Annotated in this window: 52 protein-coding genes and 1 tRNA gene (1 of these 53 only partly in view); 35 read left to right on the top strand and 18 right to left on the bottom strand. The window is 70.7% G+C overall.

What is annotated here, in order from left to right:
• On the bottom strand, nucleotides 1–136 hold the start of the coding sequence (locus tag GXW76_RS10110) for an MFS transporter (RefSeq protein ID WP_211861893.1). The gene continues 1145 nt to the left of window position 1, outside the view; 136 of the gene's 1281 nt are visible here — the first part of the coding sequence; its start codon is at nucleotides 134–136; its stop codon lies off the left edge, out of view.
• A gap of 343 nt (nucleotides 137–479) precedes the next feature.
• Here GXW76_RS10110 and GXW76_RS10105 point away from each other — a divergent pair, with 343 nt between their 5' ends.
• From GXW76_RS10105 to GXW76_RS10090, 4 genes are all read left to right on the top strand, one after another.
• The gene (locus tag GXW76_RS10105; protein WP_211861892.1) at nucleotides 480–1175 is read left to right on the top strand and encodes a Crp/Fnr family transcriptional regulator; all 696 of its coding nucleotides are present in this window, start codon (nucleotides 480–482) and stop codon (nucleotides 1173–1175) included.
• A 528-nt stretch (nucleotides 1176–1703) separates the two neighbouring features.
• The gene (thyX, locus tag GXW76_RS10100; protein WP_211861891.1) at nucleotides 1704–2645 is read left to right on the top strand and encodes an FAD-dependent thymidylate synthase; all 942 of its coding nucleotides are present in this window, start codon (nucleotides 1704–1706) and stop codon (nucleotides 2643–2645) included.
• An 84-nt stretch (nucleotides 2646–2729) separates the two neighbouring features.
• Nucleotides 2730–2966: a hypothetical protein gene (locus tag GXW76_RS10095; protein WP_211861890.1), complete on the top strand. Its 237-nt coding sequence runs from the start codon at nucleotides 2730–2732 to the stop codon at nucleotides 2964–2966.
• A 71-nt stretch (nucleotides 2967–3037) separates the two neighbouring features.
• Complete coding sequence (locus GXW76_RS10090) at nucleotides 3038–3499, top strand: DoxX family protein (RefSeq protein WP_211861889.1); 462 nt, start codon at nucleotides 3038–3040, stop codon at nucleotides 3497–3499.
• Nucleotides 3500–3522: 23 nt separating this feature from the next.
• Here the strand turns inward: GXW76_RS10090 and GXW76_RS10085 are convergent, their stop codons facing one another.
• Both GXW76_RS10085 and apbC read right to left on the bottom strand, forming a co-directional pair.
• The gene (locus tag GXW76_RS10085) at nucleotides 3523–4230 is read right to left on the bottom strand and encodes a DUF2270 domain-containing protein (RefSeq protein WP_211861888.1); all 708 of its coding nucleotides are present in this window, start codon (nucleotides 4228–4230) and stop codon (nucleotides 3523–3525) included.
• 61 nt (nucleotides 4231–4291) lie between these two features.
• Nucleotides 4292–5398 carry an iron-sulfur cluster carrier protein ApbC gene (gene apbC / locus GXW76_RS10080; protein ID WP_211861887.1) on the bottom strand — a complete coding sequence of 369 codons (1107 nt, stop codon included), beginning with the start codon at nucleotides 5396–5398 and terminating at the stop codon, nucleotides 4292–4294.
• A 321-nt stretch (nucleotides 5399–5719) separates the two neighbouring features.
• Here apbC and hflK point away from each other — a divergent pair, with 321 nt between their 5' ends.
• From hflK to GXW76_RS10055, 5 genes are all read left to right on the top strand, one after another.
• Nucleotides 5720–6805: an FtsH protease activity modulator HflK gene (gene hflK, locus GXW76_RS10075; RefSeq protein ID WP_456307102.1), complete on the top strand. Its 1086-nt coding sequence runs from the start codon at nucleotides 5720–5722 to the stop codon at nucleotides 6803–6805.
• Nucleotides 6802–7710, top strand: coding sequence for a protease modulator HflC (gene hflC / locus GXW76_RS10070; RefSeq protein WP_211861885.1), 909 nt, complete (start codon nucleotides 6802–6804; stop codon nucleotides 7708–7710). The genes hflK and hflC overlap by 4 nt, the downstream gene beginning before the upstream one ends.
• Nucleotides 7707–7901, top strand: a complete 195-nt coding sequence (locus GXW76_RS10065) for a DUF2065 domain-containing protein (protein ID WP_338150928.1) — start codon at nucleotides 7707–7709, stop codon at nucleotides 7899–7901. The genes hflC and GXW76_RS10065 overlap by 4 nt, the downstream gene beginning before the upstream one ends.
• Before the next feature lie 116 nt (nucleotides 7902–8017).
• The gene (locus GXW76_RS10060; RefSeq protein ID WP_211861884.1) at nucleotides 8018–9538 is read left to right on the top strand and encodes a DegQ family serine endoprotease; all 1521 of its coding nucleotides are present in this window, start codon (nucleotides 8018–8020) and stop codon (nucleotides 9536–9538) included.
• 144 nt (nucleotides 9539–9682) lie between these two features.
• Nucleotides 9683–11341: a DUF6311 domain-containing protein gene (locus tag GXW76_RS10055; protein WP_211861883.1), complete on the top strand. Its 1659-nt coding sequence runs from the start codon at nucleotides 9683–9685 to the stop codon at nucleotides 11339–11341.
• Nucleotides 11342–11441: 100 nt separating this feature from the next.
• On the opposite strand, the gene serB is transcribed toward GXW76_RS10055, so the two are convergent.
• The gene (gene serB, locus GXW76_RS10050) at nucleotides 11442–12335 is read right to left on the bottom strand and encodes a phosphoserine phosphatase SerB (RefSeq protein ID WP_211861882.1); all 894 of its coding nucleotides are present in this window, start codon (nucleotides 12333–12335) and stop codon (nucleotides 11442–11444) included.
• 23 nt (nucleotides 12336–12358) lie between these two features.
• On the opposite strand from serB, the gene miaA reads away from it, so the two are divergent.
• From miaA to GXW76_RS10005, 9 genes are all read left to right on the top strand, one after another.
• Nucleotides 12359–13324, top strand: a complete 966-nt coding sequence (gene miaA / locus GXW76_RS10045; protein WP_211861881.1) for a tRNA (adenosine(37)-N6)-dimethylallyltransferase MiaA — start codon at nucleotides 12359–12361, stop codon at nucleotides 13322–13324.
• 86 nt (nucleotides 13325–13410) lie between these two features.
• Nucleotides 13411–15210 (top strand): acetolactate synthase 3 large subunit, encoded by a 1800-nt coding sequence (locus tag GXW76_RS10040; RefSeq protein ID WP_211861880.1) that lies wholly within the window; start codon nucleotides 13411–13413, stop codon nucleotides 15208–15210.
• Nucleotides 15211–15220: 10 nt separating this feature from the next.
• Nucleotides 15221–15739: an acetolactate synthase small subunit gene (ilvN, locus tag GXW76_RS10035; RefSeq protein ID WP_211861879.1), complete on the top strand. Its 519-nt coding sequence runs from the start codon at nucleotides 15221–15223 to the stop codon at nucleotides 15737–15739.
• A 37-nt stretch (nucleotides 15740–15776) separates the two neighbouring features.
• Entirely contained in the window at nucleotides 15777–16793 is a 1017-nt protein-coding gene (ilvC, locus tag GXW76_RS10030; RefSeq protein WP_211861878.1) for a ketol-acid reductoisomerase, read from the top strand.
• Between the two features lie 145 nt (nucleotides 16794–16938).
• A complete protein-coding gene (locus GXW76_RS10025) occupies nucleotides 16939–17382 on the top strand; it encodes a hypothetical protein (RefSeq protein ID WP_211861877.1) in 444 nt (147 codons plus the stop codon).
• A gap of 173 nt (nucleotides 17383–17555) precedes the next feature.
• Complete coding sequence (gene puuE / locus GXW76_RS10020; RefSeq protein WP_211861876.1) at nucleotides 17556–18500, top strand: allantoinase PuuE; 945 nt, start codon at nucleotides 17556–17558, stop codon at nucleotides 18498–18500.
• Nucleotides 18501–18610: 110 nt separating this feature from the next.
• On the top strand, nucleotides 18611–19600 hold the full coding sequence (locus GXW76_RS10015) for a tripartite tricarboxylate transporter substrate binding protein (RefSeq protein WP_211861875.1): 990 nt from the start codon (nucleotides 18611–18613) through the stop codon (nucleotides 19598–19600).
• Nucleotides 19597–19863 carry a hypothetical protein gene (locus GXW76_RS10010; protein ID WP_211861874.1) on the top strand — a complete coding sequence of 89 codons (267 nt, stop codon included), beginning with the start codon at nucleotides 19597–19599 and terminating at the stop codon, nucleotides 19861–19863. Before GXW76_RS10015 ends, GXW76_RS10010 begins: the two co-directional genes overlap by 4 nt.
• 254 nt (nucleotides 19864–20117) lie before the next feature.
• Nucleotides 20118–21698, top strand: a complete 1581-nt coding sequence (locus tag GXW76_RS10005; protein WP_211861873.1) for a 2-isopropylmalate synthase — start codon at nucleotides 20118–20120, stop codon at nucleotides 21696–21698.
• Nucleotides 21699–21903: 205 nt separating this feature from the next.
• Here GXW76_RS10005 and GXW76_RS10000 read toward each other — a convergent pair whose 3' ends face one another.
• Complete coding sequence (locus GXW76_RS10000) at nucleotides 21904–22122, bottom strand: YMGG-like glycine zipper-containing protein (RefSeq protein WP_211861872.1); 219 nt, start codon at nucleotides 22120–22122, stop codon at nucleotides 21904–21906.
• Nucleotides 22123–22322: 200 nt separating this feature from the next.
• On the opposite strand from GXW76_RS10000, the gene GXW76_RS09995 reads away from it, so the two are divergent.
• From GXW76_RS09995 to GXW76_RS09965, 7 genes are all read left to right on the top strand, one after another.
• Nucleotides 22323–23366 carry a rod shape-determining protein gene (locus GXW76_RS09995; protein ID WP_211861871.1) on the top strand — a complete coding sequence of 348 codons (1044 nt, stop codon included), beginning with the start codon at nucleotides 22323–22325 and terminating at the stop codon, nucleotides 23364–23366.
• 61 nt (nucleotides 23367–23427) lie between these two features.
• A complete protein-coding gene (gene mreC, locus GXW76_RS09990) occupies nucleotides 23428–24294 on the top strand; it encodes a rod shape-determining protein MreC (protein WP_211861870.1) in 867 nt (288 codons plus the stop codon).
• Between the two features lie 13 nt (nucleotides 24295–24307).
• Nucleotides 24308–24865: a rod shape-determining protein MreD gene (locus GXW76_RS09985; RefSeq protein ID WP_211861869.1), complete on the top strand. Its 558-nt coding sequence runs from the start codon at nucleotides 24308–24310 to the stop codon at nucleotides 24863–24865.
• Nucleotides 24862–26766: a penicillin-binding protein 2 gene (mrdA, locus tag GXW76_RS09980; protein WP_211861868.1), complete on the top strand. Its 1905-nt coding sequence runs from the start codon at nucleotides 24862–24864 to the stop codon at nucleotides 26764–26766. Before GXW76_RS09985 ends, mrdA begins: the two co-directional genes overlap by 4 nt.
• Nucleotides 26763–27908, top strand: coding sequence for a rod shape-determining protein RodA (gene rodA / locus GXW76_RS09975; protein WP_211861867.1), 1146 nt, complete (start codon nucleotides 26763–26765; stop codon nucleotides 27906–27908). Before mrdA ends, rodA begins: the two co-directional genes overlap by 4 nt.
• 91 nt (nucleotides 27909–27999) lie before the next feature.
• A tRNA-Lys gene (locus tag GXW76_RS09970) sits at nucleotides 28000–28075 on the top strand.
• 363 nt (nucleotides 28076–28438) lie between these two features.
• Nucleotides 28439–29437, top strand: coding sequence for an acyltransferase family protein (locus GXW76_RS09965; protein ID WP_211861866.1), 999 nt, complete (start codon nucleotides 28439–28441; stop codon nucleotides 29435–29437).
• 90 nt (nucleotides 29438–29527) lie between these two features.
• Here GXW76_RS09965 and GXW76_RS09960 read toward each other — a convergent pair whose 3' ends face one another.
• Together GXW76_RS09960 and GXW76_RS09955 are read right to left on the bottom strand one after the other, a co-directional pair.
• Nucleotides 29528–29713 (bottom strand): hypothetical protein, encoded by a 186-nt coding sequence (locus GXW76_RS09960; RefSeq protein ID WP_211861865.1) that lies wholly within the window; start codon nucleotides 29711–29713, stop codon nucleotides 29528–29530.
• Nucleotides 29714–29730: 17 nt separating this feature from the next.
• Nucleotides 29731–30513, bottom strand: a complete 783-nt coding sequence (locus GXW76_RS09955; protein WP_211861864.1) for a class II aldolase/adducin family protein — start codon at nucleotides 30511–30513, stop codon at nucleotides 29731–29733.
• A 210-nt stretch (nucleotides 30514–30723) separates the two neighbouring features.
• Between GXW76_RS09955 and GXW76_RS09950 the strand changes: the two genes are divergently transcribed.
• The gene (locus GXW76_RS09950) at nucleotides 30724–32346 is read left to right on the top strand and encodes a hydantoinase B/oxoprolinase family protein (protein WP_211861863.1); all 1623 of its coding nucleotides are present in this window, start codon (nucleotides 30724–30726) and stop codon (nucleotides 32344–32346) included.
• On the top strand, nucleotides 32343–34436 hold the full coding sequence (locus GXW76_RS09945) for a hydantoinase/oxoprolinase family protein (protein WP_211861862.1): 2094 nt from the start codon (nucleotides 32343–32345) through the stop codon (nucleotides 34434–34436). Before GXW76_RS09950 ends, GXW76_RS09945 begins: the two co-directional genes overlap by 4 nt.
• Before the next feature lie 7 nt (nucleotides 34437–34443).
• Here GXW76_RS09945 and GXW76_RS09940 read toward each other — a convergent pair whose 3' ends face one another.
• The 3 genes from GXW76_RS09940 to GXW76_RS09930 form a co-directional block, all read right to left on the bottom strand.
• Nucleotides 34444–34707, bottom strand: a complete 264-nt coding sequence (locus GXW76_RS09940) for a hypothetical protein (RefSeq protein ID WP_211861861.1) — start codon at nucleotides 34705–34707, stop codon at nucleotides 34444–34446.
• Nucleotides 34708–34864: 157 nt separating this feature from the next.
• Nucleotides 34865–35572 carry a carboxymuconolactone decarboxylase family protein gene (locus tag GXW76_RS09935; protein ID WP_211861860.1) on the bottom strand — a complete coding sequence of 236 codons (708 nt, stop codon included), beginning with the start codon at nucleotides 35570–35572 and terminating at the stop codon, nucleotides 34865–34867.
• Nucleotides 35569–36957: an amidase gene (locus GXW76_RS09930; protein ID WP_211861859.1), complete on the bottom strand. Its 1389-nt coding sequence runs from the start codon at nucleotides 36955–36957 to the stop codon at nucleotides 35569–35571. Before GXW76_RS09930 ends, GXW76_RS09935 begins: the two co-directional genes overlap by 4 nt.
• A 175-nt stretch (nucleotides 36958–37132) precedes the next feature.
• On the opposite strand from GXW76_RS09930, the gene GXW76_RS09925 reads away from it, so the two are divergent.
• From GXW76_RS09925 to GXW76_RS09905, 5 genes are read left to right on the top strand one after another with little or no spacing between them, the layout of a single operon-like run.
• Nucleotides 37133–38929 (top strand): peptide ABC transporter substrate-binding protein, encoded by a 1797-nt coding sequence (locus tag GXW76_RS09925; protein WP_211861858.1) that lies wholly within the window; start codon nucleotides 37133–37135, stop codon nucleotides 38927–38929.
• A 10-nt stretch (nucleotides 38930–38939) separates the two neighbouring features.
• The gene (locus GXW76_RS09920) at nucleotides 38940–39899 is read left to right on the top strand and encodes an ABC transporter permease (protein WP_211861857.1); all 960 of its coding nucleotides are present in this window, start codon (nucleotides 38940–38942) and stop codon (nucleotides 39897–39899) included.
• On the top strand, nucleotides 39865–40800 hold the full coding sequence (locus GXW76_RS09915) for an ABC transporter permease (protein WP_211861856.1): 936 nt from the start codon (nucleotides 39865–39867) through the stop codon (nucleotides 40798–40800). Before GXW76_RS09920 ends, GXW76_RS09915 begins: the two co-directional genes overlap by 35 nt.
• Complete coding sequence (locus GXW76_RS09910; RefSeq protein ID WP_211861855.1) at nucleotides 40797–41780, top strand: ABC transporter ATP-binding protein; 984 nt, start codon at nucleotides 40797–40799, stop codon at nucleotides 41778–41780. Before GXW76_RS09915 ends, GXW76_RS09910 begins: the two co-directional genes overlap by 4 nt.
• A 20-nt stretch (nucleotides 41781–41800) precedes the next feature.
• A complete protein-coding gene (locus tag GXW76_RS09905; RefSeq protein ID WP_211861854.1) occupies nucleotides 41801–42775 on the top strand; it encodes an ABC transporter ATP-binding protein in 975 nt (324 codons plus the stop codon).
• Nucleotides 42776–43174: 399 nt separating this feature from the next.
• Here GXW76_RS09905 and gltA read toward each other — a convergent pair whose 3' ends face one another.
• The 4 genes from gltA to GXW76_RS09885 all read right to left on the bottom strand — a co-directional run bounded on the left by gltA (nucleotide 43175) and on the right by GXW76_RS09885 (nucleotide 47392).
• On the bottom strand, nucleotides 43175–44482 hold the full coding sequence (gene gltA, locus GXW76_RS09900) for a citrate synthase (RefSeq protein ID WP_211861853.1): 1308 nt from the start codon (nucleotides 44480–44482) through the stop codon (nucleotides 43175–43177).
• A gap of 126 nt (nucleotides 44483–44608) precedes the next feature.
• Entirely contained in the window at nucleotides 44609–45118 is a 510-nt protein-coding gene (locus tag GXW76_RS09895) for a thermonuclease family protein (protein ID WP_211861852.1), read from the bottom strand.
• 151 nt (nucleotides 45119–45269) lie between these two features.
• On the bottom strand, nucleotides 45270–46817 hold the full coding sequence (locus GXW76_RS09890; protein WP_211861851.1) for a CYTH and CHAD domain-containing protein: 1548 nt from the start codon (nucleotides 46815–46817) through the stop codon (nucleotides 45270–45272).
• Nucleotides 46818–46858: 41 nt separating this feature from the next.
• On the bottom strand, nucleotides 46859–47392 hold the full coding sequence (locus GXW76_RS09885) for a SixA phosphatase family protein (protein ID WP_211861850.1): 534 nt from the start codon (nucleotides 47390–47392) through the stop codon (nucleotides 46859–46861).
• A 226-nt stretch (nucleotides 47393–47618) separates the two neighbouring features.
• On the opposite strand from GXW76_RS09885, the gene GXW76_RS09880 reads away from it, so the two are divergent.
• A complete protein-coding gene (locus GXW76_RS09880; protein WP_211861849.1) occupies nucleotides 47619–48389 on the top strand; it encodes a creatininase family protein in 771 nt (256 codons plus the stop codon).
• A 408-nt stretch (nucleotides 48390–48797) separates the two neighbouring features.
• Here GXW76_RS09880 and GXW76_RS09875 read toward each other — a convergent pair whose 3' ends face one another.
• The 4 genes from GXW76_RS09875 to GXW76_RS09860 form a co-directional block, all read right to left on the bottom strand.
• The gene (locus GXW76_RS09875; protein ID WP_338150927.1) at nucleotides 48798–49541 is read right to left on the bottom strand and encodes a metallophosphoesterase; all 744 of its coding nucleotides are present in this window, start codon (nucleotides 49539–49541) and stop codon (nucleotides 48798–48800) included.
• A complete protein-coding gene (locus tag GXW76_RS09870; protein ID WP_211861848.1) occupies nucleotides 49538–50959 on the bottom strand; it encodes a cryptochrome/photolyase family protein in 1422 nt (473 codons plus the stop codon). Before GXW76_RS09870 ends, GXW76_RS09875 begins: the two co-directional genes overlap by 4 nt.
• 284 nt (nucleotides 50960–51243) lie before the next feature.
• Nucleotides 51244–52845 carry an MBL fold metallo-hydrolase RNA specificity domain-containing protein gene (locus tag GXW76_RS09865; protein ID WP_211861847.1) on the bottom strand — a complete coding sequence of 534 codons (1602 nt, stop codon included), beginning with the start codon at nucleotides 52843–52845 and terminating at the stop codon, nucleotides 51244–51246.
• Between the two features lie 5 nt (nucleotides 52846–52850).
• Complete coding sequence (locus GXW76_RS09860; RefSeq protein WP_211861846.1) at nucleotides 52851–53609, bottom strand: SDR family NAD(P)-dependent oxidoreductase; 759 nt, start codon at nucleotides 53607–53609, stop codon at nucleotides 52851–52853.
• A gap of 259 nt (nucleotides 53610–53868) precedes the next feature.
• Here GXW76_RS09860 and GXW76_RS09855 point away from each other — a divergent pair, with 259 nt between their 5' ends.
• Both GXW76_RS09855 and GXW76_RS09850 read left to right on the top strand, forming a co-directional pair.
• Complete coding sequence (locus GXW76_RS09855; RefSeq protein ID WP_211861845.1) at nucleotides 53869–54624, top strand: Crp/Fnr family transcriptional regulator; 756 nt, start codon at nucleotides 53869–53871, stop codon at nucleotides 54622–54624.
• A 287-nt stretch (nucleotides 54625–54911) separates the two neighbouring features.
• A complete protein-coding gene (locus tag GXW76_RS09850) occupies nucleotides 54912–55817 on the top strand; it encodes a hydrogen peroxide-inducible genes activator (RefSeq protein ID WP_211861844.1) in 906 nt (301 codons plus the stop codon).
• Nucleotides 55818–55974: the final 157 nt, after the last annotated feature.

The following is a 55974-nucleotide window of genomic DNA, read 5'->3' as shown; positions in this document are numbered from 1 at the left end:
TCCCCCCGCTCAAGGCGAAGATGAGGCTGACCCGGGCGCGCGAGGCGCCGAACTCCGCCGCGATCTCGTCCGCGAAGGCAGCGTAGGAGTAGATGGCGCCGTAGCCGACCATCGTCACGAGGAAGGCCCCGGCCACGACGAGCCAGCCACGCCAGGGGCGAAGTGCTGCGCGGCCCGAACGCCGGAGGGGGGCGCGCCGGGTCGCCTGCACCGGCGCCCGATTGACCGGAGCCGGCGCAGCCTGCGAGACCATCGCGATGAGGCGCCGCGCGGCGGGTAACGCTCCGCGACTCCTGCCAGGCGCGACATCGTTCCCGCTGCGGTCCATCGAGAGGCCTCGGCCATCCTTGCGACGGGATGACGATTGCAGCGCAGCGGTCCGCGCGTGGTGCCAAACGGCACAGCACGGGATGCGGATGCGCAGGCGGGCACGGCTTGCGTTGGGCCAGGCGTACCGCCAGAGTTCGGACTGCAGCGGAATGGAAACGCCCGATCTCCTGAGCCTGACGTTCTTCCGGCCGTTTTCGGCCCAGGCCGTGGCGCCGCTGGTGGCGGCTGCGCGCTGGCGCAGCTACGAGGCGGGCCAGACAGTGCTCGAGGCGGGTGATGACGCGCCCGAAGTCTATCTCGTCGTCCAAGGCACGTTGCGGGTGACAACGCGCAGCGTCGGCGGACATGAGATCATCCTCAACGAGCTCGGTCCGAACGCCTTGTTCGGCGAGATCGCGGCGATCGACGGCGCGAAGCGGTCCGCCGGAATCGTTGCCCTGACGAAGACCCAGCTCTGTGCGATTGCTGCAGGCCCCTTCATGGAATTCGCCCTGTCGACGCGCCAGGCGGCCCTGCACCTTATGAAGACCCTTGCCGCCCTGGTGCGCGAGAAGGACCAGCGGATCTTCGAACTCAGCGTCCTTGCGACGCGCCCGCGGCTGATCGCGCTCCTCCTGCGGCTGGCGCGCCCCCGGAAGGCAGCGGGGATGATCGTCTCCCCTTCGCGGCCGCACCACGAACTCGCCGCCATGATCGGCACGCGCCGCGAGGTGGTGACGAGGGCGCTGGCGGGCTTGCAGCGGGACGGGCTCCTCGAACCCGCGCGCGGCGGGCTGATACTGCCGAGACCGGAGGCGCTCAGGGCGGAGCTCGCAGCGGCGTGGGCAAATGCGCCGGCACGCTGACAAGACGATCTGCGGGCGGGGTCAAGCTCTGGGGCGGAGCAACCCGGCGCGCATGGCGCATCCGGCGGGCACGACGGCCAGGACGTAGCGGTGACTCCCGCCAGGGCGGGCAATGCGTGTCAGTTCGGCCGCCAGGCGCGCCGAAGCGGCACGGAGCGATGCGAGAAGGACGGAAGACGCCCGGCATTCCCCGGATCGGAGATCATGAACGGCCGCCCGGCACGAGTCTCAGCGCCCGGCAATCGGTGTTCGGCGTAGGCCAATGCGTGTCCCCGATTTGAACCGGCCATCCACCCCAGTTGCGTTATCGATATGGAATAAAGGTTCGGCATAAATGGATCCAGGCCCCTCGGCCCCCCCCACCAGGGGACGACGGTCCCCTGGACCCGCGGACACTTGAAGTTTCGGTTTCCAAAGGCCTTTCGGCCTTTGGCGGGGCGAGCCCGAGAGGGGCAGAGCCCCTCTCGGAACCCTGCTATACGCGGTGCCCGCCGCGCCTGGCGCCGGCGAGTCGCAAAGGGGACCGGCATGGCGCTGACGGCCGAACAGCAGCAGGAAATCGACACCGCGCGGGCCACCGAGGGCCGCACGCGCCGCCCCACCGTTGCGGGTCTGGAGGCGATGCTCTTCCAGGCCATCCCTGTGCTCGACCACGGCTTCGTGCGCGTCATCGACTACATGGGCGACGATGCGGCCATCGTGCAGGCGGCGCGCGTTTCCTATGGCCGCGGCACCAGGGCGGCCAACGAGGACCGCGGCCTGATTCGCTACCTCATGCGCCATCGCCATTCGACGCCGTTCGAAATGTGCGAGATCAAGTACCACGTGAAGCTGCCGATCTTCGTGGCGCGGCAGTGGATCCGCCACCGCACGGCGAACGTGAACGAGTATTCCGCGCGCTACTCGATCCTCGACCGCGAGTTCTACATTCCCGGTCCGGACCACCTGGCCGCGCAGTCGGTGGTGAACCGCCAGGGCCGCGGCGACATCCTGGAAGGCGAGGAAGCCGCTCGCGTCCTCGACCTGCTGCGCGAGGACGCGACGCGCAACTACGACCACTACCTCGAGATGCTGAACGAGGACGACGACGGGAAGGCCCGCGACCCCGGCCGGCAGGGCCTGGCGCGGGAACTCGCGCGCATGAACCTCACCCTCAACGCCTATACGCAGTGGTACTGGAAGACGGACCTGCACAACCTGCTGCACTTCCTCTCCCTGCGTGCCGACGCCCATGCCCAGTACGAGATCCGCGTCTATGCGGAGGCGATGCTCGACACGGTGAAGGCCTGGGTGCCGATGGCCTTCGACGCCTTCCGCGACTACCGGCTCGGTGCGGTCACCCTGTCGGCGCAGATGATGGGCATCGTGAAGCGCATGCTGGGCGGGGAAGCCGTCACGCAGGAAGCCTCGGGCCTGTCCAAGCGCGAATGGCGGGAACTGATGGCGACCCTCGGCCGCGATGCTGGCTGAGTGCGCCAGCACCCCCGCGCGCGTGATGCGGAACGCGCGCCCCCATCACCGCGCCGGGGCGGAAAGGCAGCCGGGCCCGCGGCCGTGAGCGGCAGCGCCAAGCCCCGCGCCGCGGCCCGGCCGCGCACGAAGAAGGCGGCGGCCAGCCGGTGGTCCGTGCCGGGCCCGGCCACGCGGCGCTGGATCTTCATCGGCGGCTTCACCCTCGCGCTGCTGGTCGGATTGCCGCTGGCGCATGCTCTGGTCGGGGAGGTCGGCGCCATCCTGCTCGGCACCTTCGCCTTCGGCTTCGTCGTGGGGCGCATGACGCTGAGGAAGTAGCGCCGCGCAGGTAACCTTCCGCAGGCGGGTGGCGAAGTCCCGGGCATACCGTTCTCAAGGGGACGCCGACCATGACCCGCGCCGACCGCATCCTGCGCCTGCTCGCCTGGCCTGCCGCGATCTGGATCGCCTACGAGTTCCTCTGGTACGAGCAGTACAAGCTCACCGGGCATCCCGGCTCGGTGAACTACATCTTCCAGCCGCTTGCCGACTGGTTCGGCATCCCCGCCTACGAGAAGCCATTCCGGCTGACCGTGGCGAGCCTCGAGATCGCTGCCGCCGCGCTGGTCCTGGTGCCGCGCACGCGCCTCCTCGGCGGGCTGCTGGCCGTCGGGCTGATGAGCGGCGCGATCTTCTTCCACACCATCGGCCCCATCGGCATCGACCCCTATGGCGACGGCGGCAAGCTGTTCAAGGAAGCGGTCTTCACCTGGTTCATGGGCGGCTTCATCCTCTACGCCCATCGGCAGGAGGGCTTCGCCATCCTGGCGCGCCTGGGCCTGTTGCCCGCCGCCTTCGCCCGCACCGCATGACCTGCGCGGCGTGACGCACCCTGTCACGCCGTTTCGCGCGCGAGGTCCAGCACGCGGTCCTGCCGGGGCAGGGTGCGCGCCTGCCCTCGGCCGCGCCGCGCGCGGAGGGTGAGGAAGGCGATCACTGCCCAGCCGCCATGGAAGCACAGCCCCGCGAGCAGCATCGCCTGCCCGGGGATCGGCCCGACCGAGGCCCGCTCCCAAAGTTCCGCCAGCGATTCCAGTGGCACGGGATGGATCACCAGCTTCCCGGCATAGGCGGCGGCCTGCATGGCGAAGATCCAGCCGTAGTTCTTGCGCAGCCTCCGCCCGAGCGCATCCCAGTAGCTGATGTGCAGCCGTGGCCGGCGGTAATCCTCGTACAGCACCTCGTTCCAGCGGTTTTCCGTCTGCACGCCATGGCCGAGCAGGATCGGGCCGAAGAACTGCGTTTCGAGGATGTGCGCGCGTACCCGCCAGAAGTCGAAGAAGCGGTAGCGTCGCGCCTCGATGTGCAGGAACACCGCCACCAGCAGCCCGACCAGGACCAGCGGCAGCGGGGACGCCGCCGCGCTGCTGAAGGTGAGCGACAAGGCAAGGCCGGTGGTGACCACCGCCCAGTTGGTCGTCGCGTCCAGGCGCGAGCGCCAGACGGTGCTGCGGTAGAGCTCCCCGCGGTAGAGGTGGGCCAGCGCGCCGATCTCCGCCGCGCCGAACCCGTAGGCTTCGTGCCACTTCCCGCCGTCGCCCATGCCCATGTCCTCCCGCGGCCATCTGGCGCCAACCCTTCCGGCCGGCCGCGCGGGCCGGGGGTCACTCCATGACGATCGCCGGCCCTGCCGCCGCCTTGGCCTGCGCCTTCTCCCACACGCGCGCGGCGATGCGGCGATAGGCCTCGGCCTCCTCCGTCTCCGGCCGGGCGGTGACGATCGGGGTGCCGGCATCGGCCAGCTCGCGGATGGCCAGCTTGAGCGGCAATTCGCCGAGGAACTCGATGCCGAGCCGCTCCGCCTCCCGCCGCGCGCCGCCATGGCCGAAGATATCGGAGCGATGGCCGCAGTTCGGGCAGCAGAAATAGGACATGTTCTCGATCAGCCCGAGCACCGGCACGTTCACCTTCTCGAACATGCGCACGCCGCGGCGGGCATCGAGCAGCGCCACGTCCTGCGGCGTGGAGACGATCACCGCCCCCGCCAGCGGCACGCGCTGGGACATGGTGAGCTGCGCATCGCCCGTGCCCGGCGGCATGTCCACGATCATGATGTCGAGCGCGCCCCACTCGACCTGGCCCATCATCTGCTCGAGCGCGCCCATCACCATCGGGCCGCGCCAGATCATCGGGGTTTCCTCGTCCACCAGGAAGCCGATGGACATCGCCTTCAGCCCCCAGCGCGACAGCGGGGTGATGCGGTTTCCCGTGGCGCGCGGGCGTTCGCGCGTGCCGAGCATCTGTGGCAGCGACGGCCCATAGATATCCGCATCCAGCAGCCCGACCTTCAGCCCCTGCGCGGCCAGCGCGACGGCGAGGTTCACCGCCGTGGTGGACTTGCCGACCCCGCCCTTGCCCGAGGCGACGGCGACGATGGCGCCGACCTCCGGCAGCAGCATCGGGCCCTGGCCGGAGGGCGCGCGCGCCGCCTGGCGCGGCGTCGCCGCCTGCGGTGGCGCCTCGCGATGCGCGGTCAGCACGACCGTCGCGTTCAGCACGCCCGGCACGGCCGCGGCCGCCTTCTGCGCGGTGAGGCGCAAAGGTTCGAGCTGCGCCGCCCGTTCGCGCGGCACCTGCAACGAAAACTGCACCAGCCCGTCGCGCGCGGCGAGTCCCTGGACCATGCCCGACGACACCACGTCCTGGCCCGTCGCCGGGTCCTTCACGGCACGAAGTGCGGTGGTCACTGCTTCCGCCAGAGTCTCAGCCATTGCTTGAAAAGCCCTCGTTCCTGGACAATATCCGGCCGGCCGGCGAGGGTGTCCCATCGAACAGGCGTCCCCGGCGCCCGGCCGGCGCCCATATGGTCGGGCGCCGCCCTTCCTGCATCCCTCATGGCAGGCGCCGGGCGAGTCGTCATCACTGGTTTGCAGACGGAGGCCCCGCGTCGAATGCCCTGGAACAACAGTGGCGGACAAAGTCCCTGGGGGAATCCCCGGCCCGGTGGGCCGTGGGGCTCGCCGCCCCCGCCCGGTGGCGGTGGGGGGCCGGCTGGCCCCGGCGGCGGCGGGCGCGGACCCGATCTCGATGACATGATCCGCCAGGCGCAGGACGCGGTGCGCCGATTCCTGCCGCGCGGCGGCGGCAAGGGCATTGCGCTGCTGGGCCTCGTTCTGGTCGCGGTCTGGGCTGCCTCGGGCTTCTACCGCGTGCAGCCGGACGAGCAGGGCGTGGTGATGCGCTTCGGCGCCTTCGACCGCACCGCCCCGCCCGGCCTGAACTACCACATCCCCTGGCCGGTCGAATCCGTGACAACGCCGCGCGTGACGCGCATCAACCGCGTGGACATCGGCTTCGTCGGCGCGCAGGAGGCGCCGGTGATCACCGGCCGCATCCAGCCGGCGCGCGACGTGCTCGCCGAATCGCTGATGCTGACGGGCGACGAGAACATCATCGACATCGACGTTGCCGTGTTCTGGCGCATCCGCGATGCCGGGGAGTTCCTGTTCAACACCCGCAACCCGGAAAGCACGGTGAAGTCCGCCGCCGAATCGGTGATGCGGGAGGTGATCGGCCGCACCCCGATCCAGCCCGCCCTGACCGAGGCGCGCGCGCAGATCGAGCAGGAAGTCCGCCGCGGCGCCCAGGCGATCATGGACCAGTATCATGCCGGCGTCGAAATCGTGCAGGTGCAGTTGCAGAAGGTCGATCCACCGAACCAGGTGATCGACGCCTTCCGCGACGTGCAGCGCGCCAATGCCGACCGCGAGCGTGCCCGCAACGAGGCGGAATCCTTCCGCAACGACATCATCCCCCGCGCGCGCGGCGACGCGGAACGCGTGGTGCAGGAGGCGCAGGCCTTCCGCGAGAGCCACATCGCCCGTGCCCGCGGCGAGGCCGCCCGCTTCACCTCGGTGCTGACCGCCTACCAGGCGGCGCAGGACGTGACGGTGCGGCGCATGTACCTCGAGACCATGGAGGAGATCCTGCGGCACAACCCGATGATCATCGTCGATGACCGGCTGCAGGGCATCGTGCCCTTCCTGCCGCTCGGCGAGGGCGCTGCCGCGCCGCGTCCCGCCCAGGGCGCGCTTCCGACCAACCGGCCCTCGCCGCTGCCCGCCCCGCCACCGGGGCCGGCCGCCACGCCGGGCCGCACGCAGGGGGTGACGCGATGAACCGCACCGTCGTTCTGCTCGCGGGTCTCGCCGTCATCCTCGTGACGGCGGCCTCGACGCTCTTCACCGTGCACCAGACCCAGCAGGTGCTGATCACGCAGTTCGGTCAGCCGATCCGCGTCATCCGCGAGCCGGGGCTGCAGGCGAAGATCCCGTTCATCCAGTCGGTGATCACCTTCGACCGCCGCCTGCTCGACTTCGACGCCCCGGGCGAGGAAGTGATCCTGGGCGACCAGCGCCGGCTGATCGTGGACAGCTTCACCCGCTACCGCATCACCGACCCGCTGGTGTTCTACCAGACGGTCGGCGCGACGGAGCAGGGCATCCGCGCACGGCTGAACTCGATCGTCTCCTCCTCGCTGCGCCGCGTGATGGGCAACGAGCCGCTGCTTTCCGTGCTGTCGACCGATCGCCCGCGGATCATGGGTGAGATCCGCCAGCAGGTGAACGCAGAGGCCCGCCAGTTCGGCATCGAGGTGGTGGATGTCCGCATCCGCCGCGCCGACCTGCCGGAGGAGAACACCCAGGCCATCCTTTCCCGCATGCAGTCCGAGCGCGAGCGCGTCGCGCGCGAGGCCCGCGCGGAAGGTGCCGAGGTGGCGCAGCGCGTCCGCGCCGGCGCCGAGCGCGAGCGGACCGTCCTGCTGGCCGAGGCCCAGGCGCAGTCCGACGTGCTGCGCGGCCAGGGCGAGCAGGAGTCGCTTCGCATCGTCGCCGAGGCCTTCAGCAAGGACATCGGCTTCTTCCAGTTCTGGCGGTCGATGCAGGCCTATCGGGAGGCCTTCTCCGAAGGCAATACCCGCATGGTGATGACCCCGGATTCCGAGTTCTTCCGCTACTTCCGGGAGAGCGGCGGCCGGGTGCAGCCGGTGCAGCCGGTGCCGGGCACGCCGGCGCCGCAGTGACGCTGACTTCGCTGCTCCAGGGCGTGGCGGTCGTCCTCGCCCTGGAGGGCATCGTCTACGCCGTGGCCCCGGAGGCCATGCGCCGGGCGCTGGTCGTGCTGATCACCGCCCCGGAATCCCGGCTTCGCGCCGGGGGGCTGGTGGCGGCCGCGCTCGGTGTCGGCCTCGCCTGGCTGCTGGACGGCCGTTGAGGCAGTCGCCCCGCAGGGCTGGTGCCTCGCGGCCCGTTTCGTTGCATGATGGCGCCCCCCGCCCCCGGGCCGGCGGCGCCAGATGCCCTGCCGACGACCATTCCCGGACCACGCACATGAGGTGCCCCACCGTGCGCTTCGCCGTACTCGCCCTCGCCGCCCTCCTGGCGGTTCCCTCCCTCGCTCCCTCGGCGCTGGCGCAGCGCGCGCCGGAGAGCTTCGCCCCGCTGGCCCGGCAGTTGCTTCCGGCGGTGGTCAACATCTCCACCACCCAGGTGGTGCAGGCGCGCCCCGGCAGGCCGGACGCGCCGGACGTGCCGCAGGCCCCGCCCGGCAGCCCCTTCGAGGAATTCTTCCGCGACTTCTTCAACCGCAACCGCCCGCCCGGCCAGGGTGAGGGGCCGCAGCAGCCGCAGCGCCCGCAGCGGCGCGGCCAGTCGCTCGGCTCCGGCTTCGTCGTCGACGCCCAGGCCGGCATCGTGGTGACCAACAACCACGTGATCGACGGCGCGGACGAGATCAACGTCATCCTCTCCGACAACACCTCGATCCGGGCGGAGCTCCTGGGCACGGACCCGCGCACGGACCTCGCCGTGCTGCGCATCCGCACGGACAAGCCGCTGACCGCCGTCGCCTTCGGCAATTCGGACGAGGCGCAGGTGGGCGACTGGGTGCTGGCGATCGGCAACCCCTTCGGCCTCGGCGGGTCGGTCACGGCGGGCATCGTCTCCGCGCGCGGCCGCGACATCCGCCAGGGGCTGTATGACGACTTCATCCAGACCGATGCCGCCATCAATCGCGGCAATTCCGGCGGGCCGCTGTTCAACCTCGCGGGCCAGGTGATCGGCATCAACACCGCGATCTATTCGCCCTCGGGCGGGTCGATCGGCATCGGCTTCGCCATCCCGTCCAACCTCGCGCAGCGCATCGTGGCGCAGTTGCGCGACGGCGGGCGGGTGCGGCGCGGCTGGCTCGGCGTGAACATCCAGCAGGTGACGGACGAGATCGCCGAGGCGCTGCGCCTGCCGAACGGCGCGCGCGGCGCCCTCGTGGCCCGCGCGCAGGAGGACGGCCCGGCGGCCAAGGCCGGCATCCGTTCCGGCGACGTGATCCTGCGCTTCGGCGGCGTCGATGTGCGGGAGATGCGCAACCTGCCGCGCATCGTCGCCGACAACATGGTCGGCACCGAGGTGCCGGTGGTGATCTGGCGCGACGGCAAGGAGGAGACGGTCACCGTCACCCTCGGCGAACTGCCGACCGAGCAGGCCCAGGCCGGCGGCACGCAGCAGCAGCAGCCCGCGCAGCCGGCCCAGCCGGTGGAACTCGCTGGCCTCGGGATGCGCGTCATGGGCATCACCGACGAGCTGCGCCAGCGCTTCAACCTGCGGCCGGAACAGCGCGGCGTGGTGATCGTGGAGGTGGCGCCGAACAGTCCCGCCGCCGAACGCGAACTGCGCCCCGGCGACGTGATCGTCGAGGTGCAGCAGGAACGCGTGAGCACGCCGGCGGAAGTGCAGGAGCGCATCGCCCGGCTGCGGCAGCAGAACCGCGGGGTGGCGCTGTTTGCCGTGGAAGGCGCGGGCGGGCAGCGCTTCGTGCCGCTGCGGCTGCGGGGCGAGCGCGGGGCGCCGGGGTGAGAAGGTCGGGGGAGGGGAACCTCCCCCGAACCCCCTCCCTTCTTTGTCTTCTTGGAGCCGGCCTTCGAAGCCAGTTCCCAATTGCCAAAGAAGGTTGAGGGGGGTCCGGGGGGAGAAGTTCCCTTCTCCCCCCGCTTCATCGCGATGCGCAGCCTCACCTCCGAACTCGTCGGCGCCCTGGCTGCGGCCGCGCTCGGCGTCTTCATCATCCATTCGGCCTTCGGCGGCTTCATCCTGCCGCCTTCGGACACGGGCTGGATGCTTTCCGGCCGGATCGGCCCGGACCCGGTGCAGTACTGGCTCGGCTGGACCGCCTTCGCGCGGGACGAATGGCGCTGGCCGCCGGGGGCCAATCCGGGCTGGGGGATGGAACTGGCCTCCTCCGTCTTCTATTCCGATTCCATTCCGCTGCTGGCCTTCCTCTTCAAGGCGCTGCGGCCGGTGATCGAGGTCTCCCAATACTGGGGCCTGTGGATCTATGCCTGCGGCGCGCTCCAGGCGCTGCTCGCCTGGAGGCTGATGGGCCTGGCGACGCGGGAGCCGCTGGCGCGGCTGGCGGTGGCGGGGCTGTTCGTGATGCAGCCGTTGCTGCTGGCCCGGCTGGGCGGGCATTTCGCACTGGGTGGGCAATTCCTGCTGCTGGCCGGGCTGTGGCTCTGCGTCACGCCGGGGCGGGGGGCGCGGCGGGTGGCCGCGTGGGCGGCGCTGATGGCCGCGGCAGCGCTGGTCCAGGCGTATCTCCTGCCGATGGTTGGTGCGCTCTGGGCGGCGGACTGGCTGGCGCGGGCCGTGGACGCGCAGCGGCGCGGCGGGGTGCTGATCGGCGCCGAGGCGCTGGTGGTGCCGTGTGCGGGCGTGCTGGGCCTGTGGGCGGGCGGGTTCTTCCTGCTCGGGGGCGGTTTCGGCGGCACCTGGGGCGGCTACGGCAAGATGCAGCTCGACCTGCTGGCGCCGTTCGATGCCGGCTACTGGGGCGCGATCCTGCCGGACATCACGACCGCGGATCACCTGGAGGCGGGGAATTCCTACCCGGGCCTTGGTGGGCTGGCGGTGCTGGCGGTGGGCGGCGGGGCGTGGCTGCTGGGGCCGCGCGGCGTGCTGCGGCGGCACTGGGCGCTGGTGCTGGTGCTGGCGGGGTTGCTGCTATTCGCGGTCAGCCATCGCGTCGCCATCGGCGGGCGGGAATTCGAGGCGATCCCCTTGCCCGATTGGATCGTCGGCAAGGCCGATGCGCTGCGCGCGTCGGAGCGCTTCTTCTGGCCCGTTCTCTATGCGGCGCTGTTCGGTGCGGCGGTGGCGCTGGTGCGCGGCATGGGCGCGCGGCGAGCGGGCTTCGTGCTGTTCGCGGCGCTGATGCTGCAGGCAGCCGATCTGCGCCCCGGCTTCGCGCGGCTGCATCACTACTTCACGCCGCAGCCGCCGACCGTGCCGTTGCGCCTGTCCGACCCGTTCTGGCTGGAGGCCGCGCGTCGCTACGCCTTCGTGCGCGTCGTGCCGACCGGGATGCAGGCGCCGAACTGGGAGGAAGTGGCGGTCTTCGCCGCGACCCTCGGGTTGCAGACGGATGCGGTCTATCTCGCGCGGCTCGATCCGCGCGCGGTGGAGGCAGTGAACGATTCCGTCGCGCGCCGCCTGGAACGCGGCGACTACGAGCCGCGCACCTTCTACGTGCTCGGGGACCAGGAGGCGCTGGCGCGCGCCCGCGCCGGCATGGATCCGGCGCGCGACCTGCTGGAGCGGTTCAACGACCGCTGGGTGCTGGCCCCCGGCTGGTGGGTTCATGCCGCCGAGCCTCGCCGATGATGGCATCGGCAGGGTTCGGGGGTATGGCGCGCGGGGCTGGCGGGGCGGCCGCGCGGGAAACCAGGATGCCGAGGCCGGTCGGCCTTTCTGCTGAACGGGTTCAGCCGCCGGCGAATTCCGCGGCGCGATAGCCTTGGGCAAACAGCAGGGCGCGCAGGTCGCCATGGTCCACCCGCGCCCGCGCCGCCGCCGCGACCACCGGCTTCGCGCGATACGCCACGCCGAGCCCCGCCGCCTGGATCATGTCCAGGTCGTTCGCGCCGTCGCCCACCGCCAGCGTCGCGCCGAGGCCGATGCCTTCCACGGCGGCCAGGCGCTTCAGCGTCACGAGTTTCGCGTTGCGCCCGAGGATCGGGTCGGCGACATGGCCCGTGAGGCGGCCATCCGCCTCGAGGAGCGTGTTCGAGTGATGCTCATGGAATCCGACCAGCGCGGCGACGCGGCCGGTGAAGAAGGTGAAGCCGCCGGAGACCAGCGCGCAGCGCGCCCCGTTCGCGCGCATGGTCGCGACGAGTTCGCGCGCCCCGGGCATGAGTTCGGTTTCTTCCCAGGTGCGCTGCATGGCCTCGACCGGCAGGCCCTCGAGCATGCCGACGCGCTCGCGGAGGGCGCCCTCGAAATCGAGTTCGCCGTTCATCGCACGCTTCGTGATGGCAGCGATGCGGTCCTTGATTCCGGCCTGGCCGGCGAGCTCGTCCAGCGTCTCCGTGGTGACGATGGTGCTGTCCATGTCGGCGATCAGCAGGCGCTTGCGCCGGCCGGCCGCGACCTGGGCGATGATGTCAGCGGCCTCGCCGGCCAGCGCGGCGCGCGCGGCGGCATCCGCCTGGTCCGGCGCGAGGCCGGAGAAGGGCAGGTCCGCCGCTTCCTCCGGCGCCAGCCAGTCCGGCGTGCCGGTGGCGGCGCCGATGGCCGCGAGCGCGTCGCGCGCGGCGTGGATCATCGCGGCGGAAAGCCCGCCGCGCGGGGCGATCAGGGTCAGAACATGGTCCATAGGGGCCGGGGTATGCCCGCGCCATGACCACGGATCAACCGCGCGCCCTGCTGTTGGCCGGGCCGACCGCGAGCGGCAAGTCGGCGCTGGCGCTCGCCATCGCCGAGCGGGTCGGCGGCACGGTCATCAATGCCGACAGCATGCAGGTCTATCGCGAACTGCGCGTGATCACGGCCCGCCCGACGCCGGAGGAGGAGGCGATGGTGCCGCACCGCCTCTACGGCGTGCGCCCGGCGGCCGAAGCGGCAAGCGTCGCCTGGTGGCGGCGCGAGGCACTGGCGGCCATGGAGGAGGCGCAGGCAGCCGGCCGGCTGCCGATCATCTGCGGCGGGACGGGGATGTATTTCGCCTCGCTGACCCAGGGCCTGTCGGACGTTCCGCCGATCGACGATGCCGCGCGGGACGAAGCCCGCCGCCTGCTCGCCGAGGAAGGCCCGGCGGCGCTGCATGCCCGACTGGCGGCGGAGGACCCCGAGACGGCGCTACGGCTGCGGCCTTCGGACAGCCAGCGCATCGCGCGCGCCTGGGAGGTGTGGCGCGGCACGGGGAAGGGGCTCGCCGCCTGGCAGGCAGGCGGCGGCACCGGGCCGGCGCCCTGGCGCTTCGCGGCGGTCCTGCTCGATCCGCCGCGCGACGCCCTGCGCGCCGCCATCGCGGCGCGGTGGCAGGCGATGCTGGCGGGCGCTGCGATCGAGGAAGTGCGGGCCCTGGTCGCCCAGGGCCTCGACCCCGCCCTGCCGGCCATGCGCGCCCATGGCGTGCCGGAACTGGCGGCGCACCTGGCGGGGCGGATGACGCTGGAGGAGGCGTCGCGGCGCGCCATCCTCAACACCGGCCAATACACCAAGCGGCAGGCCACCTGGTTTCGGCACCATGCTCTGGCCGCCCCGAGTTTGGTGCATACGATCTATGCGCGAATCGCAGGCATCACGCAATTTTCGGAAAGTAACTGTACCGAACTCTTCACGTTTATTGATCGGACGCGTTGACGCGCCGCAACAGCGGGTCTAAGTGAGCCACCCCACCCGCCAGCGCCCCGCGCGGGAGGCCGATCAATTCAGGAAAGAGAGACCCGATGTCCGCCGCCACCAAGCCCGCCAGCACCGCCGACGCCCTGACGATGTCGGGCGCGGAGGTCGTCCTGCGCGCGCTGAAGGACAATGGCGTCGACGTCATCTTCGGCTATCCCGGCGGCGCGGTCTTGCCGATCTACGACGCGCTGTTCCAGCAGAACGCCATCCGCCACATCCTCGTCCGCCACGAGCAGGCCGCGGTGCATGCGGCGGAGGGCTACGCGCGCTCGACCGGCAAGGTGGGCTGCGTGCTGGTCACCTCCGGCCCCGGCGCGACGAACGCGGTGACGGGGCTGGTGGACGCGCTGATGGATTCCATCCCCGTCGTCTGCCTGACCGGCCAGGTGCCGACGCACCTGATCGGCAACGACGCCTTCCAGGAAGCCGACACCACCGGCATCACGCGGCCGGCGACGAAGCACAACTACCTGGTCAAGAAGTCCGGCGACCTCGCCCGCGTGGTGCATGAGGCCTTCTACGTCGCCAAGTCCGGCCGCCCCGGCCCGGTCGTGGTCGATCTGCCGAAGGACATCCTGATCAACAAGGCGCCTTATACCGAGCCGCCGACCACCGAGCATCGCACCTACCGCCCGCAGACGGAGCCGGACGCCGAGCAGATCCGCAAGGCGGTGAAGCTGCTGAAGGCCGCGAAGCGCCCGGTCGTCTATGCCGGCGGCGGCGTCATCAATTCCGGGCCGGAGGCATCCCGCCTGCTGGCCGATTTCGTGCACATGACGGGCTTTCCCTGCACGAACACGCTGATGGGCCTCGGCGCCTTCCCGGCGAGCGACCCGCAGTTCCTCGGCATGTTGGGCATGCACGGGACCTACGAGGCGAACCTCGTCATGCATGGCTGCGACGTCATGCTGAACATCGGCGCCCGCTTCGACGACCGGGTGACGGGGCGGCTGAACGCCTTCGCACCGGATTCGAAGAAGATCCACGCGGACATCGACCCGTCCTCGATCAACAAGAACGTGCCGGTGGACGTGCCGATCGTCGGCGACGCCGCCCGGGTCCTCGCCGCGCTGATCGAGGCGTGGAAGTCCGAGGACGCGCCGCAGGACAAGCCCGCGCTGACCGCCTGGTGGCGCCAGATCGACGAGTGGCGCGCGAGGGACTGCCTGCGCTACCGGCAGGAAGGCAGGATCATCAAGCCGCAGCACGCGGTGAAGCGGCTCTATGAGATCACGAAGGAACTCGGCCGCGAGACCTTCATCACCACCGAGGTCGGCCAGCACCAGATGTGGGCCGCGCAGTATTTCGGCTTCCAGAAGCCGAACCACTGGATGACGAGCGGCGGCCTCGGCACCATGGGCTACGGGTTGCCGGCGGCGATGGGCGTGCAGATCGCGCACCCCGACGCGCTGGTGATCGACATCGCGGGCGAGGCCTCCATCCTGATGAACATCCAGGAGATGGGCACGCTCGCGCAGTATCGCCTGCCGGTGAAGGTGTTCATCCTGAACAACGAGTACATGGGCATGGTCCGCCAGTGGCAGGAACTGCTGCATGGCGGGCGGTATTCCGAGAGCTACTCGGCCGCGCTGCCCGATTTCGTGAAGCTGGCGGAGAGTTTCCACGCCGTCGGCATGCGCGCCGAAGGTGCCGATGACCTCGACCGCGTGATCCGGGAGATGATCGCGATCGACAAGCCGGTCATCGCCGACATCTGCGTCGCCAAGGACGAGAACTGCTTCCCGATGATCCCGTCCGGCGCGGCGCACAACGAGATGATCCTCGGCGAGGATCAGGAGGGTGGCGTCAAGGGCGTCACCGACGAAGGCAAGGTCCTGGTCTGAGGCGCCGAACATGTCCGAAGCTGAAAACGTGCAGCGCGCGGCGACCATCGCCGTGCTGGTGGAGAACGAGGCCGGCGTGCTGGCCCGTGTCATCGGCCTGTTCTCGGGCCGTGGCTACAACATCGACAGCCTGACGGTTGCACCCGTGGACGAGACGGGGCGGATCAGCCGCATCACCGTCGTCACCACCGGCACCGAGATGGTGATCGAGCAGATCAAGGCGCAGCTCGATCGCCTGGTGCCGGTGCACAAGGTGTCGGACCTGACGCTGGAAGGCCCGCACCTGGTGCGCGAACTGGCGCTCATCAAGGTGGTCGGCAAGGGCGACAACCGCATCGAGGCGCTGCGCCTCGCGGACGCCTTCCGCGCGCGCGTGGTGGATGCCAGCACGGAATCCTTCGTGTTCGAGATGACGGGCTCGGCGGACAAGATCGACGCCTTCTGTGCGCTGATGCGGCCGATCGGGCTGGTGGAGGTGTCGCGCACGGGCGCTGTCGCCATCGCCCGCGGGCCGCGCGGCCTGAACTGAATTTTCGAGAGACCCCGTAGGGAAGGAGAGCGCGACGATGCGCGTCTATTACGACCGCGATGCGGATGTGAACCTGATCAAGGCCAAGAAGGTCGCGGTCATCGGCTTCGGCAGCCAGGGCCATGCGCATGCGATGAACATGCGCGATTCCGGCGTGAAGGACGTCGTGATCGGCCTGCGTCCGGGCGGGTCCTGGCAGAAGGCTGAAGCCGCCGGCTTCAAGGTGATGACGCCGGCCGACGCCGCGAAGTGGGCGGACGTCGTCATGGTGCTGACGCCGGACGAACTCCAGGGCGACCTGTATCGCGACCACCTGCACGCCAACATGAAGCCGGGTGCCGCGATCGCCTTCGCCCATGGCCTCAACGTGCACTTCAACCTGCTCGATCCGCGCGCCGACATCGACGTGTTCATGATCGCGCCGAAGGGCCCGGGCCACACGGTGCGTTCGGAATACCAGAAGGGCGGCGGCGTGCCGTGCCTGGTCGCCGTGCACCAGAACCCGTCGGGCAATGCGCTCGAGATCGCGCTCTCCTACGCCTCGGCCATCGGCGGCGGGCGTTCGGGCGTCATCGAGACGACCTTCAAGGAAGAGTGCGAAACCGACCTGTTCGGCGAGCAGGCGGTGCTCTGCGGCGGCCTCGTGGAGCTCATCAAGGCGGGCTACGAGACGCTGGTCGAAGCCGGCTACGCCCCCGAGATGGCCTATTTCGAGTGCCTGCACGAGGTGAAGCTGATCGTCGACCTCATCTACGAGGGCGGCATCGCCAACATGAACTACTCGGTCTCGAACACCGCAGAATACGGTGAGTACGTGACCGGCCCGCGCATCATCACCGCCGAGACCAAGGCCGAGATGAAGCGCGTGCTCGAAGACATCCAGACCGGCCGCTTCGCCCGCGACTGGATGCTGGAGAACAAGGTGAACCAGGCGTCGTTCAAGGCGATCCGTCGCCGCAACGCCGAGCACCCGATCGAGGAAGTCGGCGCGAAGCTGCGCGCCATGATGCCCTGGATCAGCAAGAACGCCCTGGTGGACAAGGCGAAGAACTGAGCCGTCATCCATCGGCCTGAAGGGGACCGCCGCGCAGCGATGCCGGCGGTCCTTTTTTCTTGTGACCACAACCGCTGGTTTCCACTCGCTTCCCGACTCCTCCGTTACGGGATAGGATCGTCTCCCGGGGCAAAGGAGGCGCAGCGTGGGACTGATCGTCTACGAGCGGGAGCTCAAGAAGCTGGGTGGGTTCCGCTGGAACCCGAACGGATTTGTCCTGATCGAGTTCGGCCCGGACAATCGCAATCATTTTCGCCTCGATCTCGCGAACCAGAACGGTCGCGGCAAGCGGGTCTATTCCGGTGGGGACTATATCTACGAGGTGACGAGCATCCACCTCAAGTCATTCCTTGGAACCGGCCAGGACGACACGCACACATATTGGCTTTATTACTATGTGGCCTACGTCAATGCGGGCGTATGGAAATGGACCAAGGACTACGTGAAGGACGAGATCACGCAGACCAAGAACTTCACCCACATGACCGCACCCGAGGATGACGCCCAGAATGGCTACGTCGAAACAAGCGACTTCATCGAATACCTCGGCAAGCTGGTCGGAAGTCCGCAGACGCTTTCGAACACCTGAAGATCGCAGCCTGATCGCACCCTGGCACGGCGGCGCCGGATGATCGTGCCGATGGGGCAAGGCGTGCTGACGGCCGGTTTGTCCGCCGCCCCGTTCTCCGGATGGTCGGCCCTTCGCGTGGGGGCCGGCCGCTGGCATCCTTCGATCGGTCCCCTTGCCGAATTCGAAGGCCGATGACGCCCGAACAGCCGCACCTCCTCGCCGCCGAGACCGACTATCCCCGCGATTTCCGCGGCTACGGGCCGAACCCGCCCGACCCGAAATGGCCGGGCGGCGCGAAGCTCGCCCTCTCCTTCGTGCTGAACTACGAGGAAGGGGGCGAGAACACGATCCTCAACGGCGATGCCGGCAGCGAGCTCTATCTGCACGAGGTTCCCGGCGGCTCCCCCATCCTCGGCGAGCGCAACCGCACGGTGGAATCCCAGTTCGACTACGGCGCGCGTGCCGGCGTCTGGCGCGTGCTGCGCGCCTTCGCCGCGCACGGTTTTCCACTGACGGTTTATGGCGTCGGCCGCGCGCTGGAACTGAACCCCGACGCGGCGCGCGCCTTCGCGGCCGCCGGGCATGAGGTCGCCTCCCACGCCTGGCGCTGGATCGACTACCACGCGATGGACGAGGCGACCGAGCGCGCCGAGATCGCGGCGTGCGTCGCCACCATCGAGCGCCTCTGCGGCTCCCGCCCGGTCGGCTGGTACACCGGCCGCATCAGCCCGAACACGCGCCGGCTCGTCGCGGAGCACGGCGGCTTCCTCTACGATTCCGACGCCTATGACGACGACCTGCCGCACTACGTCACCGCGGCGGGGAAGCCGCACCTCGTCGTCCCCTACACGCTCGACAACAACGACATGAAGTATGCCGTACCGCCCGGCTTCGGGGATCCGGGCGGGTGGGAGAGGCACGTGACCGACGCCTTCGAGTTGCTGCTCGCCGAGGGTCGTGCGGGCGCGCCGAAGATGATGTCGGTGGGGCTGCATTGCCGCCTGGTCGGCCGGCCCGGGCGAGCGGCGGCGCTGCAGCGCTTCCTCGCCCGCGTGGCGCGGGAGAAGGATGTCTGGGTCTGCCGCCGCGCCGACATCGCGCGGCACTGGTGGGCGGTGCACCCGCCTGCGGCATAGGCATCGCGCGGAGCGGCAAGGGAATGGCGCCTCCGCGGCATGGGGATTGCGTGAACCGCCGCCGGACCGGGCGCTTCCGCCCGGACACCGGGATCCGCGAGGGAGATGCCATGATGACCAGGCCCCGCAGCACCGCCACCCTGGGCCGCCGCGCCCTGCTTGCCCTGCCTGCGCTCGCGCCGATGCGCGGCGCGCTGGCGCAGGGCAGCCGGACCCTGGAGCTCATCGTCCCCTATCCGCCGGGCGGCGGGAACGACACCGGCGCCCGGGCCCTGGCGCCATTGCTCGAGCGCGAGCTCGGCATCCCCGTGGTGGTGCAGAACCGGCCCGGCGCCGGCAGCCAGATCGGCATGGCCCAGGTGGCGCGCGCCCGGCCGGACGGGCTGACCATCGCCTACGGCCTTTGGCCGCAGACCACCACGCTGTACCTCGATCCTTCCCGCCAGGCGGGTTTCACGCGGGAGAGCTTCACGCCGCTCGCGCTGCACGCGACGGATCCCGGTGCGATCGTCGTGCGCGCCGACAGCCCGCTGCGCAGCCTGGCCGACATGATCGCCGCCGCGAGATCCCGGCGGGACGATTTCCGCATGTCGGACAACGGTGTGCTGGGCCATGAGCACCTCGCCTCCATTCGGCTGCAGCGACTGGCCGGGGTCGCCTTCAACCAGGTCCATTTCAATGGGGCGGGACCAGCCCTGACGGCGCTGCTCGGCGGCCAGACCGAGGCCGCCATCTTCGCCGTCGGCACCGCGAGCGCGCAGATGCGACAGGGCGCGATGCGGGCGATTGCGGTGCTCGCCCCGCAGGAAAGCCCCTTCCTGCCGGGGGTGCCGACGGCGCGGGCCCAGGGCTACGACATCGTCGCCGGCTCGACCCGCGCCTTCGTGGGGCCGGCGGGGATGCCGCCGGAAGTGCAGGCACGGCTCGCCGGGGCCTTGGAACGCGCCATCAGGACACCCGAGCACGAGGAACGCATGCGCCAGCTCAGCATCCCCATCACCTACCTGGGGCCGGAGGGTTTCGCCGCCTACTGGGCGCAGGAGGAACGCGAATTGCGCCCCCTGATCGAGGAACTCGCGCGGGCGGGGCAGACGCAGTGAACCGCCTCGCGGCCGCCGTCCTGCTCCTGTCGGTGGCGACGGCCTGCGCCCAGCCGGCCGAAGGCTGCCTTCGCCACCAGGCCGGGTTCGCCGCCTTGATCGGCGGCAGCCCGGAGGCCGCCCGTGCAGCGCTGGAACGCATGCCCGGCATCCGTAGCGTGCGCGTCGGCGGGCCGGACACGCCGATGACGCGGGACTACCGCCCGGACCGCGCGACCGTCCTCGTCGAGGGAGGCGTCGTCCGCAGCATCACCTGCGGGTGACCCGCCGATCCCCGCTTGCGGGGGCGGGAAGGGGGCGGCTATTCTCCGCCCCGCGATGACCATGCGCGCCATTCCGGCCGGCCTGACCCATGGGGTTCCCGCCCCGGTCGCCGCGCGCGCGCCGCTCGGCCTCCTTCTTCTTCGACTTACTCGCCCCTGGGCATGACGCCCGGCTGATCGAAGCCGGCCACTGCTCAGGGGAACCTGGGACCGAACGCGCGCATCCACATCATTGCCAACGGGAAACGCATTCCATGGCCATTACCCATCCCTCCTTCGGCAAGCTGGCCGACGACCGCATCATCATCTTCGACACCACGCTGCGCGACGGCGAGCAGTCGCCGGGCTTCTCCATGAACCTCGAGGAGAAGCTGCGCATGGCCGAGGCCCTGTGGGAGCTGGGCATCGATGTCATGGAAGCCGGCTTCCCCATCGCCTCCCCCGGCGACTTCGAGAGCGTGCTGTCGATCGCGCAGCATTTCGCCAAGGACGGCCCGGTGGTCTGCGGGCTGGCGCGCACCGCGCCGGCCGACATCCTGCGGGCGGCGGAGGCGGTGAAGCCCGCCGCGCGCAAGCGCATCCACAGCTTCGTCTCGACCAGCCCGCTGCACATGCGTGTGAAGCTGCGGCTCGAGCCCGAGCAGGTGCTGGAACTGGTCACCAGCAGCGTCTCGCTCGCCCGCCAGCACACAGACGACGTCGAGTGGTCGGCCGAGGACGGCACCCGCACCGAGCCCGATTTCCTCTGCCGCTGCGTCGAGGCCGCGATCAAGGCCGGCGCCACTACCATCAACATCCCCGACACGGTCGGCTATGCCGTGCCGGAGGACATGCACCGCATCTTCACCATGGTGCGGGAGCGCGTGCCGGGCGCGGACAAGATCATCCTGTCCACGCACAACCACAACGACCTCGGCCTCGCGGTCGCCAACACGCTGGCGGCGATCCGCGCCGGCGCGCGGCAGGTGGAAAGCACCATCAACGGCATCGGCGAGCGCGCCGGCAACGCCTCGCTGGAGGAGGTGACGATGGCGCTGCGCACGCGCCACGACGCCATCCCGACGACGAACAACATCGTCACCGAGCGCATCCTCAAGACCTCGAAGCTGCTGGCCACCATCACCGGCTTCGACGTGCAGCCGAACAAGGCAATCGTCGGCCGCAACGCCTTCGCCCATGAATCGGGCATCCACCAGGACGGCGTGCTGAAGGACAAGTCCACCTACGAGATCATGACGCCGGAGAGCGTGGGCTGGTCCACCTCCTCCCTGGTGATGGGCAAGCATTCGGGCCGCGCCGCCTTCCGCGACAAGCTGAAGGGCATGGGCTACGAGATCGGCGACAACCAGCTCAACGACGCCTTCCGCCGGTTCAAGGACCTCGCGGACCGCAAGAAGGTCGTCTACGACGAGGACATCGCCGCGCTGGTGGATGATGAGATCGTCCGCGGCCATGACCGCATCAGGCTGACGGCCCTGACAGTCGCGACCGGCATGGCGACGAAGCCGACCGCCTCCATCACGCTCGAGGTCGATGGCGTGGCCCATGACGGCGTCGCGGCCGGGGACGGCGCCGTGGATGCGACCTTCAATGCGCTGCGCAACGCCTTCCCCCATGATGTGAACCTGAAGCTCTACGCCGTGCAGTCGGTCACGGGCGGCACCGACGCCCAGGCGCGGGTGACGGTGCGGCTGGAGGAAGGCGGCAAGCTGGTGGACGGGCAGGGGGCGGACACCGATACCATCGTCGCTTCCGCGCGCGCCTACGTGCACGCGCTGAACAAGCTGCTGGTGAAGCGCGAGCGGACCGAGCCGCCGGCGGTGCTGCGCGCATAGGCCGGATGAACGATCCGTCAGGCCGGCGGGGATTGCCGGCCCGGCGGATATGGAGAAAATGTAACGGAGGCGGACGATCGTCCGCCTCCGTCCACGTCAGGATCGGGCCGAGTGGCGGGCGGTCACGATGACCCGCCCGCCATGCTCGGCCGCCGCCCCGCGATGTCATGCCTGGGCCGGCGCGCGAGCCTGCCTGACGAAGCGGTTACCACTGGTTCTGCGGGGCCGTGACGGCGCCGCCCACCGCACCCACTGCGCCGCCGATCAGCGCGCCGGTGCCGGCATTGCCCGAGAAGGAACCGATCGCCGCACCGGTGCCTGCACCGAGCAGGCCGCCAGTGACCGCGCGTTCCCCTGGGGAACTGCCGCAGGCGCCGAGCGCCAGGCCGAGGGCCGCAAGGATCGCGAGGCTGGTCCGGTTCATTTTCGATCTCCCGTAAGGCTGCTGCCGGGAGAACGTCCCGGCCCCATTTCGGTTTCATGGGATCCCGCCCCGCAGGAAAGCGGCTTGAGAGTCCTCTCACGCGGGGGTAAACGCCCCCATCCCATCAAGCCCCATCAGTCGCGACGGCGGTCTCGGCCCCCGCGCGGGCTGTGCGGCCCTCGTCGGAAGGTCCGGTACGCATGTTCTCACGCCTGTTCGGCTTCCTGTCCGCCGACATGGCCATCGATCTCGGCACGGCCAACACGCTTGTGTACGTGAAGGGTCGCGGGATCGTGCTGAACGAGCCGAGCGTGGTCGCCATCTCCGACCAGCGCGGCCGCAAGCAGGTCCTGGCGGTGGGCGAGGAGGCCAAGCTCATGCTCGGCCGCACGCCGGGCAACATCGCCGCCATCCGCCCCCTCCGCGACGGCGTCATCGCCGACTTCGAGGTGGCGGAGGAGATGATCAAGCACTTCATCCGCAAGGTGCATAACCGGCGGTCCTTCGCGTCCCCGATGATCATCGTCTGCGTGCCCTCCGGCTCCACCGCGGTCGAGCGCCGCGCGATCCAGGAAAGCGCGGAATCGGCCGGCGCGCGGAAGGTGCTGCTGATCGAGGAACCGATGGCCGCCGCGATCGGCGCCGGCCTGCCGGTGACCGAGCCCTCCGGGTCCATGATCGTGGACATCGGCGGCGGCACGACCGAGGTCGCCGTGATCTCCCTCGGCGGCATCGTCTATGCGCGGTCGGTCCGCGTCGGCGGGGACAAGCTGGACGAGGCGATCATCTCCTACATCCGCCGCCAGTTTAACCTGCTGATCGGCGAGAGCACCGCCGAGCGCATCAAGCTCGAGATCGGCGCCGCCGCCCAGCCCGAGGACGGCGAAGAAGGCCCGCTCTGCGAGGTGAAGGGCCGCGACCTGATGAACGGCGTCCCGCGCGAGGTGGTGGTCAGCCAGCGCCAGATCGCCGAATCGCTCTACGAGCCGGTGACCCAGGTGGTCGAGGCGGTGAAGGTGGCGCTGGAGAACACGCCGCCCGAACTCGCCGCCGACATCGTGGACAAGGGCATCGTGCTGACCGGCGGCGGCGCGCTGCTCTATCGGCTCGACCAGGTGCTGCGGGACGCGACCGGCCTGCCCGTCGTGGTGGCGGAGCAGGCCCTTTCCTGCGTCGCCCTCGGCACCGGCCGGGCGCTCGAGGACATCAAGCGGCTTCGCCACGTCCTGAGTTCGATGTATTGATTCTGCCCCCGGCCCGGTTGAGACCGGGACGGGGTAGGGCAGGCAGGGGGATGATGGTCGCGTGATCCGGCTGAGCATTCCGCTCCGGCAGGCCTTGGCGCGGCTTTCGCTGCCGCTGATGATCGCGGCGGCCTTCGGCGTCATGCTGCTCGGCAAGGCCGATGCGCTGCTGGCCGAAAGGCTGCGCAGCCATCTCGCCGATGCGCTCTCGCCGATCTACGCCGCCCTCGCCGAACCCATGGGCGCGGTGCGCGCCGCCATCGAGGAAGTGCAGGACCTGGCCCGGCTGCGCGAGCAGAACGTGACCTTGCGCGAGGAGAACGAGCGCCTGCGCCGCTGGCATTCCGCCGCCCTGGCTCTCGAAGCCGAGAACGAGATGCTGCGCCGGCACCTGAACTTCCTGCCCGAGGCCGCGCCCGCCTTCGTCACCGCCCGGGTGGTGGCCGATGGAGGGGGGACCTATGCTCGCGCCGTGCTGCTCGCGACCGGGCCGCAGCATTCCATCCGCAAGGGCCAGGTGGCGCTGGACGAGCGCGGCTTCACCGGCCGCGTGACCGAGGTCGGGTCGCGCTCCGCCCGTGTTCTTCTCGCGACCGACATGAACAGCCGCATCCCGGTCACGCTCGAGGACAGCCGCGCCCGCGCCATCATGGTCGGCACCAACGGTGCCCGGCCGCGCCTCTCCCAATGGCCGGAAGGCGTGATCCCGGTCGAAGGCGAGCGCGTCGTCACCAGCGCCGAGGCCGGCGCCTTCCCGGCCGGGCTCCCGGTCGGGATCGTCCGGCTTTCCGCCCAGGGCGCGCCGGAGGTCGAGCTCTTCGCGCGACTCGACCGCCTCGATGCGGTGCGCCTGTTCGACTACGGGCTGCGCGGCATCCTCCCGCCGGAAGCGGTGGCGCGGCCGGAACCGCGCCAGGGCCGGCGCTGAGCCGGAGCGCCGCATGGCGAACCCGCCCTTCCGCCGCCCCCAGGGGCGCCCGGCCCCGGCGCCGGGCCTGCTGCGCCGGCTCGACGACTTCGCGCGCCTGGCCTTCCCGGGATTCTCGACCGGCTTCCTGATGGTGCTGGCCGCCGCCCCGGTGAGCCTGCCGTCCCCGGTCTTCGCGGCTGCGCTGCCCTGCGTCTTCTTCTGGTCGGTGTTCCGCCCGGCGGCCATGTCGCCGCCCGCGATCTTCCTGCTCGGTCTGCTGCTCGACCTCCTCACCCTGGCGCCGCTGGGGGCCGGGGTGCTGGTGCTGCTCGCCGTGCATGGCGTGACCCTCCGCTTCCGCCGCTTCCTGGCGCGGCAGTCCTTCCTGGCGGTGTGGGTGGCCTTCTGCGCGGCCGCGGTCGGCGCGGCGGCGCTGTTCTGGGCGCTGCAGTCGCTGCTGGCGCTGCGGCTGCCGCCCTTCGCGCCGGCACTGCACGCGGCGCTGCTCTCGGCCGGGCTCTACCCCGCCATCGCCCTGCTGCTGACCCGCGTGCACGAGGCGATGCGCCAGGCGGAGAACGCGCCATGACCGCCTGGCGCCCCTGGGCCGGCCCGGGCTTGCTGGGCGGTGAACGCAGCATCCGCAAGGAGGAGGAACGCCGCCGCGGCATCTTCACCCGCCGCGCGGCCGTGCTCGGCGCGATCCAGCTCGGCGCCTTCGGCTTCCTCGGCTCCCGCCTGTATCGGCTGCAGGTGGAGGAAGGCGCGCGCTACGCCACGCTGGCCGAGGAGAACCGCGTCAGCGCGCGCCTGTTCGCCCCGCCGCGCGGGCGCGTGCTGGACCGCAACGGCAAGGTGGTGGCGGGCAACCGGCTGAACTGGCGCGCCCTGCTGGTGGCGGAGCAGACCGCGGACCTGAACGCCACGCTCGAGACCTTCTCGAAGATCGTCCCGCTCGGCGACCATGAGCGGGCGCGCATCGAGCGCGAGGTGCGCCGCAACCGCCGCTTCGTCCCCGTCATCCTGCGCGAGTTCCTCTCCTGGGAGGAAATGGCGCGCATCGAGGTCAACGCCCCCGACCTGCCGGGCATCTCCGTGGACATGGGCACGACGCGCATCTACCCGGAGACCGAGCACCTCGCGCATGTGGTGGGCTACGTGGCGGCGCCTGCGGAATCCGATGTCGGCGACGACCCGCTGCTGCAACTGCCCGGCATCCGCGTCGGCCGCGCCGGCGTCGAGCGCCACCACGACCGCATCCTGCGCGGCCGCGCCGGCGCGGTGCAGGTGGAGGTCAATGCGGTCGGCCGCGTCATCCGCGAACTGGACCGGCGGGAGGGGATCCCCGGCCAGGACGTGCAGATCAGCGTCGATACCGAATTGCAGAAAGCGGTCCGCGCCAAGATCGAGGAAGGCACCACCGCCGTCCTGCTGGACGCCCGGAACGGGGAGGTGCTGGCCATGGCCACCAAGCCTTCCTTCGATCCGAACATCTTCAATTCCGGCGTCAGCGCCGCGCAATGGCGGCAATGGACGGCGGCGCGCACGACGCCGCTGATCAACAAGGCGACGAACGGGCTCTACGCGCCGGGGTCGACCTTCAAGATGATGGTCGCACTGGCGGCGCTGGAGGCGAAGGTGGCGCGCCCGGGGGACATCGTCTCCTGCCCGGGGCACCTCGACTTCGGCAACAACCGCTTCCACTGCCACCAGCGCCGCGGCCATGGCGGCATGAACATGCGCTCGGCCATCATGGCGTCCTGCGACGTGTACTTCTACGAAATGGCCCGGCGCGTCGGCATCGACCGCATCGCCGCCATGGCGAACAAGTTCGGCATGGGCGTGGACCTCGATATCGAGCTGCCCGGCACGCGGCGCGGCCTGATGCCGACGCGCGCCTGGCGCCAGGCGCAGGGCAAGCCGTGGTCGATCGGCGACACCATCGTCCATGGCATCGGGCAGGGCTTCTACCAGCTCACGCCGCTGTCGCTCGCGGTGATGACCGCGCGGATCGCCAGCGGCCGCGCCATTCAACCCCACCTGACGCGCGCCATCGGCGGGCGCCCCGCCCGCGGCAGCCGGCCGGAGGACTGGCCGAGTCTCGGCGTGCCGGAGGCCGATCTGCGCCTCATCCGGGAAGCCATGTGGGCCGTGGTGAACGGCGGCGGCACGGCGGGCGCATCCCGCCTGCCGGCGCAGTACGGGCAGATGGCGGGCAAGACCGGCACCACCCAGGTCCGCCGCGTCACCCGCGAGCAGCGCGAGCGCGGCTTCAACGTCTCCCAGGTGCCGCGGGAATGGCGGCCGCACGCGCTCTTTGTCGCCTATGCGCCGCACGACAATCCGCTCTTCGCGCTCTCGGTGATCGTGGAGCATGGGTCGAGCGGGTCGGGCGCCGCGGCGCCGCTGGCACGCGACATCATGGTCGAGGCCTTCCAGCGGCTGGGCCCCGGCCGCCCCGGGCAGCGCGTGGCGGAGGCCCCCCGATGATCTTCGAGCGCCGCCTGCTGACCCGCGACCGCGGCACCGGTATCCTCGAGAAGCTGTGGCAGATCCCCTGGTCCTTCGTGCTGCTGCTCTGCGGCGTGGCGGCGGTGGGCTATGTCGCGCTGCTGTCGGCCGGCGGCGGGAATCCGGACCTCTATGCGCAGAAGCACGCCATCCGCTTCGGCTTCGGCCTGGTGATGATGCTCTGTATCGCGCTGGTGGATATCCGCGTGATCGCGCGCTTCGCCTGGCTGGGCTACCTGGGCGGCGTCGCGCTGCTGGTGCTCGTGCTGCTGCACGGCAATGTCGGCAAGGGGGCGCAGCGCTGGATCGATATCGGGCCGATCCAGCTCCAGCCCTCGGAACTGATGAAGATCATGCTGGTGCTGGCGCTGGCGGCCTGGTTCCACCGGGCGTCGTGGGAGCGCATCGGCAATCCGCTCTTCCTCATCCCGCCGGCGATCGCGGTGCTGGTGCCGGTCGGGCTGATCCTGAAGCAGCCGAACCTCGGCACGGCGCTGATCACGACGATGGTCGGCGCGGCGGTGTTCTGGGCTGCGGGGATGCGCTGGTGGAAGTTCGCCATCGGCTTCGCCGCGGCGGGGGTGGCGGCACCGATCGCCTATGACCGGCTGCACGACTACCAGCGGGCGCGCATCACCACCTTCCTCGACCCCGAGAGCGATCCGCTTGGCGCCGGCTACAACATCATCCAGTCGAAGATCGCGCTCGGTTCGGGCGGGATGTGGGGGAAGGGCTTCCTGCAGGGCACCCAGGGCCACCTGAACTTCCTGCCCGAGAAGCAGACCGATTTCATCTTCACCATGATCGCCGAGGAATTCGGCTTGGTCGGCGCGTTGACGACGCTGGGGATGCTGCTGCTGGTGGTGGTCTTCTGCTACCTGGTGGCGTTCCGCTCCCGCCACCAGTTCGGGCGGCTGCTCGCGATCGGGCTTGGCACCAACTGCTTCCTCTATGTCTTCGTGAACGTCGCGATGGTGACGGGCTCAATCCCGGTGGGCGGGGTGCCGCTGCCGCTGATCAGCCATGGCGGGTCGGCCATGCTGACGGTGATGCTGGGGTTCGGGCTGCTGCTCTCGGCCTACGTGCACCGGGATGTAGAGATGGGACCCATGCGGGAATGATTGCGCGGGGGACGCTCAAGGGGGCTGGACAAATGCGCAGCGGAGGTTATTTAGCGCGTCCTCGGTTCCGACCGGGACGCCGGGGATCGGCGGGCGCATAGCTCAGTTGGTAGAGCAGCTGACTCTTAATCAGCGGGTCCAAGGTTCGAATCCTTGTGCGCCCACCACTCTTTACGAGGCTGGGAACCCGCCTAGGCCCGGCTCGGATCCCCGCGAAAATCCTGCCGACTCCATGAACGCGAACTCGTGCCGGCGTCCGGATCAAACCCGATTCGCGTGCCCCTCCGCGCCTACGCGCCCGGCGAGCGTCCCGTCCGTTGCGTTCGCTGGATTTCCAGCAAACACGACAGGCAAGCAGGCCACTGAAGACAAGGGTGGCGGCCCGGGAACGAAGTCCGCAGAACTTCCGGATCAGGACGCGGGTACCTCAACATCTTCGATTCGGGCTGCCCCGCGCTCGCCCATCCGCAGCGTCACACGCCGGTCGGCTGCCGGTCGGGCGATTGTGGCTCGTCCAGCTCAGGTATCACATGCCTCGCCCGGAAGATCGAAACGCCAGCTTTGACCTCCTGCGCCTGGTGGCGTGCTTCCTGGTGGTCGCCTGGCATACGAAATTATTGGGGCCGAGCTCCGTCATGCTTGCCCCTGCTGCGGTGCCGCCGCCAATCACCTGGGCGGACCTGCTTTATTTCAACGGCTTCCTGCTCGCGGTGCCTTTCTTTCTCACCCTCGCCAACTGGCTGCTCTACGAGCGGCTGGCCAGGCCTGACGGCAGCGCCTATCTGCGCCGAAGGCTGTCCTGGCTCGGGGCCCTCTATCTGTTCTGGTCGGTGCTCTACTCGCTCTACGAGCAGATCCCGTTCGCCTGCGGCGCCGAGCCCTTGGGCACCTGTCTCCTTCGCCGGCTGCTCACCGGCAACGGCACGGCGGCCAACTACTACCTCGCCTCGCAGATCCTTGCAGACCTCACCTTGGCCGCATTGCTGGCGGTTGGACCGGGGCTGCGGAAGCTGCTGGGCGTTGCCCTGGTGCTGGTCTTCCTGGTGGTGGAGTTGCTGGCCCTGCAAGGGCGTGACGGCGGCCTCGGCCTGTTCTGGAGCCCGCTGAGCTTCGCCGCCATTCCGCCCCTGGTGGTGCTTGCGCGGCGCTACCAGACGCTGCTGGGAACCCCCGCGGGCGTGGCGGCCCTGGCGTTTGCGGCAGTGGCGACGATGGCGCTGGAATGGCGGCTCTTCGCCACGGGTGGCGGCAGTTGGGTAAGCTTTCCCCCCTACTGTCGTCTCTCGGAGGTGCTGGCGGCCCTCGCCCTGGTACTCGCGGCGGAGCGATGGCGCCTGCCTCGCTCGGCCCTGTTGCGTCACTTTGCCGAGCAGACCCTCGGCATCTATCTGGTCCACTTCTTCGTCATCTTCGCCGTCACTTTCTGGATCGGGCCTGCCTCGGCCACGCTCGTTACCGCGCTGGTGTTCGGGCTCTCCTACCTTGTGGTGCTGGCGGCGCGGCCGGTCCTGAAACAGCGGTTGCTGTAGCCGTCGCCGGACCTGTGTCGCGCGGCCGGGATCCGCGTCCGCGCCGCAGGATCCGCTGGTCGATGGCCGAGCCATCGTGCAACGGCGCCATCACCACCGTCCCCGGCTCGACCAACCGAGCGCGGTCGGCGCGGCGATGGCCATCAGGCTGCGGTCGCGCTTGAGAAGGTCCGGGCGTTCCCGGGCATGGCCGCCGGCGTCGTCCCGGGTCATCTCGACCAGCCTGGGCAAGGTCGGATCGATGCGGTCGCGGCGGGCGGAAGGCAGTGCGGCCATGAATGCCGCATTTCTGCTCAGTCTCGGAAACCGGGATCGGTGCGGTCCAGCTGCCGCAGCAGCCCCGGCCATTCGAGCAGCCCGTAGCGGCGGGAATTGCCTGGCTCGTACATGGCGCAGGACTTCGCCACGACCTCCTCGCTCGGCATTTCTAGGTCCGTGTTGCAGGCCATGGCGGCGAGCTGCGCCTGGCAGGCACGCTCCAGGCCCCACATGGCGATGAAGGCCTCGGCCACGCTCTCGCCGACCGTCAGCAGGCCGTGGTTGCGCAGGATGCAGTAGTTCAGCGGACCGAGGGACTTCGCCAGCGCCTCGCGCTCCGCGGGGTCACGCTCCGGCCCGCGGAAATCGTGGTAGGCGATGCGGCCGTAGAAGCGCGTCGCCGTTTGCGTCAGCGGCAGCAGCCCGCATTTCAGCGCGCTGACAGCCATGCCGGCGATGGTGTGCGTGTGCATCGCCGCCGCCACGTCCGGCCGCGCGCGGTAGATCGCCGAATGGATGGTGAAGCCCGCCGGATGCAGCCCATAGGGCAGGTCGGGGCGATAGAGGATCTCACCTTCCGTGTTCACCTTGAGGAGCGACGACGCGGTGATCTCGCTGAACAGCATGCCGTTCGCATTGATCAGGAACTGCCCCGGCGCATCCGGCACGCGCGCCGTGATGTGGGTGTAGATCATGTCCGACATGCCGTAGCGGTCGCACAGCCGGTAGCAGGCGGCGAGATCCACGCGCGCCTGCCATTCCGCCGCGCTGACGGAGCCCTGGATGGGCGCGATGCTGAGGGCAGACGAATGCGTCATGTGTTTCCTCCTCGGAGCGCAGCCTCAGGGCGCGAGACGGCCTGCGCAGGCCATTGCCGCCGCCTGTCCACGTCATGCCGCTTTCCTTCCCGGAGGGCAGCCTAGGGCCGCCCGGTGTGGCCGGCCAGATGCCCAGGCCGCTCCGGCTTCACCTCCCGCCGGGGCCGGGCCATGCTGCGCCGTGCCCGCGCAGCCGAGGACCTCAGCGACATGAGCGAGTTCACCGCACTCCGGCTCGGTTCCGCCTGGCAGCGCATTGCCGGGCTGATGGACGAGGCGGCGCAGAACTTCGTCCGCACCTCCTTCTCCTCGGTGGTGCGCGACAACTGGGACATGGCGATCGGGCTGATGGACAGCGCGGGAAGGCAGTTCGCGCAATCCTCGCGCTCCGTGCCCTCCTTCGTCGGCACCATGCCGGTGACGCTGGGCCACATGCTGGCGCGCATCCCGCGCGAGCGGCTGAACCCGGGCGACGTGCTGATCTCCAATGATGGCTACCTCGGCACCGGGCACCTCAACGACATCACGGTGATCCGCCCGGTCTTCCAGGAAGGCCGGATCGCCGCCTGGATCGGCGGCACCTTCCATTCCACCGACATCGGTGGTGCGCCGTCCGTGGAAGCGCGCGATTCCTGGGAGGAGGGGCTGACCATCCCGATCGCCCGCATCCTCAAGGGCGGCGAGGAGAACGAGGACGTCATCGCCTTCCTCGAGGCGAACCTGCGCCAGCCGGGCGAGACGCTCGGCGACATCCGCGCCCTCTTCGCCGTCTTCGAGCAGGCCGAGGCGCGGCTCTTCCGCATCCTCGGTGAGGAAGGCATCGCCGACCTCGACGCGCTGGCGGCCGAGATCTTTGCCCGCTCCGAACGCAGCATGCGCCAGGCCATCGCCGCCGCGCCGGACGGCGAGGTGACGGACGAGGTGACCTCGGACGGGTTCGAGCACCCCGTCACCATCCGACTGCGCCTCGGCATCAGGGGCGATGCGCTGACGCTCGACTTCACCGGCACGGATGCGCAGATCGCGCGGCCGGTGAACTCGCCGCTCAACTTCTCCCGCGCCTATTCGCACTACGCGGTGAAATGCGCCTTCGACCCACAGACGCCGAACAATGACGGCTGCTTCCGCCCGATCCGCCTGATCGCGCCGGAAGGTTCCATCGTGAACCCGCGCCGGCCGGCGCCGGTCTGGGGGCGGCACCTGACGGGGCACTATCTTCCGATCCTGGTGCTGGCGGCACTGGGCCGGCTGATCCCCGACCGCGTCATCGCCGAATGCGGCAGCCCCCTGTGGAATTGCTACTTCACCGGCGAGCACGCGGATGGCCGCCGCTATGTCCGCATGTTCTTCATGAATGGCGGCCACGGCGCGCTGCCGATGCGCGACGGGCCAGCCTGCCTATCCTTCCCCTCGAACGTGGCGACGCAGCCCGTCGAGCAGTTCGAGAACGCCGTGCCGATGCTGATCACCGAGAAGCGCCTGCTGCCGGATTCCGGTGGCGCCGGGCGGATGCGTGGAGGACTTTCCCAGCGCCTGACCTTCGAGGCGACCGGCCCGAGACCCGTGACCGTCACCTACCGCCACGAGCGCGTGCAGCACCCGCCGCGCGGCCTGCTCGGCGGCCTCGCCGGCACTGGCGGACGCGACCTGGTGAACGACAAGCCCGTGCCCGCCAAGGCCCGCCTCGTCCTTCAGCCAGGCGACCGCATCACCTTCGAAACCCCCGGCGGCGGCGGCATGGGGCCGCCATCCGAACGCGACCCGGCCGCGCTCGAGCGCGATCTTGCCGAGGGCTACGTCACCGAGGCCGGCGCGGAGGCATATCGCGCATGAGCACCGCGCCCTTCCGCATCGGCGTCGACATCGGCGGCACCTTCACCGATTTCGTGCTGCTCGATACCCGCGACGGTTCGCTCCGCAACGGCAAGCGGCTGACCACCCCGCACGCACCGGAGCAAGCGGTGCTCGTCGGCATCGGCGAACTGCTCGACCGCCACGGTGTCGCGCCGGAGCAGGTCGCGCATGTCATCCACGGCACGACGCTGGTCGCCAATGCCCTGATCGAACGCCGCGGCGTGCCGACCGGCCTCGTCACCACCGACGGCTTCCGCGACGTGATCGAGATCGGCACGGAACTTCGCCACGACACCTACGACCTCTTCATGCAGGTGCCGGAACCGCTGGTGCCGCGGCGTCATCGCCTCGGCGTGCCGGAGCGCATGCTGCCCGACGGCACCGCGCGCACGCCGCTGGACGAGGCCGCCGCACGGGAGGCCGCGCGCACCCTTGCCACCGCCGGCGTGCAGGCCGTCGCCGTCTGCTTCCTGCACGGCTTCCGCAACCCGGCACATGAGCGTCGCATGGGCGAGATCCTCGCCGAGGAAGCACCCGGCCTGACGGTCTGCCTCTCCTCCGATGTCGTGCCGGAGATCGGCGAGTACGAGCGCGCTTCCACCACCATCTGCAACGCCTATGTGCTGCCGGTGGCGCAGCGGTACCTGACGCGGCTCGGCGACGGGCTGCGGAGCCTGGGCCTCTCCGGCCCGCTCTACCTGATGCTGTCCGATGGCGGCACGGTCGGCGAGCAGACCGCCGCGCAGCATCCGATCCGCCTGGTGCAATCCGGCCCGGCGGGCGGCGTGCGCGCGACGGCGCTGCTCGGCGCGGCATCCGGTGCGCAGGATATCCTCTGCTTCGACATGGGTGGTACCACCGCCAAGGCATGCCTGATCGAAGGCGGCGAACCGCTGCGCAGCCTGGATTTCGAGGTCGCGCGCGTCGATCGCTTCCGCAAGGGCAGCGGGTTGCCGCTCAAGGTGCCGGTGATCGAGATGATCGAAATCGGCGCCGGCGGCGGGTCCATCGCGCAGGTCGATCGCCTCGGCCTGCTGCGCGTGGGGCCGGAGAGCGCATCCTCGGATCCCGGTCCGGCCTGCTACGGCCTCGGCGGCACGCGGCCGACGGTGACGGATGCGGACCTCATCCTCGGCTATCTCGGGGCGGGGTCGTTCCTCGGCGGCGACATGACGCTCGACGTCGCGGCGGCGGAACGCGCGGTGCGGGAGCATCTGGCGGAACCGCTCGGCCTGTCCGTCGTCGAGGCCGCCTGGGCGCTGCACGAGACGGTCAACGGCAACATGGCGCAGGCCGCGGCGATCCACGCGCTCGAGAAGGCGCGGCGGATCGAGGGCTACACCATGGTGCCGATCGGCGGCGCCGGACCCGTTCATGCGGCGCAGGTCTGCCGCAAGCTCGGCATCACGCAAATGGTCGCGCCGGCCGGGGCGGGCGTCGCCTCGGCCTTCGGCTTCCTGGCCTCGCCGATCTCCTTCGCCTTCGTGCGCGGTTGGGTGGCCCCGCTGGCGGGCCTGGACTTCGAAGCGCTTCGCGTCCTGCTGGGCGGGATGGAGCGCGAGGGGCGGGCCATGCTCGCCGAGGCCGGCGTTCCCGCCGGGGCGGCGCGCACCACGGTGATCGGCGCACTGCGCTATGCCGGCCAGGGGTTCCAGGTTGAGGCGGCGATCCCCGCCGAGGCGCTGGCGAACAAGGACCTTGCCGCCGTGCGTGCCGCCTTCGAGGCTGCATACCTCCGCCAGTACGGCCGCACCGAACCTGCGCTGCCGGTGGAATGTGTCTCCTGGCAGGTGATCGTCGCGGGGCCGCGGCCGGACCTCGCGCTCTCCGCGGCGGCCGGGGCCGGTGCCACCGCGGCGGCGCGGAGCCGGCCGGCCTGGTTCCTCGAGGCCGGCAGCTTCCTGGACACGCCGGTGATCGACCGCACGACGCTGCGCCCGGGCGCCACCGTCACGGGCCCGGCGCTGGTGGAGGAACGCGAATCCACCCTGGTGCTGCCGCCGGGAACGACGGCGCGCTGCGGCGACTCGATGAACCTCGTGGTGCAGATCGCGCCGCACGGCGCCTGATCGCCGGTCAGCGCGGCGTCACTGCCCGCCTCAATGTCGCGCGGCAGTTGCTGCCCGGCTGGTCGGGCGGCCGTTCGGCGAAGCGGCGCAGCATCATCCCCACGCCGCCGCCGGGCGAGAACAGGACGAGTTGCGCCGTATCCGGGCTCCCGGAGTCCCGCTGAACCAGGACATTGGCCGCCCAGCAGGACAGCGGCGGGGCGAGGAGGATCTCCCCCGCCGCCGCGAACGCGGCGAGCACCGCCGTGACCTTGAGGATCTGTCCGAGCATCGGGCCTCCTCGTTCTGCCGCCCGGTGCGGAGAGCCCGGGCTGTCCTTAGCTCTGGAGCGGTTTCCGTTCGCCTCGGCTCACGAACACCGATCCAGGCCTTTGTTTCTTGCGAGCATCTTTACCCGATCAGGTGAGTCCACCGGATCGGGATCTGTTCTAGCGCGGCACGAAGGCGCCCTGTCCGGGAAACTCCGCCCAGGCGCGGAAGGCCGGCGAGGGCGAGACGCGCCCGGCCTGGATCAGCCGCAGCCAGGTCTCCGTCGCGCGTACGAAGGGGTTCACGCCGCGCGGCCAGATGGCGAGGCTCATCGCCTCGGCGATCTCGGGCTCGGGCACGCCGAGCGCATAGGCGGCCTCGATCTCAGCCGCGAGACCCCAGGCCTGGTCGCCCGCCGCATGCACACCGATCAGCGCGAGCCGCGCGAGCGGTTCCGGCAGGGCATCGCCGATCAGCGCCCGCGCGCCGTCGACGTAGTCCCGCGCCAGGTCCAGCCCCGGAAGGTGCTGTTGCCATGCGCCGGCCAAGGTCGCATAGCGGCGTGCCCCGCCCGCCCAGGCGGCGAGGCGGAACACCGCGGCGGCCTCCGCATCCGTGCCGCCGGTCGTGCGGAACTTCTGCAGGTGGTGCGTGCCGACGGGTTCCTCGCAGGCGGCGAGGATGGCGAGCCACACGACCTCCTTCGCATGCGGCGAGAGGTGGTGGTCGTCCAGCGTCAGCGCCTGGTACATCGCCTCGTAGGCAGCGTGCAGCCCGGGCAGGGCGGCGGCCATGGCGCCATGGTGCGGCAGCACGTAGCCGCCACGCGCCTCGCGGATCTCCGCGAGCCGTGCGCGCAGCTGCTCGGCGCTCGGCGCACCGGTCATGCGGTGGCGGGCTCCAGCGTCTCGAACATCCAGCGCGCGATCGCCGTCGCCTGCGCGTCCATGTGCGGCTGCGCCACGACCTGGATGCCCATCGGCATGCCGCCCACCGCGCAGAGCGGCACCGTCACCGCCGGTGCGCCGAGGCCCGAACTCGGCGTGTTGAACACCGCATCGCCGGTAGGCCGCGGCTTGAGCGGCTGGCCCGGCACGTCGCCGGCCCACAGCGGCGCGGGGCCCGGCGAGGCCGGCGCGACCAGCGCATCGACCACCGGCGCGAGCGCGGCGTGGCGCGCGCGCACCTCCTCCCGCTGAAACAGGCGCAGGCGGTAGTCCTCGGGCGTCATCTTCCCGGCCATGGCGAGCACGGCCTTGCTGCGCGCGCTGATGCCCTCCGGGTCCTGCGCGACCAGGTTGCGGAACAGCCAGTGGTTCTCCCAGCCGGTGATGGCGCTGGTCATCGCCTGCACGCCGGTCAGGGACGTCTCGAAGGCGTCCAGCAGCGGGTGGTCGCCACGGCGCAGCACGGCCACGCCCTGGGCGCGCAGCGCCTCCAGCAGGCCTTCGAAGGCGGCCTTGCTCGCGGCGTCGAGCGCGGCCCAGCCTTCCGTCTCCATCACGCCGATCACGGCCGGCCTGCGCGCGGCCGGCGGGGCAGCCGGGCCGAAGAGGCCAGGCCGCCCGGGATCGCCGCCGGCGCGCTTCGCGATCTCGATGGCGACCTGCCACATGTCCTCGATGCAGCCGGCATGGATGCCGGTGGTGCTCATGCTGGTGGCCTGGCGCTCGCCGCGGTTGATGCCGCCCTGGGTCGGTTTCAGCGCGACATTGCCGCAATAGGAGGCCGGGCGGATCACCGAGCCGCCGACCTGCGTGCCGAGCGCGGCCGGCACCATGCGCGCCGCGACCGCCGCCGCCGAGCCGGAGGAGGAACCACCCGGCGTGCGCGCCTGGTCGAAGGGATTGGTCGTCGGCCCCGGATGCGCGCCGCCGAGTTCCGTGGTCACGGTCTTGCCGAGCACCACCGCCCCCGCTTCCCGCAATGCCCAGACGGCCGCGTTGTCGCGCTTCGGGAAGTTCCCGCGATAGGCCGTGCAGCCCATCTGCGTCGGCATGTCGCGCGTCTCGAGCAGGTCCTTGATACCGACCGGCATGCCGTCGATGGGGGAGAGCGGCCGACCCGCCTTCCAGCGTGCGGTGCTGGCATCCGCGGCCTCCCGTGCGCCTGCCTCGTTCATCACCACCCAGGCGCGGACCACGGGCTCGCGCGCGGCGATGGTTTCGAGGCAGCGTTCCAGATAGGCGCGCGGCGAATCCGAGCCGGCGGCGAAGGCGCCCGTCGCATCGTGGAAGGACAGGGCGCGGAACGCGCGCGGCGAATAGGACATCCTTGGCTTCCTCTGCTCCCGTTCCGGGCATTCAGCGGCGAACGGCACGGCAAGTCCAGGGCGGGACCGGCAAGTGGGATGGAGATAGGGTCTGGCGTTCCCCCCGCAGGAGGCTGCAATCTCCCGTTCTGGGATGGCCAAGACGCCGATACGGCGCTGACTGGGAGCAGGGAACATGACCGAGGACGATCTCCGCCGCCTTCTCGCGCGGGTGAAGGACGGCCGCTTGTCTCGGCGGGGCTTCGTGAAGCGCATGGCCGCGGTGGGCTTCACCGCACCGATGGCGACGCAGTTGCTCGCCGTCACGGGCGCCGCGCCGGCCGCGGCGCAGTCCGTGCCGGCCTATCGCCCGACGCGGCGCGGCGGCGGCGGCGCGCTCAAGGTGCTCTACTGGCAGGCCGCGACGCTGCTGAATCCCCATTTCGCCAGCGGCACGACCAACCAGGATGCCAGCCGCGTCTTCTACGAGCCGCTCGCCGGCTGGGCTTCGGATGGCACGCTGCACCCCGTCCTCGCGGCCGAGGTCCCCTCCATCGAGAATCGCGGCCTCGCGGAAGACGGCCGTTCCGTCACCTGGAAGCTGAAGCGCGGCGTGAAGTGGCACGACGGGCAGGACTTCTCGGCCGACGACGTGGTCTTCAACTGGGAATACGCGCGCAATCCGGCGGTGGCGGCGGTCACCTCCGGCTCCTACCGCGACGTCAATGTCGTCAAGGTGGACGACTACACGGTGCGGGTGGAATTCCAGCAGCCGTCGCCGTTCTGGGCCGATGCCTTCGTCGCGGCGACCGGGCAGATGATCCCGAAGCACCTGTTCAAGGATTACGCCGGCGCCAACGCGCGCGACGCGCCCGCCAACCTGCGGCCGGTCGGCACGAGCGCCTACAAGTTCGTCTCCTTCGCGCCCGGCGACAACCTGCGGGCGGAGCTGAACCCCAACTACCACATGGACAACCGCCCCTACTTCGACACGCTCGAGGTCAAGGGCGGCGGCGATGCGGTTTCCGCCGCGCGCGCGGTGATGCAGACGGGCGACTACGACTACGCGTGGAACCTCGCCGTCGAGGACGAGATCCTCAAGCGCCTCGAGGCGGTCGGCCGCGGCAAGGTCAACATCGTCGAGGGCGGCGGCATCGAATTCGTGCAGCTCAACGCGACCGACCCGAACCAGGAGGTGGATGGCGAGCGTTCGTCCATCCGTACCCAGCACCCGGCCTTCCGCGACCCCGTGGTGCGCCAGGCGATGTCGCTGCTGATCGACCGCAATGCGCTGGAGCAGTTCATCTACGGCCGCGGCGGCCCGGCGACGGCGAACTTCCTCAACAACCCGCCGCGCTTCCGTTCCCCCAACATGCGCTGGGAATTCAGCATCCAGAAGGCGAACGAGATCCTCGACGCCGCCGGCTGGGCGCGTGGGCGCGACGGCATCCGCGCCAAGGACGGCGTGCGGCTGAAGTTCGTCTACCAGACCTCGGTGAACGCGCCGCGCCAGCGCACCCAGGCGATCTACAAGCAGGCGGCGCAGCGCGCCGGCATCGAACTCGAGCTCAAGTCGGTGACCGCCTCGGTGTTCTTCTCGTCGGATGTCGCCAACCCCGACACCTACACGAAGTTCTACGCCGACATGCAGATGTACACGACGACGATGCCGCAGGCCGACCCCGAGCGGTTCATGAACCAGTACACATCCTGGGAAGTCTCATCGAAGGCGAACAACTGGCAGGGCCGCAACATCGTCCGCTGGCGCAGCGAGGAATACGACCACATCTTCCGCGAATCGCAGGGCGAGCTCGACCCGGTCAAGCGCGCCGCGCTGTTCATCCGCATGAACGACCTCGTTGTCGGCAGCAACCACGTCATCCCGCTCGTGCGGCGGCCGACGGTCAGCGGCAGCCTGAACAACCTGCGCCACGTCCTGAGCGCCTGGGACGGCACCTTCTGGCTGCTGAACGACTGGTGGCGCGAAACCTGATCGTCCGCGCGTGCTCCACTACCTGATCCGCCGCCTGATGATCGCGATCCCGAGCCTGCTCGGGATCAGCGTCATCCTCTTCACCGTGCTCGCGCTCGCGCCCGGTGACCCGTTCGAGGAACTGGCGACCAATCCCGCCGTGCCGCCGGACGTGCGCGCGCACCTGCGCGCGAGCCTCGGCCTCGATGATCCCATCCATCTCCGCTACATCTCCTGGCTCACGGCCATGCTGCGCGGCGAATGGGGCTTCTCCTTCGTCAGCCGCATCCCGGTGGAGCAGTTGATCCTCCAGCGCCTGCCGACCACCGTTGCGGTGATCGGCGCATCCCAGATCCTGGCGCTGGCCATCGCGCTGCCGGTCGGCGTCTATGCGGCGACCAGGCCCTATTCGATCTTCGACCAGATCGCCAACACGCTGGCCTTCGTCGGCTTCTCCCTGCCGACCTTCTTCACGGGCCTGCTGCTGATCCTGCTCTTCTCCATCCAGCTCGACTGGCTGCCCTTCGTGTTCCGCACGAGCATCGAGGCGACCGGCTGGCGCTGGTGGTGGGAGATGGTGCGCCAGTCCATCATGCCCGTCGCCGTGCTCGGCCTGTTCCAGGGCGCGGCCTGGACGCGCTTCGTGCGTTCCGCGGTGCTCGACGTGGTGCGGCTCGACCACGTGACCACGGCGCGATCCAAGGGCCTGCCGGAATCGCGCGTGACCATGCGCCACGTCGTGCGCAATGCCATGATCCCGGTGGTGACGCTGGTCGCGTTGCAGATGCCCGCCGTCTTCGGCGGCGCCATCGTGACGGAGCAGATCTTCCGGGTGCCCGGCATCGGGTCGCTGCTGATCAGCGCCATCCTCGCCAATGACACGCCGGTCATCATGGCCGTCACCTTCGTCTTCGCGGGCCTCGTCATCTTCTTCAACCTGCTGGCGGACGTTCTCTATGGCTGGCTCGACCCTCGCATCAGCTACCGCTAGCCCGGCCACCCAGCGCCCGCGCGTCGGGCCCTGGCAGGAGGCCTGGCGCCGCTTCCGCAAGCACAGGCTCGCGGTGGTCAGCGGCGTGGTGCTCCTGGCGCTGATCCTCGCCGTCGCCATCGGCCCGCTGCTCTGGGCCATGCCGATCGACGAGATCGACTTCACCGCCCGGTTGCAGCAACCGTCCTGGGCCCATCCGCTCGGCACGGACGACCTGGGGCAGGACCTGCTGGCGCGCATCCTCTATGGCGGGCGCATCTCGCTCGCGGTCGGCTTCGCGGCGATGGCGGTCGCGATCCTGGTGGGCGTGCTGGTCGGCTCCGTCGCCGGCATGGCGGGCGGCGCGATGGACGCGGCGCTGATGTGGCTGACGGACCTCTTCCTCTCCCTGCCGCAACTCCCGCTGCTGCTGCTGATCATCTACCTGTTCCGCGACACGCTGACCGGGCTGGTGGGGCTCGAGGTCGGCGTCTTCATCCTGATCGTCGCGGTGATTGGCGGGTTCCGCTGGATGCAGGTGGCGCGGCTGGTGCGCGCGCAGTTCCTCTCCCTGCGGGAGAAGGAATTCGTCGAGGCCGCCCGCGCGCTCGGCGCCTCCCGCACGCGGCTGGTGATGCGGCACATCCTGCCGAACGCGCTCGGCCCGGTCATCGTGGCGGCCAGCATCGACGTCGCCGCGGCGATCATCGCGGAATCGACACTCTCCTTCCTCGGCCTCGGCTTCCCGCCGGACGTGCCGACCTGGGGGCGGCTGCTCTTCGACGCCAAGGACAACCTCGACTTCGCGCCGCACTGGGCGATGTTCCCGGGGGTAGCGATCTTCCTGACCGTGCTTTCCATCAACTACATCGGCGACGGGCTGCGTGACGCGCTCGATCCGCGGCGGATCATCTCGGCATGAGCGCATCGACGACGGATCCGCTGCTCTCGATCCGCGACCTCAGGGTCCATTTCGCCACCGATGACGGCATGGTGCGCGCGGTGGACGGCGTGAGCATCGACGTCGGCCGCGGCGAGACGGTCTGCGTCGTCGGCGAATCCGGCTGCGGCAAGACCGTGACGGCGATGACGGTGCTCAAGCTCATCGCCATGCCGCCGGGCAGGATCGCCGGCGGGCAGATCCTGTGGCAGGGGCGGGACCTGGTGCCGCTGAAATCCGATGCGATGCGATCCATCCGCGCCAAGGAGATCGCGATCGTCTTCCAGGAACCGATGACCTCGCTCAACCCCGTGTACACGGTGGGCGAGCAGATCGCGGAAGTGGTCCGCCAGCAGGAAAAGCTCGGCAGGCGCGCGGCGATGGACCGCGCCATCGAGATGCTGCGCCTGGTCCACATCCCGAACGCGCAGCGACGCGCGCACGACTACCCGCATCAGTTCTCGGGCGGCATGCGCCAGCGCGTGATGATCGCCATGGCGCTGTCCTGCAATCCGAAGCTGCTGATCGCGGACGAGCCGACCACCGCCCTCGACGTCACCATCCAGGCGCAGATCCTCGACCTGCTGGCCGAGATGAAGGAACGGCTCGGCATGGCGGTGATGCTCATCACCCATGCGATGGGGGTGGTGGCGGAAGTCGCGCAGCGCGTCGTCGTCATGTACGCCGGCAAGGTGGTGGAGGAAGCGCCGGTCCGCGAACTCTTCGCCAATCCGCGCCATCCCTATACCCAGGGGCTGATCCGCTCGATCCCGCGCATCGATCTCGCGGCGACGCACCACCATCGGCTCGAAGCGATCCCCGGCACCGTCCCCAGCCTGCTGAACCCGCCGGTCGGCTGCCGCTTCGCGGCGCGCTGCCGCTACGTCACCGATGCCTGCCGCGCCGCCGAGCCGCCGCTGCGGGAAGTCGCACCGGGCCACAAGATGGCGTGCATCCTGTGAGCGCCGCGAAGGAACCGCCGATGGCGACGCCGCTCCTCGCTGTTCGCGACCTGGTGAAGCGCTTCCCTGTGCGCGGCGGCATCCTGCGCCGGGTGGTGGAGCATGTGCATGCCGTGGACGGCGTGGGCTTCGAACTCGGCGCGGGGGAGACGCTCGGGCTGGTCGGCGAATCCGGCTGCGGCAAGTCCACCACCGGCCGCTGCATCCTGCGCCTGATCGAGCCGACCTCCGGCGAGGTGGTCTTCGAAGGCCGCGATGTGCGCGCGCTGGACGGCAAGGAACTCGCGGCGATCCGCCGCGACATGCAGATCATCTTCCAGGACCCCTTCGCCTCGCTGAACCCGCGCATGACGGTCGGCGCCATCGTGGGGGAGGCGCTGGAGATCCATCGCCTCGCGAAGACCCGTCCCGAACGGGAGGCGAAGGTCGCGGAACTCCTGGAAACGGTCGGCCTCCGCCCGGACCACATGTCGCGCTTTCCGCATGAATTCTCGGGTGGGCAGCGGCAGCGCATCGGCATCGCGCGCGCCCTCGCGGTCTCGCCCAAGCTGATCATCTGCGACGAGCCGGTCAGCGCGCTCGATGTCTCGATCCAGGCGCAGGTCATCAACCTGCTGGAGGACCTGCAGGAGAAGTTCGGCCTCTCCTACCTCTTCATCGCGCACGACCTGTCGGTGGTGGAGCACATCAGCGACCGCGTCGCCGTGATGTATCTGGGGCGGATCGTGGAACTCGCTCCCTCCCGCGAACTCTACACGCATCCACTGCATCCCTATACGGAGGCGCTGCTTTCGGCGGTGCCGATTCCCGATCCGACGGTGAAGCGCGACCGCATCCGACTCCAGGGCGACATCCCGAGCCCTCTGAACCCGCCTTCGGGCTGCCGGTTCCACACGCGCTGCCCGATCGCGGAGAAGGGGTTGTGCGACGTCACCTCGCCCGAGTTCCGCGAGGCGCGGCCGGGGCATTGGGTGGCCTGCCACAAGCGAGGTTGACGGCGCTGCGAGAGGGCCTTGCCCCTCTCGTGCTCTCCCCACCCGAGGCCGAAAGCCCTTGCATGTTGTCAATGCCGCTGGCTGCGGAAGCGGCGAAGCTGTCGGTGGGGGGAGCCCGCAAAGGCTCAGGGTGATCGAGCCCGCTCCGGACACTAGAGCGGTTTCCGTTCGCCACGGCTCACGAACACCGCTCCAGGCCTTTGTTCTTGCGAGCATCTTCACCCGATCAGGTGAGTCCACCTGATCGGGATCTGCTCTATCAATTCAGTGGCCGGTCAGAGGAAGGGCGGCGACGTACGCTCCGCGTCCGACGGCCGCCCGGAGCCCTTTCCTCTCTCATGGGTTCCAAGGGCCTTTGGCGGGGTCGTTCGGAGGGGCGGCGCCCCTCCGGCAGCAACCTCAGCCCCGCTTGTCCATCGCCACGAAGTCGCGCGCCGGCGCGCCCGTGTAGATCTGCCGCGGACGCCCGATGCGCTGGGACGGATCCTCGATCAGTTCCTTCCACTGGCTCACCCAGCCCACCGTGCGCGCCACGGCGAAGAGCACCGTGAACATCGAGGTCGGGATGCCCATCGCCTTGAGGATGATGCCCGAATAGAAGTCCACGTTCGGGTAGAGCTTGCGGCTGATGAAGTAGTCGTCGGACAGCGCGATCCGCTCCATCTCCATCGCCATGTCGAGCAGCGGCTCGTCCTTGATGCCGAGCTCGGCGAGGACCTCGTGGCAGGTCTCCTTCATGATCTTCGCGCGCGGGTCGAAGTTCTTGTAGACCCGGTGGCCGAAGCCCATGAGCTTGGTGTGGGAGTTCTTGTCCTTCACCTCGCTGATGAACTGCGGGATGTTCTCCGGGCTGCCGATCTCGGCGAGCATCTTCAGCACCGCCTCGTTGGCGCCGCCATGCGCCGGGCCCCAGAGCGCCGCGATGCCGGCCGCGATGCAGGCAAAGGGATTGGCGCCGGTCGAACCGGCGAGGCGCACCGTGGAGGTGGAGGCGTTCTGCTCGTGGTCCGCATGCAGGATCAGGATGCGGTCCATCGCGCGGGACAGGATCGGGTTGTTCACCCACGGCTCCGCCGGCACGCCGTTGAGCATGTAGAGGAAGTTCTCGGCGTAGCTCAGGTCGTTGCGCGGATACACCAGGGGCTGGCCGACCGAGTACTTGTAGGCCCAGGCCGCGATGGTCGGCACCTTGGCGATCAGGCGGAAGGCCGCGATGCGGCGCTGCTCCGGATCGTTGATGTCGAGGTTGTCATGGTAGAAGGCGGCCATGGCGCCGACCACGCCGCACATCACCGCCATCGGGTGCGCGTCGCGGCGGAAGCCTTCGAAGAAGCGGCGCAGCTGCTCGTGCAGCATGGTGTGGCGCGTCACGCCCTTGTCGAATTCGGCGTACTGCGCCTTGTTCGGCAGCTCGCCGTTCAGCAGCAGGTAGGCGACTTCGAGGAAGGACGACTGCTCGGCGAGCTGCTCGATCGGGTAGCCGCGATACAGCAGCACGCCCTCGTCGCCGTCGATGTAGGTGATGGTGCTCTCGCAGGACGCGGTGGCGCCATAGCCCGGGTCGTAGGTGAAGATGCCGAGCTCGCCGTAGAGCTTGCGGATGTCGGCCACCTGCGGCCCCAGCGTGCCGCCGAGGAGGGGCAGCTTCGCGCTCTTGTTGGAACCTTCCATCGTGACTGTGATGGAGCCGGTGGCCTTGCTGCTCATGCGGGGAGTTCCTCGGGTCAGTCGCGCGGGGGCGTCTGCACACCCCCGGGGGTTTTGGTGCGGCGCAAGATACGGGCGGGCGGCCGGGCTGGCAAACCTGTCACCGCAGGTCCTGCCGCGTGGCTGCTAGTCGCGGTTCCGCCAGGCGGCGGGAGCGCCGGCGGGATGTGCCCAGAGGCCGCGGCCGCCGTCGCGCGCCGCGACTTCCGGCGCGCGCAGGGCGGATGCCGTCGCCAATGCGAAGCCGCCGCCCACGAGCGTGCGGCCGAGATCGGTCCCGCCGGCCACGCATTCGCCGAGCCCGCGCCCGAATCCGTCCTGGCCGACGATGCGGCAGGCGACCGGGTGCCCGGTGACGAGCCGCGTCAGTGCCGCCGTCGCGGCACCGCCGCAGTCGAAGGCATCGCCCGAGCGTCCGCTGCAGGCCTCCCCGCGCGTCGGCGCGGCAACGCCTGCCAGGCGGACGACGCGTTCCCCAAGCCCGAGGGTTTCGCCGTCGATGATGCGGACCTCGCCGGCCTCCGCCTCCCATCGGCGGTCCGTCGGCGCGGAGCCGAACAGGTTCGATGGCAGCACCACCGCCAGGATCAGCGGCGTCGCGATCGCCGCGGACAACAGCAGGGCCGCGCCGCCCATCCGCGGTCGGGTCCTGCGTCCTTTGAAGATGCGCCGTCTCTCAAGCACGCCGGATCGTTAGACCGACCCACCCCCGGCCTGCAACCGGGGCGAGCAATGAAATCGACTCATGTGGCAGAGCTGCCTCACGCGGCCGAGCGAAGAAATGCGCCTACGCGCCTGACCAGAAACGATCCTTGCCGCTCAGCCGCTCCCAGGCCTCGAAGGCGTCCCCGCGATGCCCGTCGACGCGTGCCTCGCACCAGCCCTCCAGCACGCCGACCGCCCAGGCCCGCGCGCCGTTGCCCGGCACTTCCAGGCTGCGCGCCAGTCCGCGCGCCACGGCCGCGTCATTGGCGATGCCGAGTCCGTCCTGCAGCATGGCGACCCGCCGCAGGAAGCGCCGGCCGGCCTTGGCGCCGAAGATCGGCGCGAAGACCTCGGCGGCGTAGCGCAGGCGCTTGCCGTCGAGGCGGAGTTCGTGGAGTTCCTCCGCCGTCAGCGTCTCGAAGGCTTCGCCGGCGCGGCGCAGGCGCGTCCAGCGGCGGTTGAGGATGTTCCGCCCGAAGTCCCGCACGGGCGCGTCGAGCGCCTGCACTGCCTCCTCGGGCACCTCTGTCCGCCACGGGCGCATGAGCAGGGCGCCCAGGGCATCGAGCAGCAGCAGGCGCCACGGGGTGCCCTCCAGCATCGCCAGCACCGCGACATAGGCGTCGTGGCGGCGCTTCTCGGCCGCGCGCAGCAGGGCGGCGATGCGCTTCTCCCCGGGGAAGGCGGCGGCGACGTCGTGGCCGGTTCCGGCAAGGAAGACGTCCCAGTCCCGCGCCGGGCCGAGCACCGAGAGCACTTCGCGGAAGCGGGCGTCGAGCCCGCGGAGCGTCGGCCCGTCCGTCGCCGAGCGGAAGACCCGGAAGACCGAGCGCAGCCGCCGCAGCGCGACGCGCGTCTGGTGTACCCCCTCCGGCCCCGCGCCATGGGCGATGCGGGCGGATTGCTGGCGGATGACCTCGAGCAGGTGGCCGCAGGCGCGCAGGAAGGCATCCTCCACCGTCGCGGCGGCGGAGGTGTCGGGCGGGCCGAGGCGGGGCGGCCGCGGCGCCGTGCCGGTGGCGAGCGCGCGCGCTTCCTCGGCCAGCGGCGCGAGTGGCGGCAGCAATGGCACCTGGTCGGCGAGGCGATGGGCGGCCGCCAGCATCGCCGGCCCCGGGCCGGACAGGCCGAGCCTTGCCACCGGGTGCTCCGCCGCGACGCTGCGCAACCGGCCCGTCAGCAGTTCGGCCATCACCTCGCCCTCCGGCATGGCGAGCCGGAAGGTCAGGCGCCGCCCGGTGAAGGCGGCGACCGGCACGAGGGGGGCGCCGCCGGCCTCGGCGGGGGCCTCGCCGTCGGTCAGCGCGGCGATCTCCGCGGGGGGCTGGCAGGGGTGCCAGGGGGCCTCGGGCGGGGGCAGGGTGCACAGCAGGCTGCGCGCCCCGCGCCGGCCCGACTGGACGGTGAGGCCCTGCGCGGCGAGCGCGCCCTCGGCGGTGTCGAACCACAGGATCTCAGCCGCCGTTCCGCGCGTGCGGCCGGCGCGGTGCGCGGTGACGGCAGGGGTGCGGGCAAGGCGCGCCGCGGCCTCCGGCGCCAGGACGAAGTCGAGCCGGGGCGCCGGGGGTTCGGACGGCTCCGGCGGCGCGGCGGGCGGTGGCTCGGCGGGGGCTTCGGCCTCGGATGTCATGCCGCCTCGGCGGCCGTCCCGTGCCGCGCGGGCGGGCATGGTCAGTGCGCCATTTCCGGCAGGTCGGCCGGGACGAGGAAGCGGACCAGGCGCCCGCCGCCCTCCGCGAGGGCCTGCCACGGCGTGGCGATGGCGAACTCGGCCAGGGCGCAGGTCGGGAAGCCGTCCGCCATGCGGCGCGCCGCCGCGGGCCCGCTGCTCATTCCGGAGGCGCCGACGAGCGCGAGCGCCAGGTCGTGCAGCCCGGGATTGTGACCGATCAGCATGACGCTGCGCGCGGTCTCGGGCGCGCGGCGCAGGATCTCGAGCAGTCGCGGCCAGGGGGCGAGATAGATGTCGTCCATCGGTTCGATCAGCGGGCTGTCCGCGAAGGGGGACACCGCCTCGAGCGTCTGCAGCGTGCGCCGCGAGGACGAAACCAGGACCACGTCGGGCGACAGGCCGAGGTCCTGCATGGCGCTCGCCACGGCCTGCGCGGCGCGACGGCCGCGGGCGTTCAGCGGGCGGGCATGATCGGGCAGGGACGGATCGTCCCAGGAGGATTTCGCGTGCCGCAGCAGAAGAAGTTGGCGCATCTCGGTGCGCAGTTTGCCATGGACTGCGCCGGCTGTCGCGGGCCGAGCGCGAGCCCTTGCGCAAGACGCGCCCGCCCCGACCCGGCGTGGGCATAGGTTTCAGGGTGGGAATGGTGGGGATGGGCGCGGCGCGGCCGCGGGCGCGCGCGTCCTCGCCGTGCCGGGCGCTTGACCGCGTCACGCGCCATTCCATCCTACGCCTGCACCCCGCATGCAGGAGACGCCCATGGCCGCCGCCACCGAAATCGAATGGATGAAGCTGACCGCCGCGGAACTGAACGCCCGCGCCGAGTCCGGCGCGCTGGTGATCATCCCGGTCGCCTCATTGGAACAGCACGGGCCGCACCTTGCCACGGGCGTGGACATCGTCTGCGCCACGGGCGTCGCGCAGCGCGTGGCGCACAAGCTTGTCGCCGCCGGCAGGCCGGTGGTCGTCACACCTTGCGTATGGACCGGCCTCGCCGAGCATCATGTCGCCTTCGGCGGCACCGTGACGCTCGACTTCGCGGCCTTCTCCGCCGTCATCAAGGGCGTCGTGCGCTCCGCGGCGCGGGCGGGCTTCAAGCGCGTCATGCTGCTCAACGGCCATGGCGGCAATGCCGAGGCCGTCGCCGTCATCGGCGGCGAATGCCAGAACGAGTTCGGCATCGCCGTCGCAGCCGGCACCTACTGGCACCTGGTGGGCGATGCCTTCGCGCCGATCCTCGACCGCCAGTCCACCGTGCTGCACGCCTGCGAGGCCGAGACCTCGATGGTCATGACGCTGATGCCGGAAGGCGTGCGCGCCGAACGCCTGGCCGAGGCGCACGGCCCGCACTCCACCCGCCCCGAAGGCCAGCCGCCGACGATGATCCGCCGCCGGTCCTTCAAGGACATCACGCCGAGCGGCGTGGTCGGCGACGCACGCGCGGCGAGCGCGGCGAAGGGCGAGGCGCTGCTCGATACCGCGAGCACGATCATCGCGGAGGAACTGGGCAGCGCGCGGCTCTGGGGATGAGGCGCGGCGGGGAGGGCTCTGCCCTCCCCGAGACCCCTCCCGCCAGAGGCCGAAAGGCCTCTGGACACCAGTTCCTGATCGGGGATCCCGGGGAGCGGAGCGCCGGCGATTCCCGCCCCCGAGATCGCCGATGAATCTCATGGGTTCCAAGGGCCCTTCGGCCCTTGGCGGGGAGAGGTTCGGAGAGGGGCGGCGCCCCTCTCCGTGCGCCCGCCATGCACCGCACCGCCCCAGCATCGCGCGCGGGCCGCGGCTGGCCGCGATCGGCGCGCCGGCTCCGGGTCGAGCGGATGCCCACTGCAGGCACCCTCGCGCATGCGGTCCCGGTCGATGCGACGATCGTGACCTCCGCCCGAATCGGGCGGGGTCATCAAGACGGTCTTGGATCGCGCCTGTCGGTGTTCGGCTTCAAGGGAAGGCGTCCTCGAGCGGGAAATCCTGCCACGCCAGCGCGCCGCCCTTGCCCGCGCCGGTGTCGAGGAACACCGCCCGCCCACCCCGCGCCCCGGTGAGCACCGCCGGCCTGCCGTCGCGCGAGCGGTTGTCATGGCCGACCAGCACCGTCATCCCGGACGGGATGCGGTCCACCCAGCCGGCCAGGCGGATCGGATAGCCATCAGGTCCCTTGCTGCCGGTGACCTGGCCGTAGATGGCGCGGCCGACGAGGCCCTCGGCACGCGTGGCGCCGGCATCGGGCGGGGAGGGATGCTCCAGCATCCCGTCATGGAAGGCGGCATGGACGCAGAACAGGCGCCCGAAGCGCAGCCAGGCCGGCGCGCGGGCGATCTCGGCGATGGCGCGGGCGCGCAGCGCCTCGGCGTCCGGCGCCGCGGCGATCTGGTCCAGCGTGCGGCCGAGGCCCGCGCCGTCGATGCGAACGGCATCGCCCATCAGCGCGCGGCGCAACTTGTGTTCGTGGTTGCCGAGCAGGAACAGCCCGCGCCCCGCATCGAGCAGCGCGAACATGGTGCGCAGCACGGCCGGGCTGTCCGGCCCGTTGTCCGTCAGGTCTCCGAGCTGGACGAGGAACAGCCCCGCCGCCTCCGCCCCGGCCGCCGCGGCGGCGAAGCCGCGGGTGTCGCCATGCACGTCGCCCACGACGCGCAGGCCCTGGAAGCCGGCGCGGCGCAGGCCATCAAGGGTAGGGGTCACGCCGCCTGGCCGCCCTTGATGGAGGCGAAGGCCGCCAGAGCGCGGTCCCGGCCCAGGGCCAGGTCGACCAGTGGCGGCTGATAGTCCCGGCCCGGCCTTACGCCGGCGCCGCGCAGCACGGCCTCGGGCGCCTCGTAGGGCCGGTGGATGAAGCGGTCGGGCAGGCGGGCGAGTTCCGGACACCAGCGCCGGACATAGGCGCCGTCGGGGTCGAACTTCTCACCCTGCAGCACCGGGTTGAAGATGCGGAAATACGGCGCCGCGTCCGCCCCGCAGCCCGCCACCCACTGCCACGACGCGCTGTTCGCGGCGAGGTCGGCATCCACCAGCGTGTCCAGGAACCAGGCCGCGCCGTCCTGCCATGGCTGCAGGAGATGTTTCACGAGGAACGAGGCCGCAATCATCCGCACCCGGTTGTGCATCCAGCCGGTACGCCAGAGCTGGCGCATGCCGGCATCGACGATCGGATAGCCGGTCTGTCCGCGCTGCCAGGCGCGCAGCAGGTCGGCGTCGCGCCGCCAGGGGAAGGCCCGGAATTCGGGCCGCAGGGGCGCGGTCGGCATCTCCGGCCGGTGCCAGAGCAGGTGGTGCGAGAATTCCCGCCAAAGCAATTCCTTGAGGAAGGTCTCGACGCCCTTGCCGCCCTTCTCCCGTGCCGCGTGCCAGACCTGGCGGGGGGAGATCTCGCCGAGGTGGAGATGCGGCGAGAGCCCCGAGGTCCCCCATTCGGCCGCCGGGTCGTTGCGGCGGTCGGCGTAGCCGGCGAGCCCGTGCTCCAGGAAGGCCCCGAGCCGGGCGGTCGCGCCCTCCTCGCCCGGCGTCCAGTGGGCGGGGAAATCCGCCGCCCAGTCAGGCACGGGCGGCCGCGGCAACAGGCGAAGCGCGTCCGGCGGCAGTCCCTCGGGCGCACCCGGCGCGAGGGTCAGGTGCGTGGGCGCGGGAAGGGGCGGCGGCAGCCCCTCGAGCAACGCGAAGACTGCGCGGGAGAACGGCGTGTAGACGGAGAAGGGATTGCCCGCGCCGGTGCGCACCAGATGCGGTTCGTGCAGCAGGGCATTGCGGTGCAGGACCAGCCCGCGGCCGGCAGCCTGCAGCGCGGCGTGGGTCTCGGCATCGCGGGCGCGGGCGGAGGGCTCGGTCAGGCGGCCGGCATGGACCTCCGCGGCGCCGATGCGGGCGGCGAGGTCCGGGATCAGCCGTCGCGGGTCGCCGCGCAGCAGCAACAGGGGCGCGCCGCGTTCCGTCAGCGCGCGGCCGAGCGCGGCGAGGCTGTGGTGCAGCCACCAGGCCGCGGCGCCGCCCGGCGGTTCCTCCAGCACATGGACCGGCAGGACGGGACGGTCGGTCATGGCCGCGAGGACGGGGTTGTCCGCAAGCCGGAGATCCTGGCGGAACCAGACGAGTACGGGATCGGGCATGCCGGATCATGTGGGGGTTCGGCCGACGGCGTCACGGGGGCGCCGTGACGCCGCGACCGCCCCGGTCGTCCTGTCCCCTCTGATCGCTGCATCAGCAGTGAACGGGGCGGCGAGGCAGGCCGCTGACAACAAGGACCCGCGGCCCGGGAACGAAGTCCCGGGCGCCTCGGATCCGGGACGCCAGAGCAGATCCCGATCGTGTGATTCCACCTGATCGGGTGAAGATGTTCGCAAAAACAAAGGCCTGGAGCGCTGTTCGTGAGCCGAGGCGAACGGAAACCGCTCTAGGCTGCCGGCGCCGCCTCCAGCGTCGAGCGCAGGCTCGCCATCAGGCCCTTGCGGGTCGCCTCGTCCGGGGCGCGCTCGATCGCGTCCTCGATCGCGAGCAGCAGCGCCGCGCGCGCATTGTGCCAGTCCGGGCGCCCGGCCTGGGCGGGGTCGGGCCGCCGGTGCGGCGCGTCCCGCTTCAGCGGCATCCGCCCCGCCGGCAGCATGAAAGCGTCGTCCAGCACCGGCAGCAGCACCTGGCCGGGCTTCGCGATGCCCTCGCCGACCAGCTTCTGCGCAAGCGCATCCATCGCCGGCGGCTCGCCATGCACCAAGAAGACGCCGCCGCGCACCGGGCCGCGTGCCTTCAGCCAGGCGGCGAGTTCGGGCGCGTCGGCATGGCCGGAATAATCGCGAATCTCGCGGATGCTGGCCCGCACGCGGATCGTCTCGCCCTGGATGCGGACCTCCTCGCGGCCTTCCTGCAGCAGGCGGCCGAGCGTGCCCTCGGCCTGGAAGCCGGTCAGCAGCACCGTCGCCTCCGGCGCCCAGAGCCAGCGCTTGAGGTGATGGCGGATGCGCCCCGCATCGCACATCCCGGAGCCGGCGATGACGATGTGGAAGCCTTCCATCTCGGCGATGCGGCGGGATTGCTCGCCGCTTTCGGTGAAGGTCAGCAGCGGGGATCGCAGGGCGCGCTTCACCGAGCGGCCGTTCTCCAGCACCTCGGCGTGCTCGAGGAAGACCTCGGTGGCGCGGATGGCGAGCGGGCTGTCCACCGCGATCGGCGCCATCGGGATGCGCCCCGCCTGCATCAGCGAAACCAGGTCCCAGCAGATCTCCTGCGTGCGCTCCACCGCGAAGGCGGGGATCAGCAGGGCTCCGTCGGGGTGGTGGGCCTCCTTGACCAGCGCCTCGAGCCGGTTGCGGCGCTCGGCGTGATCGACGCAGGGCTTGTCCTCGTCGCCATAGGTGCTTTCGAGGAAGACATGGTCCAGCGCGTCCGGTCCCTCCGGGTCGCGGTGGAACACCGCGCAGTCGGGGCCGAGGTCGCCCGAGACGAGCACGCGCACCGGCTCCTCGCCCGGCTCGGTGATCTCCAGCTCGATCGAGGCCGAGCCCAGCATGTGCCCCGCATTCCACCAGCGCGCGCGCACGCCCGGCAGCGGTTCCAGCCAGCGGTCCATCGGCACCGAGCGAAAGGCGCGCATCGCCGCCACCGCGTCGCCCGAGGTGTAGATCGGCTCGACCTCCATCCGTCCGCGGCGGCGGTTGCGGCGGTTGAGTTGCTGCACCTCCATCTCCTGCACATGCCCCGAATCCGGTAGCATGACGGCGCAGAGATCCTCGGTCGGCCCGCTGGCGTGGATCGGGCCGCGGAAGCCTTCCTTCACGAGCCGCGGCAGCAGGCCGGAATGGTCGATATGCGCGTGCGTCAGCAGCACCGCGTCGATGTCGCGCGGCGCATAGGGGAAGGGTTCCCAGTTCAGCGCCTTCAGCGTCTTGGGCCCCTGGAACAACCCGCAATCGACCAGGAACCTGGCGCGGGAGGTCTCGAACAGCAGCGACAGGCCGGTGACGGTGCGGGCGGCGCCGCAGGCGCGGACGGTGACGGGCATGGCGATTACTCCGCGGTGACGCCGCCATCGACCGGCATGGCGATGCCGGTGATGCCGGAGGATGCGTTGGACAGCAGGAAGACGGTCGGCCCCGCGATGTCCGCTGGTTCCAGGATGCGGCCGAGCGGGATGCGCGCCCGCGCAGCGGCGACGAAGGCGGCATCGGCCATCAGGTCGGCTGCGAGCGGCGTGTTCACCAGCCCCGGGCAGACCGCGTTCACCCGGATGCCGCGCGGCGCGAGTTCGAGCGCCATGACCTTGGTCAGCCCCACCACCGCATGCTTCGTCGCGGCATAGAGGCTGCGGTTGCGCGACCCCACCAGCCCGGCGATGGAGGCGATGTTGACGATCGTCCCGCCGCCGGTCTTCGCCATGCCGCGCGCGACCTCCTGCGCCACGATGGTCGCCCCCTTCACGTTGAGGGCGAGCACGCGGTCCATCTCGGCCTCGCTCACGTCGAGGAAGGGTTCGCGCGTCACGCTGCCGGCGTTGTTCACCAGCCCGTCCAGCGCGCCGGCCGAAGCGACGGCAGCGCGAATCGCGGCCGGGTCCGCGGCGTCGAAGGGCAGCACCGCCGCGCGCCCGCCGGCGGCGGCGATCAGCCCAGCCACATCCTCGAGCCCCGGGCGCCGGCGCGCGGCCAGTACCACCTCGGCCCCCGCGGCCGCGACGGCGAGCGCCACGGCGCGCCCGATGCCGAGCGAGGCCCCGGTGACGAGCACCCTGCGGCCGTCGAGGCGGAAATCCGGTGGACCGGCGGCCATGGCATTCTCCTCCCGGAACGGCTCCCGGCGCCGATCCCATGAGAAGGGTCTCGCCGCGCGAGCGCCCTGGCAAGGCTGCCCGACCGTACCGGCTGGCGCGCTTGACGCCCCGCTGGCCGGGTGGCAGCCATGCGCGCCGCTCTGGTCCATACGCATGGGTTTATTCTTGATCTACCGCAAGACAGCGCGGAGACTACGGCCGATCTCCGGACAGCAAGGGAGACTGTGGCCGAAACGGCCACATCGCAGGTGAAGGCGCATGATGCATCCTCTCGACGCCACGCGCGCCTTGATGGACGGCTTGGGCTCCGAGGCGAATGTCTGCATGAAGTGCGGTGCCCGCTCGGTCGGCCTGTGCGCCCCGCTGGACGCCGCCGCGCTCGACGACATGGCAGGCGAGAGCGAGCGCCTGATCTTCGAGCCGCGTGAGGCGATCTTCCGCCAGGGCGATACCGCCCGCTTCGTCTATACCCTCACCGAGGGCATGGCACGGCTGACGCGCGTGCTGCCGGACGGACGCCAGGCGGTGATCGGCTTCCGGTTCCCCGGCGACATCCTGGGCTTCACCCCCGGCGCCGAGCATGCCTTCGGTGCCGAGATGCTGACCCGCGGCAATGTCTGCCGCCTCGACCGGCGGCGGCTGGAGCAATTGTTCCGCCGCTACCCGGTGATGGAGCGCCGCTTCCTCGACCTCTGCGTCAAGGAACTCGCCGCCAGCCAGGACCACATCCTCGCCCTTGGCCGCTTCAGTGCGGAGGAGCGAGTGGCCGCCTTCCTCGTCTCGCTAGTCGAGGCGCAGGAACGCCGTGGCCATGTCGGCCCGGTCTTCGACCTGCCCGCGACGCGCGCCGACATGGGCGAGTTCCTCGGCCTGACCCTGGAGACGGTGAGCCGCGCCATCTCCTCCTTCCGCAGGCGGGGCTGGATGCGGCTGCATGGGCATTCGGGCATCGAGCTCACGCACCGCGCGGCGCTGCTCGGCCTCGGCTCCGGCGAGGGCACGGACGCCGCCTAGAACGGTTTCCACATCGGTGGAAACCGCGCTCGCCGTGTTCGAGGGGGCATCTTCACGCATACGGCTGGTTCCAGCCGTATGCGATCTGCTCCAGCCGCGGCCTCCAGCCTCCAGCCTCCAGCCTCCAGCCTCCAGCCTCCAGCCTCCAGCCTCCAGCCTCCAGCCGCCGGGTCCGGCGGCCCGGCACCCATCGCACCACCATTGCGATGTCGTCGCTCCTGGGTTGATCTGGCAGCAGCTTTCACGCGCCATGGCGGATTGCGACGGTTGCGCCTATGTCGGGCCGCATGACCGCCCTGCCCAGCCCGCAGCAGCTCCGCTACCTCGTCGCCCTCGCCGAACATGGCCATTTCGGCCGCGCAGCGTCGGCCTGCGCCGTCACCCAGTCCACCCTTTCATCCGGCCTCCTGGCGCTGGAACGCCAACTCGACGCCGCGCTGCTGGAGCGCACCGGGGGCAAGCGTCCGATCTTCACGCCGCTCGGGCGGGAACTCGTCGGGCGGGCTCGCAGCGCCCTCGGGGCGCTGACTGCCTTCGTCGAGACGGTGGAAGCGGCGAGGGACCCGCTTACCGGGCCACTGCGCCTCGGCACCATCCCGACCATCGGGCCCTTCCTGCTGCCGCGCCTGATGCCGCGCCTGCGCGAGGGATTCCCGCGCCTGCGCCTCTGGCTGCGGGAGGACCTCACCGAGCGGCTGCTCGAAGGCCTCGATGGCGGGCGGCTCGACCTGCTCCTGCTGGCGCTGCCCTGCGATTGCGGGGATGCCGAGACGCTCACCGTCGCCGAGGACCCCTTCTTCGTCGCCACCCCGCCCGATCATCCGCTCGCGCAGCGCAGCGAGGTGCCGCCCGGGGCGCTCACCGGCGAGCGGGTGATGCTGCTCGAGGACGGGCACTGCCTGCGGGAGCACGCGCTCTCGGCCTGCGGCCTGCCGGGCGTGGCGGCCTCCCAGGAATTCGCCGCCACATCCCTGCACACATTGGTGCAGATGGTGGCCGGCGGGCTCGGCGTCACGCTGCTGCCGCGGCTGGCCGTCGCAGGCGGCGTCACGGCCGGGGCGGAAGTGGCGGTCCGCCCGCTGTCGGGCGCCTTCAGCCGGCGCATCGGGCTGGCCTGGCGGGCGCGCAGCCCGCGCGCGGCGGAGTTCCGGGCGCTGGCCCCTTCCGTTGCGGCGGCGCTGTCCGACCTGTAGCAAAGTCGCGACAAGGAAGAGGGTAGGGTGGTCATGGCGCAGTTCGACCTCGGCAACGTGCTCGGCGCCGTGCTCGGCGGCGCGCCGGCAGGCGGCACCAGGCGGCGTGGCGGGGCGCGCGGGCAGCGGGATCTCGGCCGCGCGCTCGCCATGCTGG

The organism is Neoroseomonas soli (assembly GCF_018129065.1).
Taxonomy (GTDB): domain Bacteria; phylum Pseudomonadota; class Alphaproteobacteria; order Acetobacterales; family Acetobacteraceae; genus Neoroseomonas; species Neoroseomonas soli.
This window is presented reverse-complemented; position numbering and strand designations above follow the sequence as displayed.

Coding starts and splice junctions, on each gene's coding strand:
- GXW76_RS10105 (WP_211861892.1), top strand. CDS start 480: ATGGAAACGCCCGATCTCCTGAGCCTGACGTTCTTCCGGCCGTTTTCG.
- thyX (WP_211861891.1), top strand. CDS start 1,704: ATGGCGCTGACGGCCGAACAGCAGCAGGAAATCGACACCGCGCGGGCC.
- GXW76_RS10090 (WP_211861889.1), top strand. CDS start 3,038: ATGACCCGCGCCGACCGCATCCTGCGCCTGCTCGCCTGGCCTGCCGCG.
- GXW76_RS10085 (WP_211861888.1), bottom strand. CDS start 4,230: ATGGGCGACGGCGGGAAGTGGCACGAAGCCTACGGGTTCGGCGCGGCG.
- apbC (WP_211861887.1), bottom strand. CDS start 5,398: ATGGCTGAGACTCTGGCGGAAGCAGTGACCACCGCACTTCGTGCCGTG.
- hflK (WP_456307102.1), top strand. CDS start 5,720: ATGATCCGCCAGGCGCAGGACGCGGTGCGCCGATTCCTGCCGCGCGGC.
- hflC (WP_211861885.1), top strand. CDS start 6,802: ATGAACCGCACCGTCGTTCTGCTCGCGGGTCTCGCCGTCATCCTCGTG.
- GXW76_RS10060 (WP_211861884.1), top strand. CDS start 8,018: ATGAGGTGCCCCACCGTGCGCTTCGCCGTACTCGCCCTCGCCGCCCTC.
- GXW76_RS10055 (WP_211861883.1), top strand. CDS start 9,683: ATGCGCAGCCTCACCTCCGAACTCGTCGGCGCCCTGGCTGCGGCCGCG.
- serB (WP_211861882.1), bottom strand. CDS start 12,335: ATGGACCATGTTCTGACCCTGATCGCCCCGCGCGGCGGGCTTTCCGCC.
- miaA (WP_211861881.1), top strand. CDS start 12,359: ATGACCACGGATCAACCGCGCGCCCTGCTGTTGGCCGGGCCGACCGCG.
- GXW76_RS10040 (WP_211861880.1), top strand. CDS start 13,411: ATGTCCGCCGCCACCAAGCCCGCCAGCACCGCCGACGCCCTGACGATG.
- ilvN (WP_211861879.1), top strand. CDS start 15,221: ATGTCCGAAGCTGAAAACGTGCAGCGCGCGGCGACCATCGCCGTGCTG.
- ilvC (WP_211861878.1), top strand. CDS start 15,777: ATGCGCGTCTATTACGACCGCGATGCGGATGTGAACCTGATCAAGGCC.
- puuE (WP_211861876.1), top strand. CDS start 17,556: ATGACGCCCGAACAGCCGCACCTCCTCGCCGCCGAGACCGACTATCCC.
- GXW76_RS10015 (WP_211861875.1), top strand. CDS start 18,611: ATGATGACCAGGCCCCGCAGCACCGCCACCCTGGGCCGCCGCGCCCTG.
- GXW76_RS10005 (WP_211861873.1), top strand. CDS start 20,118: ATGGCCATTACCCATCCCTCCTTCGGCAAGCTGGCCGACGACCGCATC.
- GXW76_RS10000 (WP_211861872.1), bottom strand. CDS start 22,122: ATGAACCGGACCAGCCTCGCGATCCTTGCGGCCCTCGGCCTGGCGCTC.
- GXW76_RS09995 (WP_211861871.1), top strand. CDS start 22,323: ATGTTCTCACGCCTGTTCGGCTTCCTGTCCGCCGACATGGCCATCGAT.
- GXW76_RS09985 (WP_211861869.1), top strand. CDS start 24,308: ATGGCGAACCCGCCCTTCCGCCGCCCCCAGGGGCGCCCGGCCCCGGCG.
- mrdA (WP_211861868.1), top strand. CDS start 24,862: ATGACCGCCTGGCGCCCCTGGGCCGGCCCGGGCTTGCTGGGCGGTGAA.
- rodA (WP_211861867.1), top strand. CDS start 26,763: ATGATCTTCGAGCGCCGCCTGCTGACCCGCGACCGCGGCACCGGTATC.
- GXW76_RS09965 (WP_211861866.1), top strand. CDS start 28,439: ATGCCTCGCCCGGAAGATCGAAACGCCAGCTTTGACCTCCTGCGCCTG.
- GXW76_RS09960 (WP_211861865.1), bottom strand. CDS start 29,713: ATGGCCGCACTGCCTTCCGCCCGCCGCGACCGCATCGATCCGACCTTG.
- GXW76_RS09955 (WP_211861864.1), bottom strand. CDS start 30,513: ATGACGCATTCGTCTGCCCTCAGCATCGCGCCCATCCAGGGCTCCGTC.
- GXW76_RS09950 (WP_211861863.1), top strand. CDS start 30,724: ATGAGCGAGTTCACCGCACTCCGGCTCGGTTCCGCCTGGCAGCGCATT.
- GXW76_RS09945 (WP_211861862.1), top strand. CDS start 32,343: ATGAGCACCGCGCCCTTCCGCATCGGCGTCGACATCGGCGGCACCTTC.
- GXW76_RS09940 (WP_211861861.1), bottom strand. CDS start 34,707: ATGCTCGGACAGATCCTCAAGGTCACGGCGGTGCTCGCCGCGTTCGCG.
- GXW76_RS09935 (WP_211861860.1), bottom strand. CDS start 35,572: ATGACCGGTGCGCCGAGCGCCGAGCAGCTGCGCGCACGGCTCGCGGAG.
- GXW76_RS09930 (WP_211861859.1), bottom strand. CDS start 36,957: ATGTCCTATTCGCCGCGCGCGTTCCGCGCCCTGTCCTTCCACGATGCG.
- GXW76_RS09925 (WP_211861858.1), top strand. CDS start 37,133: ATGACCGAGGACGATCTCCGCCGCCTTCTCGCGCGGGTGAAGGACGGC.
- GXW76_RS09915 (WP_211861856.1), top strand. CDS start 39,865: ATGGCTGGCTCGACCCTCGCATCAGCTACCGCTAGCCCGGCCACCCAG.
- GXW76_RS09910 (WP_211861855.1), top strand. CDS start 40,797: ATGAGCGCATCGACGACGGATCCGCTGCTCTCGATCCGCGACCTCAGG.
- GXW76_RS09905 (WP_211861854.1), top strand. CDS start 41,801: ATGGCGACGCCGCTCCTCGCTGTTCGCGACCTGGTGAAGCGCTTCCCT.
- gltA (WP_211861853.1), bottom strand. CDS start 44,482: ATGAGCAGCAAGGCCACCGGCTCCATCACAGTCACGATGGAAGGTTCC.
- GXW76_RS09895 (WP_211861852.1), bottom strand. CDS start 45,118: ATGGGCGGCGCGGCCCTGCTGTTGTCCGCGGCGATCGCGACGCCGCTG.
- GXW76_RS09890 (WP_211861851.1), bottom strand. CDS start 46,817: ATGACATCCGAGGCCGAAGCCCCCGCCGAGCCACCGCCCGCCGCGCCG.
- GXW76_RS09885 (WP_211861850.1), bottom strand. CDS start 47,392: ATGCGCCAACTTCTTCTGCTGCGGCACGCGAAATCCTCCTGGGACGAT.
- GXW76_RS09880 (WP_211861849.1), top strand. CDS start 47,619: ATGGCCGCCGCCACCGAAATCGAATGGATGAAGCTGACCGCCGCGGAA.
- GXW76_RS09870 (WP_211861848.1), bottom strand. CDS start 50,959: ATGCCCGATCCCGTACTCGTCTGGTTCCGCCAGGATCTCCGGCTTGCG.
- GXW76_RS09865 (WP_211861847.1), bottom strand. CDS start 52,845: ATGCCCGTCACCGTCCGCGCCTGCGGCGCCGCCCGCACCGTCACCGGC.
- GXW76_RS09860 (WP_211861846.1), bottom strand. CDS start 53,609: ATGGCCGCCGGTCCACCGGATTTCCGCCTCGACGGCCGCAGGGTGCTC.
- GXW76_RS09855 (WP_211861845.1), top strand. CDS start 53,869: ATGATGCATCCTCTCGACGCCACGCGCGCCTTGATGGACGGCTTGGGC.
- GXW76_RS09850 (WP_211861844.1), top strand. CDS start 54,912: ATGACCGCCCTGCCCAGCCCGCAGCAGCTCCGCTACCTCGTCGCCCTC.